The sequence below is a fragment of the Microbulbifer sp. ABH2_005 genome, from assembly GCF_056160005.1.
Genome location: NZ_JBSWWI010000001.1, coordinates 461,370 through 519,040, shown reverse-complemented (window position 1 = coordinate 519,040; position 57,671 = coordinate 461,370). Strand labels below are relative to the sequence as shown.

Sequence of the window (57,671 nt, the reverse complement as noted above, 5' to 3'; positions counted from 1 at the left end):
AAGCCTTCAGCATGGGCAGAAACCGCTACGCCTGCAGTAGTATGGGTGTGCATAACGCAGTGGGCATCTTCTCGCGCCTCATGGATAGCACTGTGGATAGTAAATCCTGCAGGATTCACCATCGCCGTACTTTCATCCACTTTTTCTCCCTGCAAATCGATTTTAACCAAGCTTGAAGCTGTAATTTCGTCAAAAAACATTCCAAAAGGGTTAATTAGAAAGTGGGATTCCGGTCCGGGAATACGCACAGAGAGATGGGTAAAGATGGTATCGTCCCAACCATAGTGGGCTACCAAACGGTAAGCCGCCGCTAAATCGACACGCAATTGCCACTCTTCATCGCTGACGCGCCCCTTCAGTGAAGGCATAGTTTCCAGGTACATGTTGCACTCCTTGATGTTATTGGAATCCAAATTCTGAATCAGCCCCGCTAAAAACACTGTCAAATTGTTTACACTTGACGAATGAATAATAAAGTCAGCTTTATTGATAAATGCCCATTGCTAGCCGGCCTACCTGGTGAGGCTCGAGAATTTCTAACCCAGAAGGCATATTGCCAGCACTTCTCCCAGGGCGACACTATCTATCCCTCAGGTTCCCGCCTGGAACGCCTTTCTATTATTGCCAAGGGGCAGGTGCGAATCTGCTCCAGTAATTTTGCTGGGCGCGAGGCAACCCTTGCGATTTTAGATAATGGAGCCTGGTTTGGTGATACCGTTTTTTGCCCAGGAACTCCGCGGGTATTTGGAGCCCGCGCCCATAGTGATTGTGTAATTGTCGATATACCCGGTGAGTTGCTGAGGGAAAAAATGAAACAACATCCCGAAGCTTATCCAATAGCACTGGAACAAATCAGCAGAAGGCTTTGGACAGTGATGTCCATTATCCAGGACGATGTACTCCGCGGTACTGAGGCGCGAATTGCTCGGCGCCTATTCTTTATGGCACAGATGCATAATGGTGGACATGAAAATAGTCATAGCAGTTTTCGCCTCACCAAAGAGCTGCTCGCCAACACCATGGGTATGACCCGGCAAGGGGTACACCGGGTACTAAAAAATATTGAGTCTCAGGGGCTGATAGAATGCTCCTACGGTCGTATCAACGTGCCAGATCTCTCACGCCTGGGTGCCTATATTGAGAAGTTAGATTAAAGCAATTGGACTGAAAGGGTTTCAACTAGCTCAGCCAACTTCCGCAGCACCCTCCTCTCCAGCTTCTCGTGCCTTCTTACGACCGTAGTACGCGAGCAACATCCCAGATGGAAACATCAGCACACCATATACTGCAGAGGGTATCGACATTTCACTGGAATGCATTAAAGTGAGGGTCACCATAAGGCCAATGGTGCCGTTCTTAATACCCAACTCAGTAGCTACCGCTAATCCATCTCGCCGGGAAAGCCCGCAGAAGTGGCTGATGATTAACCCAGCCAACACCCCCAATAAATTCAACAGAATTGTGGAGGGGCCAGCCAACAGCATAAGCTCCCCTATCCGGTCTCTCATACCCCACACCAACCCTACTACCAGAATAACCAGTACCAGTGCACCGAAAATACTCACAATGCCCTCGGCACGGCTCGCTAAGTGAGGGTTCCAGGCCCGCACTATCATACCGATTACCACAGGCAACAGGACAATGACCGATAACATAGCCACTGTCCTGGCAAAGGGTAGGACGATTTCCTGCTCTGCACCAAAGTACTGGCGCAAGGCAAAGTTAGTGAAAAAAGGCAGGGTTAAAATTGTAATTAAGCTTGCGGAAACTGTTAGCACGATGGAGAGCGCCACATTGCCACGAGCGAGCAGTGTAAACAGGTTCGAAGTCGTACCACCTGGACAGGCTGCAATAATCACTAGGCCCACAGCGATCGGAGCGGGCAAACTAAGCGCCCAACACAGAACAAAAGCCACAAGTGGCATGAGTATGATCTGGGCAAGTGTACCGACCACCAGCCCACCAGGTTTTACTGTCACCTGGTGGAAATCCCTGGCAGTCAGGGTCATTCCAATACCCACCATAATGATAAACAGCGCTATCGGCAGACCGATCGAGATCATAGGCCCTGATTCCACACTCGCCTCCTCTTTTTATTATTGTCTGGCTATAGGCCCCTAGTTCCAACACAGATTACGCTTTGGCGGACACCAGTAATCCACAGCATAAGAGAAAAAAGGGGTTGCTTGTTTTTATTATTTACAGTGTTTCTCGAAGATGAACCCTAGCACAACCAACAGACAGATGCCGCCTCTGGTAGAATCTGAAAGCCTTTTGTGAAGCTGATTGGGTTTTTATGAGCGATAGATTTCCCTCCCCGATTGTAAATAACTGGTCCAACCTGCTCTGGTCACTGGGCAGTAACGATATCGCCAGTACCGCCAGTGATTCAAAAAACACCGTCAAACTGCCATGGCTGCCTATGGTACGTCACAGTCAACTGCACAGTTATTTTTCCCGCGAAGAGGTCAAACAACAGCTTGTCAATAAGCTTGAAACACACCTAATAGATAGCGACCAACATAAACCTACCAGCCGCCTCGGTGTTTACTTTGAGCGCCTCTGGTCATTTGCTTTTCAGTACCACCCCGATTACCAATTGCTACATCAGAATCTGCCTTTACGTATCGAGGGTAGAACCCTCGGTGAATTGGATTTTGTGGTCCAACATTTGCCCACTAACCGCTGTGAGCACTGGGAAATTGCAGTTAAGTTCTACCTCGCACTACCCCGCTGCTACTGGGTAGGCCCAGGTCTCAAGGACCGCTTGGATATCAAGATAAAGCGCATGGAGGAACATCAATTACCTCTTATTCAGCAGCAGGCGGTGCAACCTCTTTTAAACGCATTAGGGCTTCGCATTGAGCAACAGTGGACACTGATGCCCGGCCGCCTCTTCAGCCCCCTGCCAATTCATAGCAGTCCGTTTTTCCATAAGAAGCTGGCCCACCTGCAAGACAAAAACTGGTGGGCAGATCTAGAAACCTTCAAGGGTCTTTTTCAAGGAAGTGACACAGCAGATCTACGCTGGCTCCACCTCCCGAAGAAAGCGTGGCTAGCACCGATTGAATCGAATGAAGCTCGCGGTAACTCTTTTAAGCAACTCACTGCAGGGTTGGAGAATTCAACTGTGAATAAGCCCCTATGCTTTGCGCTAGTGGGGGAGAAGGGTGAAATTAGCCGCGGCTTTATTGTCCCCAGTAACTGGCTGCAACGGGCACTGGAAACCCTCCCTACCTAGGTTTCCTAAGAAAGTATGCAACCTCTATCAACAACATCGCCCATTCACTTCCTCCCTCTGGCCAATGACTACTCTTCGAGCAGCAATCCCAAAAGCCCGCTATACAAAACTTTCTCAATTATTGATTGACTTAGGTCAATTTAACTTTACAATTTTCAGAAATTTCTGAAAGTTAAGAATCTGATGAAACTTTCGAGTCAAGCCCAAGCCTTTGTCTTGCACTTTGGAGAAATGGGTAGCCGGTGGGGCTTCAACCGCACCGTAGGCCAGATGTTTGCCCTGCTTACTATCCACCCCTCCCCCCTGAACGCCGAGCAATTAGCCCAGGCACTGAAGATCAGCCGAGGCAATGTGAGTATGGGCCTCAAGGAACTGCAAGCCTGGCGCCTTATTGAGCTGCAGCACCAGCCCGGTGACCGCAAAGACTATTTCACCGCAGCTGGTTCGATTTGGGAGCTTGCTCGCACCGTATTTGAGGAGCGACGTAAGCGCGAACTGGACCCTACTCTAAGCTTGTTGCGCCAACTTCTACTCAATGAGCCCCAGGATGAACAAGAGGTTCAAGCACAGGAAAAAATTCAGGAGGTATACAGCCTGCTGGAGTTGCTGGATGAGTTTGCCAACACCCTGAGCAAGCTGGATCACGATGATTTACTCCGGCTAATGAAACTGGGCTCCGGCATCGTCAAGCTGCTGGAACTGAAAAGTAAAATGACAGGGGGGAAAACTTCCGAATAAGCACCTGCCTAAATGCCCCTTAGGCAGCAAAAATCAATGGTATAGGGATATACCGCCGCCGACCCCGCGTCGGCAGTCGCTCAAAAAATACCGCGGGTCCATACTCCTGCAATGGTGTTTGACGGGCACCGCCGGGCCGCTTAGGAAGCGTCGCCCGATTATCTGGTTAATAAATTAGTCCGACCAGCAGAGGCTCCCATGCTAGATACTCTGATCCTCTCCCGAATACAGTTTGCCGCCAATATTAGTTTTCATATTCTCTTTCCCACCATCACTATCGCCCTCGCCTGGATTATCGTTTTTTTCAAGCTTCGCTATGACCAAACAGACAACCCCGTTTGGATGCGTGCCTATCGCTTTTGGGTAAAGATCTTCGCCCTAACCTTTGCTCTCGGGGTCGTAAGTGGCATCACCATGTCTTTCCAGTTTGGCACCAACTGGCCAGGCTACATGGCGCGAGTTGGCAATATCGCCGGGCCTCTCCTGGGCTATGAGGTACTGACCGCCTTTTTCCTGGAGGCCACTTTTTTGGGCATTATGTTGTTCGGGATTAAGCGCGTCCCCAGTAAAGTGCACACCTTCTCGGCCTTTGTAGTCGCTGTTGGCACCACCCTCTCCGCCTTTTGGATCATTGCCTTAAATTCCTGGATGCAGACCCCATCCGGCTTTGAACTGCGCGATGGTGTCGCCTACCCCGAGAGCTGGCTGGCTATTATTTTTAACGCCTCTTTCCCTTACCGGCTCACCCACATGCTGCTGGCCTCGGGGCTCACGGCGGCCTTCTTTGTGGCGGGCATCTCCGCTTACCGAATTCTCAAAGGCGACCCCAAGCGAGCGCCGCGTCTGGCACTTAAAACCGGACTTATCCTGGCGGCTGTTTTTATTCCCATTCAGATTTTTGTCGGCGACCTGCATGGTCTCAATACCTTTAAATACCAGCCACAAAAAGTGGCGGCTATGGAAGGGGTATGGGAAACAGAAAGGGGCGCACCACTGCTGCTGTTTGCAATCCCTGATGGCGAAGCAAAAACCAATCACTACGAAATTGCCATACCTAAAATGGCCAGCCTTATCCTGACCCATGACTTAAACGGGGAGGTTAAGGGAATTGAAGAATTTCCCGATGATCACCCGCCGGTGGCTCCAGTGTTTTTCGCCTTTAGAATTATGGTCGGCATGGCACTTTTAATGCTGGCTGTGGCCTGGGGCGGCTGCTACCTCCTATGGCGGCGCAAAGAGCTACCCCGTTGGGCGCTCAAAACCCTTGTCGCTATGACATTCGCCGGATGGGTCGCCACATTGGCGGGCTGGTACGTGACTGAAATTGGTCGACAGCCCTGGCTGGTGACCGGAGTGCTGAGAACGGCGGATGCTGTAACACAGATTCCCCCATCCCATGTGGGCTTTTCCCTCACGCTCTATCTTGTTGTCTATGTCGTCCTACTTTATGCCTACATTCACACACTTAAAGTGATGGCACTCAAGTCTGTCAAAGTGGAGGAATTTGAAACCGAGGAACCTCTCGCAGGAGGCAGCCTAACCAACTTGCCAGAATCCACCCAAAAGCAATCCAAGGGGGAATCCCATGAGTGAGGCCGCCACTTCCACAGCCTATTGGCTACCCGTTATCTTTATCGGCCTGATGGGCTTCGCAGTTCTGGTTTATGCCATTTTGGACGGTTACGATCTGGGGGTGGGTATTCTCCTCCCCCTGGCTGAGGAGGATGAAGCCCAGCGAGATACCATGATCGCCTCGATCGGCCCCTTCTGGGATGCGAATGAGACCTGGCTGGTGCTCGCTATAGGCCTGCTTCTCATCGCCTTTCCAATTGCCCACAACCTCATACTGATGCACCTCTATATCCCAGCGGCCATTATGTTGGTGGGCCTGATTTTACGTGGCGTGGCTTTTGACTTCCGCGCTAAAGCGGCTGTGGGGCACAAACTCGCCTGGGATCGGACTTTCAAGGCTGGATCGATAATCACCACTTTGGCCCAGGGTTATATGCTGGGACAGTATGTGATGGGTTTCCAGACAGGCTGGCAGGCACAGCTTTTTTCTGGGGTAAGCGCATTAGGGGTGACCGCCGCATATAGCTATATGGGCTCGGCCTGGCTTGTTTTGAAAACTGAGTCTCAATTACAAGAGCGTGCTGTGCGCTGGGCGCGCCGGTCTGGAAGAGCAACGCTTCTCGGAGTGGTCTCGGTCTCTGCAATCAATCCACTGGTTAACCCCACCGTTTTTGATCGCTGGTTTAGTTACCCTTTAGTGATGTTTGTACTCCTGATACCCACCTTGTGTTTTTTGGCCTTTATTTTTAACGACCTTCTGCTGGCCAGGTTACCCAAAGCCAATGACAGACACAGTGCACTGCCCTTTGTCCTGGTAGTGACCATTTTCCTCATGTGCTTTACCGGCCTGGCCTTTAGTTTCTTCCCCGATATAGTGCCTGGGCAATTGAATATCTGGCAGGCAGCCAGTGCCACTGCTTCTTTGAAGTTCATTCTTGTGGGCGCACTAATTGTTGTGCCGGTAATCCTGATCTATACGGCCTTTTCCTACCGAGTATTTCGCGGCAAAGCTACCGAACTTCACTATCATTAACGCAACTTCTTCGAATTGTGTGGGATAGTAACACTTAATCAAATTCAATCTGCCAGCGCGGAACTATCCCACAATTCGAACAAAATCCCCTTGCTCCCCGAAATTGGTACGATAATAATCATCAATTCCAGAAGACAATTTTTTACAAGGAAGTAAAGCGCACTTCTGGCGCTTGCCAACTGCGCTTGTCTAAGGGGAGGGAAATTTGAACCAAATCGATCGACGGGCTATTAGCCGGCGCGACACTGCTAGTCCGCGCAAACCACAACGCAAAAACGGCCGCGAGAAGTATGAAAAGCTTCTTGATGCGCTGGAAACTCTCATTTCCGAGCAGGATTCCACGGATATCAGCCTCGCTAATCTCAGCCAAGTGGCCGGGGTTCCCGCTGCATCTGTGTACCACTTTTTCCCGAGTGTAGATGCCAGCCTGACCGCCCTGGCGGAGCGCCATTACAAGTCGTTTGGCGACGTAGTACTGGGGCACTCTGACTTCTCACCGGCAGATAGCTGGCAAGATATGCTCTACCATTTGTGCGATTTAGTGCGTAGTTATTACGAAGATAATATCTCTGCGCTCAAGGTGCACTATGGTCCACAATCCAGCTGGGCTTTGCGTCAATTACAGATGGAAAACAACTGGCGTTTGGCAGATACCTTAATTAAGAATCTGTCTCGCGAGTTTGAGCTACCCCCATCTCAGGATTGGCGTGACCGCTTCATGTGCGCCATCAATATCAATGATTCATTCTGCTCCCAGGCCTACTCGCGCTTCGGCAGAATTACCGAGGAGGCCGCCGCTGAGGGTAAGCGGGCAGCCGCGGCTTACTTGAAATTGTATCTCGGGGAGCTTTTGCAGCGCCGTCAGCTGCGCTTTGCTCCATTGGAGGCCTCAGCCTGAAATTCAAATTTTACTAATTAAAATTTAAATAGCGCTTCTGTAACAAAGGCCTGGCAGACTTTTCTGGCAGGCCTTTTTATTTGCAATGCAAATTTTACATTCAACTATTTAAATTTAATCGTTTTTCAGTGTAAAAATAACGACTGCTGCAATACTAAAAACCGTTGTTTTTTTACCATGCGCCGAATCTGTACGTATAAAAAAGCAGTTTTTTATACTCAAAACCAAACACCTCCATAGACGTTCTTTTAAAAAACCCGGGCATTCTAAAAATCTCTTTTGCTAGACTATTTTGTTATAAAAATCTCGGCCATCTGTTAGCCCTTATCCGTTAGCCCTCAGTTGGTAGCGATGGATCTCCCTCAAAAAAATGCCTAGCCGCCAGTTAGATCCGTTTTTTGAACTATTCGGGCCAAAAAATGGCCAAACAACTAGCAGCCACAAACTGCTCTTTGTTTACCAAATTTTGTGACCAGTGACTCACAAACTAAGATTATGCCTAGTGCTCTAACTCAATTGAGGGGAGATTGTATATGTCCATTGCCGCACATGAACTGGAGCTGGATTTTCCCGAGCATGCCGAAATCATCAAACAATTGATCAGGGACGACGTAGAATTCAAGCTGGACAATGACCTCTACCGAAGACTGGACAAACAGATACGAGGACTCCAGGACAGTGGCATCGGCACCGATGACGATCATTATTCAAGCCTGAAAAAACAGCGAGCCTACCTCAAGCAACATCTCTACAATCGTATTACCGATGTGGTCCCTCATCATTAGCATTTGAGAGATGTGTCCATCGTAATTAGCGGTGCTAGATCACGAACGTCTTTCAACAAAACGCCAAAGTGATCCAGTGCCGCCATACGGCTCTATCTCACCTATTCTTCATCCTTAGTCTGTACAGATCGCATCTTGATAAAGATGCTGGCGACCTAACACCAATAAAAATAACTGGGATCTAAAAACGCCCCACCAGGGCATAAATGACGTAGGTTCGCAGACAGATAGAAAAACCGCAGGCGTGAAGGACTTCTGTCGGAATTTCACTAGTAGCGTCACAATGATGTGGCTTGCCAAAATTGGGATTATTTTGAAGCCAAAGTCGGCCTAAGACCCGATACATTCAACTTTTTAAATATCCCCCTTGTTACGCCCTTTTCCCATCTCGGCTTTTGACCAAAGACCTCGATTGAAGAGGAGCAAGGTTTCAATTAAGAGCCCTGGCTCCAGCTGCCAATTCATCCGCTCGAGCTCCTCTAAGCCCAGGTAAGCGTCGAAGTACTACTGGGTCAGAAGGAAAGAATACACTGCGCTCACGACGCGCTGTGAATACATCCCTGTAAGCTCGTAATCGGCATCCATGCCTCATACGGTCCCGAGCACAGTGTATTCTTTCCTTCCCCCTTTTGAGTAACTCCGTTAAATGAATAACACCCTTATGACCTCAATGACCTCAATGACCTCAATGACCTCAATGACCTCAATGACCTCAAGCTAAAATTGGCGCCGCTATACCAGTCTTTAACTAACCCTTAACCGGAGTCGACATCGACGGTGGCGAAAATCCGCACCATTCATCGCTAAATATGTTCCTTTGGCGGGTGAATAAATTCTTAGTAGTTCTCAGCCTTCCACAGGCTTCTCTAAACTGTCATATCCCGCCGATAGCCTGAGCGCTTTTTGGGGCCGAGCCATGTCTAACAGATCAAAAAGTCCCGCGTGGATCCTGCTACACGCAGCGCTAATCATAGCGGTGACTTGCAGCCTGTTTAGTGGGCTGAGAGTTGCCACATTGAGTAAACTTGCCATCGCCTCTATTGAAGAGCTGCTGCCCCAGGGGGAAGTTCATAGTGTGCACTTCCTCTCTGCAGTCCTGCTTTCACTGGTTGCATTGGCCTATTTATGTTCAAGAATTTTACGCCGCTATCAGACAGAGCAGCAATTTGGACGCAAGCCATTGAATTACCACAGGGTAGTGACCTGGGGGGGCATTAGCCTGATTGGAGTCTCGCTGGCCAGTGGCTGGTTACTCTTTAGCGGAATTAGCAAACTACCACTAACCAGAACGCTACATTTTTACGCTGCACTTGGGCTCACAGCCTATATTTTCCTGCATGCAGGGGTGTATCTGGTTCAGTTTGGGCAAAACGCTCTGAAATATATCCTGAAGCCCGCCGCAACAAAGAGAGCCCAGCTGGTTTTGCTCTGTAGCTTCCTACCTATTTTTCTAATGGGCGGCTGGCTACTTCTAGCCAAATTCACTTATTACCAACTACCGGTTTCCACAATCGCTGCAGATACGATTATCGATATTGATGGCCGTGCCAATGAGTCCCAGTGGGCGGATGCTGATGTACTAGAAGTCAGTACCGATGGCGGAGCCAATTTTTATCAAGGCCGTACCGATGTCCGCCTCAAAGCTTTGCAAAATGGTGAGGAAATTTATTTCCATATCTCCTGGCAAGACCCCACGGAAAGCCTGGCTCACCTACCCCTGATAAAAACCGACCAAGGTTGGAAAATCCAGCAGCAAGGTTTTGAAAAGTTTGATGAAAGCCGCTACTACGAAGATAAGTTTGCCCTGTTACTCTCCAGTCACTGCGATTTTGCCGGTGCCGGTACCGCACACTTGGGCCGTTCACCACTGCCAGGTAAGCCCGCAAATTGGCATGGCAAGGGCTACCACTACAGCCTGTCGGGCCAATTGCACGATCTCTGGCACTGGAAGGCGGTGCGCACCAATAAAATGTATTTAGCGGATGATAATTTTATCGGTGCACCAGATAAAGTACGTGCAGGCATACGGCGTTATACCGCTGGTTACCAACAGGATGGTAAGGAGTCCGGTGCCTACCTGATGAACTGGAAATGGTATTCCCCCGATAGCATCACTCCCAAACGCCTACCCAGAGATACAAATGCCTTGGCCCCCTTCCAAAGTTTTGATCAAGAGCGAGCATTGGACTGGACTATCTCCTGGTTTGATTACCAGCCCTACTCAACTGAAAGTGATCAGGTAGCAACGGGTACCCTAATGCCCTCGGTACTCTATACCTCAAACCGTTTTGAAGGCGACCGCGCTGATGTTCGGGCCAAAGGGGTTTGGCGCGATGGTTTTTGGTCCCTCGAATTAGTGCGTAAATTAAATACAGCCTCTCCCCAGGATATTCCTATCGAGGATGGCACCTGCCTATGGGTTTCAGCATTTGATCGTGCACAAGTTGCCCACACCCGGCATACCAGGGCCATTCAACTGAGTCTGAGTAAAGCGCTATGATCACACGGCTTTTTCTTATTTTTTTTCTACCCGCTTGCTTAATCGGCGCCGCAGTTATCCACACACCGCAAGCTCCACAACCATCGCAATATCATTTATCTAAAGTGACAGCCAAAGGAGAAGTAATCCATGCCTGGGGTGGCCCCTGGTCCTGTGTCTGCGATAGCCGTAGTGGCCTGTTGTGGGAAGTTAAGACAGATAGTGAAGATATTCACGATGGGCGCTGGACTTATTCCCGACTTTTACAAAATCAGGGCGTTGCCAATAACGGAGATTGTTTTTTTGAGGCAGAGCGCTGCGATACGGAAGATTTAATCCGCCACACCAACCGGGAACAACTCTGTGGCTCAAAACACTGGCGCCTGCCCACGGCCAGTGAACTGCGTACCCTAGTGGTGACAGAAGTAAAACCCGGAAGCCCCAGCATCGAAACCGGATACTTTCCCAAAACCCAGCGGGGTGATTACTGGACCAGTGATGGCAATCTGCCCCTGAAGGGCGTGTACTCCTATCTAAAAGCCGGTGGAGCAGCAGTTAACTTTATAAATGGGGAAACCATCACAATTCCCTATCGCAATGCCGCTTTCACACGCTTGGTAACCAATCATTCAAGCAGCTGTCACATCGCTCCCCAATAATTCCCGCGCGCCACCAACCTGCAATCATCCCCCTCCGGGCGGTAGCGCTCTCACAAGAAAAGGTCCCAACTTTGCAGAGGAATTCCCGCAATGAGACAACACATTGGCCGCACTCTTACCATTTCGGCACTGTTACTGGCAGTCGACGCCAGTGCCGCTACCAAACACTACCGCCTTGCCTGGGATGGCGATGCTTCCAATAGTGCCGTCATCGGTTTTTCCCCCGATGGCAGCAGTAGTAATCCCTATGTCAGCTACGGTTACTCCACCAATGAGAACAGCTGGAATAGCGCATTTGTCAGTAATAGCGAAACGTTCGATGGTGGAATAACCAGCCACTTTGTGCGACTGCAAAATCTGAATGCCGACTCACCCATTTATTTTCGTGTGTGCGACCAAAACGGCTGCGGGGAGAGATTTTGGTTTAAAACGGCTCCTGCGCAAAACGCACCTTTTGTTGTTGTTGCCGGCGGTGATACCCGTACAGGCCATACCACACGCCGCAAGGGCAATGAACTCCTGGCTAAAATACGCCCGCTCGCGGTGATGCACGGCGGTGACTTCACCAATGCCAATAGCGCTTCGGAAATGCGCGAGTTTCTCGACGACTGGGAACTCACCTATTCCAGCGATAACATTGATGGCTATAGCTACAAGCGCATCTATCCGCTGATCCCCACCCACGGCAATCACGAGGACGACAATTACTCGACTATCTGCGAAGTCTTCGGGGTGGATTTCAATGGTGATGGTAACTGTACACCCAGTGACACTTATGGCGCCGTACAAATATCGCCACTGTTGCGTGTTTACACCTTGAACAGCCAGTTCCAAAACGGTGGTTGGTCATCTTACGCCAGTGCGATGAACAACTGGTTATCGAGCGATTTGTCCACCTATGGAAGCTCCGCCAACTGGCGTTTCGCCCAGTATCACAAACCCATGTTCCCCCACTACAGCGGAAAATCCGACAATCCCACACTGTTTAACTGGTGGGCGCAGTCATTTTATGACTACGCCATGAACCTGGTGGTGGAATCCGATACCCACCTCACCAAGATGACTGAAGCCGTGATACCTAGCGGTAGCAACTTTTCCACAACCACCAACGGCGGAACCGTTTATGTGGGTGAAGGTAGCTGGGGAGCACCGGCCCGATCGGCCAACGATGCCAAGACCTGGACCATTGATATGGCCAGTATTCAGCAGTTCAAAGTCATCCAAGTGAGCGAAGAGGGGCTGGTAGTGCGCACCGCACAATTCGATGACACCGCCGAAACTTTGACTTGGGAAGAGCGCGCCGCAGATCCATTGATCTTGCCAGACAATGTGAACTGGTGGACTGCCAACCGTCTGGGTGAAGCCATGAATCTGGTGGCCAACGGTGAGGGCCGAAGTGTAATTGAGGAGAACGCGGACAACGGTGGCAGCTTTTCTCTACCGGTGAGCGATGATGTATTTATTTCCTCTCGCCACTCATCCAGTAATTTTGATGGCGATTCCGATGGGTTACTTGCAGATGGCAGTGACTCCACCTATGGCACACTCTACACACTGATCAAATTTGACCTCACCAACCTTTCCGGCTGTTCCTCCATCAGCTCTGCCACCCTGGAGCTGAATATTACTAATCGCTCGGGGAATACCTTTGGTATTTACCAGGCTGCTAGTGACTGGAGTGAGGAGAGCGCCACCTGGAATTCTGTAGGTGGCTCATCGGTACGCGGCAACTTGGCAGAGAGCTTTGTACCTTTTTACACGGGAATAGAAACTATCGACCTGCTTTCTTCCGGGCTGATTGATAGCTGGCTTGGCGGTACCAATACTGGCCTTGTAATTGCTGCACGCAGTGGCAGCAATGGGGTGGACTTCACCTCCAAGGAAACCGGCATGTCACCGGCGCTAAAAATCGAGGCCAATTGCAACAGCTTTACCAAACTGGCTTTACCGGTAAATCAAACTGGTCAGACAAAAGGCTTCATACCTCGCAGACTGCCAGCGGAGATGAAGCCATCGATCCTGATGCCAACCCTTCCCAGCATCACGCAATTAAGGGGTCACCAGGTTGAAGTTCCGATCAAACTTATCGAAGAGTCTGCCAAACTGAATCAAAGCCAGGGGGTTACCACGCACCTTTAAGCGGCCTTCCTTAATCATGGTGGGCGCACCGACCAGACCGCTGAACATCAGCCGTAGGTCGGTGCTGCTCAAGGCCAGGCTAGCCGAGGGGTCTTCGCTGTGGCGATCGGGATAACCGTGTAAAACGCCGTTTTTAACGACCACTAGGTATTTATTATTGTTGTCAGTCATCTCTATATTCAGGCGGATATCCGCATCCGCCGCCTTTTCCCCATTGAGACGTACTGCCATGGCATCAAATAAAAGCTGTAAAGGCACTCGCGCAACAATTTCTTCCGGCGGCCGCATTTCCTCGCGAAGTTCAACCCCGTGGCGCAACTCCCTAGCGCCGCTTAAATAAAAATTTCGCCAGATGCCGGATTCCGCCTGATAACCCAGTTGCTCGAAAGCATCTGCCAATAGGTAACGGGCTTCTTGATTTTTTGGCTCGGCAAAAACCAGATGTTTTAGCACCATCGCCACCCAGCGGTAATTACCTTGGGAGTAATCCTCTCGCGCCCGCTTTATGATTTTTTCTCTTCCTCCCATATATTCCACATAACGAAGTGCCGCTTCTTCCTGTGGCAGGGGGTAGAGGTTGGCTGGATTGCCGTCGAAATATCCCAGATAGCGGTTGTACACCGCTTTTGCGCCCACATTGATGGTGCCGTAATAACCACGATTAGCCCAGGCGTTGGAGAGCGTCTCCGGCAGTTGCAGTTGTTCGGCAATTTCAACCATGTCGTGGCCATGGTTGGCCAGACGCAAGGTCTGGTCGTGAATATATTTGTAGAGATCGCGCTGCTTGGCCAGATAGTCCATCGCCTCTCTATTGCCCCAGGTCGGCCAGTGATGGCTGCTGAAAACCACCTGGGTACGTCCGCCAAACTTTTCCATAGCACGCTCTATATAACGACTCCATGCCAGTGCATCGCGGGTTTTAGCGCCGCGCAAGGTATAGAGGTTATGCAGAGTGTGGTTGGCAATCTCGCTCATACACAGGGCATCGAACTGGGGAAAGAAAAAGACCATTTCAGTGGGAGCTTCAGCCCCTGGGGTGCTCATAAAAACAATGTCCACCCCATCAATTGTCATTTCCGCCCCCTTTTCAGGGATCAGGCGGGTGGGTGTGGCTATCCCATGTTCTCCATCGGAAACCCGATTACCGAGCCCCGAGGATACAAACCCCTCCGGGCTTGAAGGCAATAAATCCCCAAACTGATAGAGCGCACGCCGCTGCATCACATTGCCCGAGCGCACATTCTCACTAATCGCCTCCTCGGAAAATCCATCCGGTGCAATAATATCTACAGATCCTTCAGCCAGCTGCTGCATGGAGACAACTCCCGATACACCGGCAAAGTGATCCGCATGGCTATGGGTAAAGATTACTGCGCTTACGGGTCTCTCCCCCAACGCCCTATTTGCCAAAGCCAGAGCTGCGGCGGCCGTTTCCTTGGAAGTCAGGGGATCGACAACGATCCAACCCGTTTCCCCTTTAATCAGAGTCATATTGGCCAGGTCCAGAGAGCGCACCTGGTAAATACCCTCGACCACTTCAAATAAACCATTATTCAAGGCGTTAAGCTGAGCTTGCCGCCATAGGCTGGGGTTTACCGTATCCTTCGAAGCCCCCTCAAGAAATTGCAACTGCGCCAGGCCATAGACCTCCCTTCCCATAGCATTTTTAATCTGCGCATCGGGAATCGTGGCAATAAACCCGCGCTTGGCCAGATGAAAATCCAGGTTGTCAGAGAAAGGTAACTGCTTCGCTACAGCCTTATTGTGGGCTCTGGTCGATTGGCTCGCGGGCTTGATATTGGCATTCAGTTCCTCTGAATGCTGGGTAACTTTTTGCTGGCTATCACCACAAGCAGTTAATAAAAGAAAAAACATCCCCCAAAATATATATTTACGCATAAAGGATCTCCTTATATTGCTTAGCTATGGGCTTAACTCACGGCAAAGTGATAGAGCCATAGGCTGGCGTACTAGCAACGCAAAAAACAATAACTACGTTTTAAGTGATTTTTATTTTCAATAAACCCAAAGAAACTACCGTTCAACCAGCGTAAATACCACTATTACGAGAGCATATAAAAAGCTGAGCCTATTATTTTCGTTTTATTCAACAATCAGCAATACATGTAACAACGCAAAACAGCCAAACCTAATCGATATTATTTATATACAGTCAATATAAAAAATATTTACCGTCAAACTAGTGACTTACAAAACTCGCAATAATAAAGTCGCCAATATAGTCTATATAATCCTTTGGCCTCGGCATAAAAGTCCAATTTAAAAGAACCTCGGCCCGCATTTCTTATCGTATGGAGATGATTGCAATGCAATTAATGAGACCTTCTCTCGGTACCGCTCTAATCATCACTCTGTCCCTGCTGGCATCAAATACCTTTGCCGATGACGAAGAGGTTGTGACTGATCCAGTTACTCACCAAGGCCCTAAGGACTTTCAACCAAAGTCAAACCAATTCTGGTGGCCCAATCAACTGGACCTGCGCCCCCTACGGCAACATTCCCCCAGATCTAACCCAATGGGAGAAAACTTTAATTATGCCGAGGAATTTAAAACTCTCGATCTCAAAGCGGTAAAAAGTGATATTGAGACTCTGCTAAAAACCTCCCAGGATTGGTGGCCAGCAGATTTCGGTCACTATGGCCCCTTTATGATCCGCATGGCCTGGCATAGCGCCGGTACCTACCGTATAAACGATGGCCGTGGAGGTGCAGGTGGCGGTCAGCAGCGTTTCGACCCACTGAATAGCTGGCCCGATAATGCCAACCTGGATAAAGCCCGGCGCTTGCTGTGGCCCATCAAACAAAAATACGGTGCCAAGCTATCTTGGGCCGACCTCATGGTGCTCACGGGCAATGTCGCCCTCGAATCCATGGGGTTTGAGACTTATGGCTTTGCCGGCGGCCGCATAGACGACTGGGAACCGGATCTGGTTTATTGGGGCCCAGAAACAAAGATGCTGGCCGATGAGCGCTATACCGGCAATCGCCAACTGGAAAGGCCATTGGCAGCCGTGCAAATGGGCCTGATTTATGTGAACCCCGAGGGTCCTAACGGCAATCCTGATCCCAAAGCTGCAGCCATCGATATTCGCGAAACCTTTGCACGCATGGCCATGAACGACGAGGAAACGGTTGCGCTGATTGCCGGTGGCCACACTTTCGGCAAGGCCCATGGTGCGGTAAAAGCCGACTGCTTAGGCCCCGAGCCCGCTGGGGCCCCTATTGAACAACAAGGCCTGGGCTGGAAAAACAAGTGCGGCAAAGGCAATGCCGACGACACCATGACCTCCGGGCTCGAAGGGGCTTGGTCGGCTGCCCCCATTACCTGGAGCCAGCAATACCTGGATAACCTGTTCAAATATAACTGGGTAAAAACCAAGAGCCCTGCTGGTGCAGTACAGTGGATTCCCGATGATCAGGCTGCTGCAAACCTAGTTCCCGATGCTTTCGATAAAAACAAGCGGCATGCGCCTATCATGTTTACTACAGACCTTTCCCTAAAATTTGACCCCAGCTACCGGGAAATAGCCAAACGCTTTCAGGAAAATCCGGAGGATTTTAAACGGGCTTTCGCCAAGGCATGGTACAAACTGACTCACCGCGATATGGGCCCTCGAGCTCGCTATCTCGGTAAGGAAGTCCCTAAAGAGGACCTGCTCTGGCAAGATCCTGTACCAAAAGTAGATCACCCTCTAATTAATGACGGCGACATCAGCCAGCTAAAATCAAAAATCCTCTCCTCGGGACTCACCGTGCCAGAGTTAGTAAGAACCGCCTGGGGTTCGGCATCAACTTTTCGTGGATCAGACAACCGCGGCGGAGCTAATGGTGCACGCATACGCTTGGAACCACAGAAAGAGTGGCCTGTGAATGATCCAGAAGAACTGGCCAAGGTTCTGACGCAGCTAGAAAAAATCCAGCAGGAATTTAACAATGCACAATCCGACGGTAAGAAAGTATCCCTTGCCGACCTGATCGTTCTCGGCGGCTCTGCAGCAGTTGAAAAAGCAGCTGCAGACGGCGGACAAAAAATCAAGGTGCCTTTCAAGCCCGGCCGTACAGACGCGACCCAGCAACAGACCGATGTTAATTCTATTGCCATGCTAGAGCCCACAGCTGACGGTTTTCGCAATTACTTCAGCAAAAACAACAGTCGCTCACCCACCGAGATGCTGGTGGACCGCGCAAGTCTGTTAACACTCAGCGTACCGGAAATGACTGTTTTGGTTGGTGGTATGCGCGCACTTAACGCCAATACCGATGGTTCAAAGAATGGCGTATTCACCGATAAGCCGGGGACGCTCACTAACGACTTTTTTGTCAACCTCCTGGATATGTCCACGGTATGGAAAAAATCCGACAAAGCCGAGGGTGTCTATGAAGGTAGTGACCGCAATACCGGCAAGGTAAAGTGGACGGCCACTCCGGTAGATCTGATTTTTGGCTCTAATTCTGAGCTTAGAGCTGTCGCTGAGGTCTATGCATTTAATAACTCTCAGCAGAAATTTGTGCAGGATTTTGTTAAAGCCTGGACAAAGATAATGAATCTGGATCGTTTCGACTCACCTAATCAGTGATTAGTTTTTACAAGAATTTCCACTAGGCAAACCGACATACCCGTCGGCTTGCCTAGTACCTTTATCTACACCGAACGCTATATCTACATCGAAGTCTATATTTTCACCGTACGCTATTCCAGGCTTGCAAAGATTATTTCTCCATCAATAAATTTCAGATGTTGTGATGGGATAACTCTAACTCGCTTATAACCGGCTGCAGATAATTTGTTCGCCAGTTTTTTCGCCCGCGTACCACTTTTGCAGTAGACCAACACCACCTCATCACGTTTTAGTGTTAAGTGCTCGCTCATTTCATCGAAGTCGCCCAGAGGGATATTAATCGCACCATCTATGTGTCCAGCCTCAAACTCCTCCACTGTGCGCGCATCCACTAACACAAATTGAGATTGATCTTGTATATAGGCAGATAAAAGTTCTGCTTCAATTTCCATAGATCCTCGATCTTCTTCCTGAGATAGCGTCCCCTCCTCAGTACCTACTACAGTACAACCAACGAAACCTATCAACGCAGCCAACAAAATTAATCTACCGCCAAGTCTGTTTAACATTATTCACCCTAATCCAATATATATTAGTGATCAGCCCCGGAAGTTTCTTAGTAGGTTATTTAAAATCAAAACTTTGTTATTCAAGATAATCTACCAGAAAGAAGGGGCAACAAAATTAACCAAACATTAGAAAAAATAAAACGCTGGATGAGTCAAACAGAATTATTCTTGGGGTGATTAACTGATTGGTACAATGAAACGAAAAACATCGGGGTGATATAAGCGGCCCTATCATCAAGCCCCCTGGTATTATTTACCGGGAGGCCTGATATGCTGCAATTTATATATCTATAATTGCCTGTCTTTACGTAAGTGTCGATCAAAGAAACCTTTGATCATGGTGTATTGATGAATACGGGTTTGTTTACCGCGTAAACTATGCTTTTTACCCGGATAAGTCATTAATTCAAACTGCTGACCATTATCCTGTAATTGCTTGATGAGGCGAGTAGTATTGGTAAATAACACGTTGTCATCTGCCATACCATGAAAAATCAATAGAGCCCCCTTGAGCCCCTTACTATAGGGAAAGACAGATGAGGCTTGATAGGCATCCGCATCGGTATTGGGGTTACCCATATAACGCTCTGTGTAATGAGTATCGTAAAGAGTCCAATCTGTAACCGGCGCACCAGAGACTCCCGCCTTGAAATAGTCACCCGCCTTGAACATACTCATCAGGGCCATATAGCCCCCATAACTATGTCCATAGATACCAATATTATCGCTATCGACGTAAGGTAGCGAACGTAGAAACTCTACCCCAACAACCTGATCTTCGACTTCGGGACTACCCATATTTTTAAAGATAGGATTTTCAAAAGCCGTCCCCCGATTTGCAGAACCGCGGTTATCCAGAGAAAAAACGACATATCCCTGCTGAGCCATAAACTGGTTGAAGGCTTTATCCCAGCTATTGGTAACTACCTGGGCATGGGGACCTCCATAGACATAAACCATCACCGGGTAACGCTTGGATGCATCAAAATTGGACGGCTTATATAGGCGATAATTAAGTTGATGCCCGTGGGGGGCCGCAAGGGTACCAAACTCTGGAGTAATCCAGTCAGCTTTGTAAGGGTGCAGAGGATGCCCTTTAGTTACTGCATTTTCCTCCAGCCAGGTCGTTAGGTCGCCATTCGCATTGTGCAGGCTAACCTGCGGTGGGGTATTTACATTGGAGAATTTATCGATGTAACCCGAAGCATTTTGGGCAAACTCGATATCATGCATGCCTTTTTTGTTGGAAATACGTTGTATTTCTCCATCGCCATTAAATGGCACTCGGTATAAATGCCGCTCTATGGCGATATCTTTACGCCCGGTAAAATACAACATACCCTTATTTTCATCGACCGCTTCGACTTCATCTACAACCCAATTACCACGGGTTATCTGATTCAACAGCTTGCCATTGAGGTCATACAGATAAAGATGCTTGTAACCATCTCTCTCCGAGGACCAGATAAACTGATCTTTATCTTCAAGAAAATAAAGGTCGTCACTCAAGTTGACCCAAGTATCACTGGATTCACTCAATAGGGTTTTTCCGGTTCCTTTTTTCAAATCAAAAGCACGCAGCTGCAACTTTTGCTGATTACGGGATTGCCACTGGTAAGTTAATAAATTGTTCCGCGCCCATTGCACACGAGGAATATAAATGTCTTGTTCATCACCAAGGTTCACCCAGCGGGTTTTACCCGATACAACATTCAATATGCCTAACCGAATTTTTACATTCGCTCTCCCCGCTGCTGGGTAGCGTTGCTGAATCAGGTCAATACGATCAGCATAGATCTCACTGCGGGTTACCTCATCTACCGGAGACTCATCTACTTGTAGAAAGGCAATTTGGCGGTCATCCGGCGACCACCAGTAGCCGCTCATACGCCCCATTTCTTCCTGAGCAACAAACTCGGCCATTCCATTCTTGATAGGCCCCTGGCCATCTTGCGTTAACTGGGTTTCTTTGCCACTTTTCAAATCCACAAGATAGATATTTTGCTCACGGATAAAAGAGACATAACGCCCCTTTGGGGAGACCCGCACATCGGTTTCAAATGCCTTTGTTTTCGTAAGCCTTTGTACTGATTTTTTAGCCAAATCGTAGTAATAAACATCCCCTGCCAGGGGGAATAATAGAGATTTGCCATCCTCAGACCAGCTGTACTCCATAATGCCACTGCCATAGATGCGCTGACGCTCCCGCCGGGCCTTCTCTTCATCCGAAAGGGTTTCATCGCCACTATGCAAACTATCTGAATTCACCAGGATACGGGATTGCCCATCGGCAATATGATATTCCCATAGGTCATAGCGGTTGTAGTCTTCGGCACGCCCTTTCAGATAGGTAACCCGCCTACCATCAGGGGAGTATTCCAGTGCCCGGGGCGTTGAGCCATGCAGAGCGGGATCTGAGAATATTCTCTCAATGGTAAGAGGCTCCGCGGAGCATATTCCCACAAAAGTGGTGCCAAGTAGGGCAAGGAGTATTTTCTTCATAGTAGGCCCTTATGTCTCTGACTCCCTGCCTTGTACTCAATAAAGGAAGAATTGAGGCGGGAGGAGGTTATTTTTCCGTTCAAATTGATTAACAAACACGGATTTTACAATGTAATCATCCCCTCACGTAATCTGTAGGAATAGCACTTGGATTACCCGGTTAAGCAAACTAATCCTCTAGAAAATCAAGGCTTTACAAATGTTTACTCTGCTTTACCGACCTTTGTACCAGGATAAGGTCATAGTGAGATAGCAATTCTCACAGGATAAAAACAATGAAGTATTCCCTAATTGTCCCTATTGCGGCCTCTCTAATTGCTAGCAGCTGCAGCTCAACGCCGAAAACGCCCACTACAGAATCTTTTGTTACACATATCACCGAACTTGGTCATAAACGCTTTACTTACAAGGCCATTCTAGGTCCTGACCGACCTTCAGGAGAAAGACCTCGCCGAGCACCCTCCGCAGGAGGGCCTAGTGGTGATAAACCGAAAGGAGCGAAGCCCGGTGCTGGAAAACCTGGCAGGAGCAAGGCCAACTCCGGCGATATCAAAAAAATTGCTCTTGAGCGAATGGAAGTTTTGCTGGATGAGAGCGGCTTCTGTAACAATGGGTGGTTTCTTATTGAACAGACAATCGATCAACGACGCGCAGAAATTATTGGAGAGTGTCGGGCAGTAGTACCTTAATAATCAGCAACCACCCGCATAGCGGGTGGTATGGTGAAAGCCCCCAAAGGGGGCTAGCTACAACCCCGCCAGGTACATCTGCTCTTGACGGCGCTCTTCAATCTCTTGATTCTTGATGTACTCTTGAATCATCTGCTCATCGAGCCCAACTGTACTAACGCAGTATCCCCTGGCCCAAAAGTGTCTTCCTGAAAAATTTCTCTGTACATGTTTGTACTTTCGAAATATCTGGATCGCAGATTTCCCTTTCAAAAACCCAACCGTATTGGAAACACTGAACTTCGGAGGAATCATTAATAACATATGAATGTGATCCCTCATTGCGTACCCTTCAATCAACTCAATACCCTTTTGACGGCATAGGTCTCGAAATATCGCTCCGATCTCCCGTCTCAATGTTCCAAATAATGCTTTCTTTCGATACTTAGGCACAAATACCACGTGGTACCTGCAATAATGCTTCACGTGAGCTTGGCACTGCCAATCTCGCATATGGCCTCCTTTAAAGAACTTGCCGGTTCATGGATGCCATATTTTTCATTCTGCACGCCGGAACGGCAGAGCCCTGTCAAGTCTCACCGCCAGAGGCGGTGGTTTACCTATGTATTAATTATAAAGTTACTGAATAGCAATCATAGGCGCTAATAATAGTTTCCGGCTCGTATAAGTGAAACGCTGCCATCCTAGAACCATGACAAACATACCGCTTTTATTTCCATCGAATACATAAAATAGAAACTCGATTAATAAGACTTTATTTAAAAAAAGTGTGGCATCAACTTATTGATATAGAAAAGAGAGCAGAATGCAACCTAATTGAAAGCATACAAGGCATGGGGCCTGATCATAACCTTGCAGGTTACACTGAGGCTCCCAAAGAGAGAAATAGCATTTACTCCTATTTCCTCTGAAATAATAGAGATAAGTAAGATGCTGTAAGCTTATAAAAACTTAAACACTTACTTATCTCTTCACAGCATTTCTAGAAAAGGATGAGGAAGTCAGATCTTTTAATGATCTTGCCCCAGTAGGAAATCCCCGTGAAATCGCAAATGCTCCTCGATAAAAGAGGCAATAAAGAAATAGCTGTGATCGTAGCCACCATGTTGTTCAAATCGTAATGGATAGCCACAAGCTTCTGCAGCCATTTGTAAAGCTCCAGGTCGCAATTGCTGCTCTAAAAATTCATCCTCATCTCCCTGAGATACCAATATCGGTCGATGATTTATGGCACGTCCCACCAATACAGATGTATCGTACTCCTCCCAAAGTGTGGTGTCCGCGCCCAAATAAGCAGCAAAAGCTTTCTCTCCCCAAGGACAGGCAATCGGATTACAGATCGGGCTAAACGCGGAGATTGAGGTATAGCGCTCAGGGTTTCTCAAACCGATGACCAGGGCACCATGCCCCCCCATGGAATGGCCACTGATGGCTCGACGCTGATTCACAGGAAAATGTGCTTCAATTAACGCCGGTAATTCATCCACAATGTAATCATACATGCGATAGTGCTGCTTCCAGGGATCCTGGGTAGCATTCACATAAAACCCCGCCCCCTGACCCAGGTCGTAGGAGGGATCATCAGCAACGCCCTCTCCACGGGGACTGGTATCCGGTATCACCAGTACAATACCCAACTCAGCGGCCACACGCTGGGCACCTGCTTTCTGACTGAAATTTGCATCGGTACAAGTTAGGCCCGACAGCCAATAAAGTACCGGATACTGGTCTCCCTCTTTACTATTTGCATCCCGGGGCAGGAAGACCGAAAAATGCATAGTGCAGTTCAATACGGTGGAATCGTGCCGGTATTGTTGCTGTAGCCCATTAAAAGATCTTGTACTGCTGGTAAGCTCAATAGACATAGACTATCCCGCTTAGACGTTTTCGTAGTGGATAACGCTGCGAATACTTTTGCCTTTGTGCATCAAATCAAAGGCTTCATTAATTTTATCCAGTGGCATCGTATGGGTAATAAAGTCATCTAGTTTAAATTCTCCAGCCAGATAGCGATTCACATAATCCGGCAGTTCAGAGCGGCCTTTCACCCCACCAAATGCGGTACCGCGCCAAACCCTGCCAGTTACCAATTGGAATGGGCGCGTGCTAATTTCCTGCCCAGCACCGGCAACTCCAATAATTACGGATTCCCCCCAGCCCTTATGACAGCACTCCAGCGCCGATCGCATAGTATTTACATTTCCTATGCACTCGAAGGAATAATCCACTCCGCCGTCGGTAAGTTCCACAATAACGTCTTGGATGGGTTGCTCATAATTCTTTGGATTAATACACTCTGTTGCGCCGAGTTTTTTTGCCAGCGCAAATTTATCTTCATTAATATCAATACCAATAATACGCTCTGCGCCAGCCATCTTGGCCCCAATAATTGCTGACAGACCAATACCGCCCAATCCGAAGATAGCTACGGTGGAGCCCGCCTCTACCTTTGCCGTATTCATCACCGCTCCCATACCCGTGGTCACACCACAACCTAGGAGACAGACTTCCTCAAGCGGAGCCTCAGGATTAATCTTCGCCAAGGAAATTTCCGGCAATACGGTATACTCGGAAAAGGTGGAGGTTCCCATATAGTGATAGATGGGCTTGCCATTGATTGAAAAACGCGTGGTGCCATCCGGCATCAGGCCCTTGCCTTGGGTCGCCCGAATTTTCTGGCAGAGATTCGTCTTACCAGACAAACAAAATTTGCACTCTCCGCACTCAGGGGTATAGAGCGGTATAACGTGGTCCCCAACCGCCAAACTGGTAACGCCCTCCCCAACAGACTCCACAACACCCGCGCCTTCATGGCCGAGAATCGCAGGGAATACACCTTCTGGGTCCTCTCCCGATAATGTGAAAGCATCGGTATGGCAGACACCTGTTGCCATTAACTTGATACGTACTTCGCCTTTCTGCGGCGGCATCACTTCAACTTCCTCGATAGAAAGCGGCTCACCCGCTTTCCAGGCCACAGCGGCTTTACAGCGAATCGTCTCTGCACCCATGGTGTTGTTCCTTATCGATATTTACTCAATTCAACAGATGCCCAGCATAGCCTGCCAGTATTTACGTGGCAAAAAAACAAAAGTCAAAAAAGGAGATGGAAGTAGGCAGGGCTCTACAGAGCAAATAATTTTTAAGAAGCGCTGAAATAAAAATCAGTGTTGCTGTTTGCGCCACTGCAGAGGGGAGTAGCCATGCACTACACGGAAGGCCTTAGAGAAAGCACTGATATCTGTATAACCAAGACTCGCAGAAAGTAGCCCAATTTCTATATTTGATGAACGCAAATGCCATCGGGCTGTTTCCATACGCGCCTCCTGCAGAAGCTGTTTGAAAGAGGTCCCAGCGGTACTCAAGTGCCTTTGTAAAGTCCGTACCGGGGTGTTCATCAACTGGGCAACCTGCGCCAGATTATGCTGCTTGGCCCCCAGCGTCTGCAAAATTAATGTACGTACCTGGCTGGCAATATCACCGCTCAGTCCCTGAATCAGTAGCTGGGTGAACTCCTCAAAATATTTCACCAGACTAGCATTCGGTGCGTTGAGAGGCCTCAGCAATAGTTCGGAATCGAATATAAGACAGTCACATTCCTGGCCAAAAAACACCTCAGCGTCAAAATACTCACGATAGCGCTGAGGCGGGGAAACAGGAGCATGGCAAAAATGCACTTGGCGTGGGCGAATATCACCCCCTGCCAACTCTCTAAATAATTGGCAGGCGGCCCCTAAAGCCAATTCACTGTACTGTTCAACGTTTTCAAGGCTATGGCAATGGTTGATGCGAAAAGCAAACAGGCTGCCATCTCGTTCCGTTAATCGCCAGTGGTCGGCCTGGTTGTGCAAAACCATATAACAGTGACTCGCACTCAATGCGGCATCCAGATTCCGCTCTTTTAGTAGCAGCTTGCCCAGCACCCCGAGCATACGCAGACCCTGCCGCTGTGCGAGCCGCAAGCCAAAGTCACTACAGTGCAGATCACGCACACACAAATTCAGCAGCTCGATAAGCGTAGTGATCGGGATCAAAATATCCGGGCGACGTGTGCAATCCACGGGCAGACCAACCTCAGCGAGTAAACGCGAAGGCACTCCGCCCAACTGGGGAACCAGAGTATTGAAACCCGCGAGAGTACCACTGCGGATTTCATAGGTGAGATTCATCAATCCATCTCCACTGCCCATTACAGCTGCATTGGCCGTCATGATTGTACACACCAGCTAGAATTGGAGCAGTTGGCCAGTGTCAGACCGCGAATATATTAGGGAAATTAAACGGGGGTATGATAGCAGGACGAATCTATTTGAGTAATGTACACAGGGCGAGATTGTGACGGAGAGCCAAGCCTTCGCCGCCAACAACCCCAAAGTGAAACTCTAGATAAAAAGAACTTCAGCCAGTTTTCTTAACGAACTTAGTCAGGATCACGATTCGCTGCCCCTCGACACGCCCCTCGATATGCTCTGGATTATCCGTCAGGCTAATTCCACGAACTGCAGTACCGCGTTTGGCTACCAGACTGGAACCTTTAACATCCAGATCCTTAATAATGGTCACATTATCACCTGCCTGGAGTTGAACGCCGTTGCTGTCGCGGTGAACTAAGATATCGCCCGCTTCGGGTAGGGCTCCGGCTTGTGCCCAGCTGAGCAAATCGTCATCCAGGTACAACATATCGAACAAGTCCTGCGCCCAGGTCTCCGAAGACAGCCGCTTGAGAAGCCGCCAAGCCAATACCTGTACCGCCGGCTCCTGGCTCCACATACTGTCAGAGAGACAGTGCCAATGGGCACTGTCGAGTTGGGTTGGGTCATTCAATTGGTCGCGGCAGGTCTGACACAGAAGCACCTGGGCCTCGGCCCGTGCCGAGGATTCCGGCAATTCATAAGCTTCCAGATTATTCTGTGATTTGCAAAGCTCACAGTGACCACCACTGCGCTGAAGCAGCTGTTCCCGACTGACCGCCATGGATTACCTCAAAAAGTGGGGAGTATACGCCCTCACTCGCTATTTCGCGTACTTCTCTGGCGGCTGTACTTCTCTAAGGACTGTTATGAGGACGAATCAAGGTAAGGACCCTATCAGAGAATACCTCTCACAGGGTCCAGAAGACAGTTTGAGCCCCGAGTATTGGGGCTAAGGGGGAGAGTCTAGTGGTGCGCCGAGACCGCTGAAGCGAAGTGACCACCCTGCTTGCTGGCAATAGCCGAGGTAATATCCCCCAGGCTGAGTATACCAACCATACGTTTCTCACTATTCAACACCGGCATTCGACGCAGCAGCTGCTGCTCCATTTTGTGCACTGCAGAGAGGAGGTCATCTTCCTCCCAGCACCACTCAATGCCCTCGGTCATCACATCGCGAGCGGTCAGTGAGGAGAGGTTACCCCCCTGCACGACACCGCGGCATACGATATCCCGGTCGGTTACCATGCCCACCAAGCGGTCATTTTCACCGATGGGAACCGCACCAATATCCTCATCCCGCAGGATTTTAGCCAATTCCTGCAGCGAGGTATCTGGTGTACACCAAGTTGCTCCCTGGTGCATAGCTTGTTTTACTTTCATCGTGTTACCTCTACGAAAATTCTAAAAAGCTATATTCAAAGCGACCTAACCTACCGTTAGAAAAAAGAATTAATGCACTTCGATACGCTTTCTCTGTGGCGGATGCCCTTCATGTCTGGGAACGGTCAAGGTCAAAATGCCATCTTTGAAGTTTGCGTCGATTTCATCTTCGCGAACATCTTCACCTAAATTGAAACTGCGTAGGAACTTGCCATAGCGGCGCTCTTGTCGCAGCACCCGGCCCTCTTTCTCTTCCTTAATTTCACGGTGCACTTCAGCCTCAAGGGTTAAAACACCATTCTCTAACGTGATATTGATATCATTCTTGCCGACACCCGGTAGCTCAGCACTAATTTCATATCTGTTTTTTCGCTCACTCACATCAATTCGTGGTGAGAAAAAACCCTCCCTTTCACTGCCAATAGCACGACCGGGCGACAGCATCTGCTCAAACATATTATCTAGATCGAGCAGAGAACCTCTGGGTATCAGACTCATACTAACAACCTCCATCTACGGCTATGTCGCAAGAGGCGCAAGCTAGATCCCTAGATCCGGCTTACGCCTCTCACATCTTGACTTCATTCTAGGTAATTTAGCGCCACTCGGTAGGAATATGTGACGAGTACAACCATCACAAAAGACATAAAGAAGACAGCGAGCATTTAGATTTTATCTAGGGCAAATAGCCTAGTATGACCTAAAGGACCTTGAAAACTATCAGCTAGGTAACGATCAAATCTCTGTTTTTCCCGGTGTTTTGCCTTTCATTTCCTGAAAATAGTGAACAAATCTGAGCCTCTTATTCCAGACTATGCCGTTAGTCGATGGCGCCAAATTTAACTAGGATAAGGAGGAAGTAAAAAAATGAGGATACGCTCATGGCTTTAGCATGGGTTCTTGTGGCCAACCAATCACAGGCCAGAATTTTTGAAGCACAAAAGCGCGCCGGCAATCTCCATGAAATCCAAGCCCTTCTCCATCCTCAATCCAGGCTGTCAGGCCGAGAAGTCGATAGCGATGCTCCTGGGCGCAGTTTCGATAGTTATGGTCAAGGCCGCCACGCGATGGGAAATTTTGCAAATTTGCATCGCCGAAGTGGCGAAGATTTCGCCAGAGAAATCGCGCATACGCTGGAGCGAGGCCGTCAGGAGGGCCGCTTTGAGAAGTTATATATCGTAGCGGAACCTTATATGGTGGGTAGCTTGCGAGATGCACTCAAAACACCCACCCGAGCCACGGTTGCCGGAGAGACTGGAAAAAACTTGGTAGACAGCCAGCCAGATGAAATTAGGGCGCAACTGCCCATCTGGCTATGATTGACTCTTCCTGTGAGAGGAAGCTGAAAGGTGGGGCTGAAATACCAGCCCCTATCACCAATCTATTAAACAGTAGCTAAAAAAAGAGCATTTCTAGGCTTTTTTGGTTTCACTTAACAGATTACCAATAAGCTGATCTTTATCCTGCCAGAGCTTGTAGACCCAGCTATTAAACTCTGCGCGAAACACCTGATCATTCATATAATCAGCCGTAAAGAATTTCTCCGGGATACGAATCTGCTCTATACGAACAACTACGTGCTTCACTTTTCCCGCGAGGAAATCTGCAAAAGTGGGAATACCACCTGGGTAGACAATCGTGACGTTCAACAAACGATTAAGCTGCTCTCCCATACTCTGCATGGCAAAGGCGATTCCTCCAGACTTCGGTTTAAGTAGATAGTTGAACGGTGAACCCTGCCTATCGTGCTTCTCCTGAGTAAAACGTGTACCTTCGAGAAAGTTCATAATACTGGTAGGAATTAACTTGAAACGCTCACAGGCCTTCTTAGTCGCCTCTAAATCCTTACCGCGCATCTCCGGATGTTTCTCCAAATACGCCTTGCTGTAACGCTTCATAAATGGAAAGTCCAGCGCCCACCAGCAAATCCCCATCACCGGAACCTTGATAAGTTCTTGTTTAATAAAAAACTTTAAGAAAGGAATTTTCCGATTAAGAACTGTTTGCAGAACGAAGATATCCACCCAACTCTGGTGATTAGAAGTCACTAGATACCAGCCTTCTTTTTCTAGCGCCCCATCTATCTTCACATCCCACTTTGTCTTCTGGGTAAGTTTCATCCAGCCTATATTCAGAATGATCCAGGCCTCAGCAATCGACATAAAAATAGTCGAATAAGTTTTTCGCAGTGCGGCAAATGGGAAAATCAACCGCAGCACAACAAAAAATAAAATCGGAATAAAGCAAATAATTGTACTGATAAACAGCAGTATCGAGGTCAATATCAATAATACTGTCGAGGGAAGAAAATTTAACATCTCATATTTCTAAATTAAGTGGTAAAAAAGAGACTTATTACAGGCACCCGAGCTGACAACAATTACCTGGCTATCCTCGAGCGCACACTATCTTACTTCTATATAAAGTCTCCACTACAGACCTGACTAGAGGTTAGCTACCTCAATCATCATCGCGGTATACATTTTTAAATTCAGGCGAAACTGCTCAACCGTAATAAATTCGTGCTCAGAGTGCCCGGTGTATGCAGCTCCAGGCATGGAGGGACCAAAGCTCACGGCATTTGGCAGCAGCTTGGCATTGGTGGAACCTCCAATCGCCACAGGTTCAGCCTTTTCCATACCGGTAAAGTGGCGAAAAACTTGTAAGAGTGGCTTTACATGAGGAGCATCGTCCACCCTGTAGGGATTCCCCAGCGTAACTTTTGTATCTGCAAGTGCAATACCCGTGCGTTCCTGCCAATTGGCTAGGGCTGCGTGGATCTCCTTTTCCAGTTGGGGAGCTGTCTTCCCTGTTGGACGGCGCAGATTGAGATAGCTGGTCAGACCAGAGTCTGTCTCCTTCACCATGGTAACCACTGCCGTCATAGGCCCCATAAATGCATCGCTGTAAGCGATATCACCAAACTGCTCCGCCAGGATGCCAGTGCCAACCAGGTCGTTCAAATAACGCACCGTCGAACCAGCACTATTGGCGGGCCACTGGTGCACACTGAGCACATCCGCTAAATACGCAATCGCGTTAACCCCATGCTCAGGCTCTGAACTGTGGGTGGCCACACCACGAGCGATAATCTCTAAACTGCCGTTACCGCCGATAAACTCAAAAGAAGTGGCCTTGTGTTGAGCGGCACGAGCACGAATAGCCGCAACTAACTCAGTATTGACATTTTCCAGTAGCGCACGAGCCTCATCAGGCACCTGACTGCGAAAGTAGCCCCCAGTGAAGCTTTTAACATAGGGTTTATCAAAGCTATTTGGCAGTACACCAGCTGTGGTAACTTGTACCTCACTCCACCCCTTCTCTGCCGTTACCACCGGATAGCTGGCATCTATGGTGATGTTGTAGGCGGGGGTGGGATAAGTTTTCAGGAATTTCTTGAGGGGCTCCCAGTCCGACTCTTCCGCTAAATAGACCAGAAGCTCAACCCGGCGCTTCATAGGTACACCCTGGTCCTTGATCGCTTTCATTGCGTAGAGTGCTGTGGCGATGGGGCCCTTATCGTCCTCACTGCCTCGGGCAATCAGCTTGCCGGGCTCACTTTCTGCATCCAGGATAAACGGGCTTTTCTGCCATTTAGCCGGGTTGGCTGGCTGAACATCCCCATGGGTAACAATACCCACTTTCTCTGAGCCCTCACCCAGAGCAATGACCACAACATGACCAAAATCTTGGTATTCCAGCCCCAGCTCTCCAGCCTTCTCCTGCAAAGTCTTTTTAAAGCCTATAAATTCAGGGTTTCGATCCAATGGTAGGTCTTCGCGGGCTACGGTTTCAAAACGCACCAAGCTCGCCAGAGTCTCGGTCATGGCGACCTCGTATTTATCGACCGCATAGTCGGATGCATCCTGAGCCTGGGACGATACCCCAGCCACAACAGGCACAGACAGGCTTGCAGAAAGAAACAGCGGTAAAAGAGCGTGTCGTAACTTCATGAGCCCCCCAGGCAAATAAAAGTGCCATTGTACACGCCAGCCAATAGCATCACTCGCCATAATCCCCCAACCCTGAAGGTAATTATCGCCAGCTAAGAGCACCTGGGAGTGAGTGTGAAGTTTCGCCATAGTAAAACTTGGAACTGCCAACACTTTGAACTGGGCAATGAAATAGGTGAACTTCATCCACTTTCTAATCGCCAGCGTAATATTTAACCGGATATATGAATGTAAAGGTGTTTGAAGGGATCCCTCCCACCTCGGCCAGTAATAGGAATAACTATCATCAGTTCCAAGCTTACATAGGCCTGTTAAAAAATAACCATCAAAGATGACAGACCAAACCAAACCAGCCTAAAGCCCTTATAAGCGCTAGTAGGCACTAGCATTCCAGGGCTACTAAAATTTTGGGAGTGCAACGCGAGGCGTGAGTAGCATATGGCGACGACCAACGGCAAACATTTCCACCGCAAGCAGTGGCTGAGCGTCCAACAAGCCGTCAGCCACCTGAGTGCACTGGCGGAAGAGCCCTTAACCAGCACCCACCTGGCAGATTTAGCCGAGGAGAAGCTGCTCGATCTTTACTGGTACCGACCGGGACAAAAGCTGACTTTCCTCAACCGAAAAGGGCAGAGAGAGCTGGTCGAGCCCTTGCGCCTTTGCACAGATAATCACAGCGATTGGCGCGCGGTCGTCGGAATTCTCCGCCACAGTCCCGCCCTCCCCGCTTATGAGCAAGACACGCCCCTACTGGAGGATGCCGAGGGCAACCGCCTGCGAATCACATTTGACTACCACCAACGTCCAGAACCATTTAGCGGCCGCTGGTATCCCAGCTTGGCGGAGTTGGTGCTGAAACGCAGCGATTTGGAGCGGCTCGAGCCCAAGCTGTTTTCCAGCCAGGAGAGCGAAGACAAACTGGAACGCCAGTTACTACTCGACGTGATCTGGCAGCTTGAGCAGTTGGCCCTGGAGGGCGAGCGTCACTCCACCAGCTGGCTGGCGGAGCAGCTGGCACAGCGCTCCTCGGCACTGGATAGGGGGTCCTGCGAGCGGATTCTTCTCGCAGCAGAGCGCGAAGGTAGTCAAAACCGCCCGCATTAACCGAGCAATTACTGAGGTTTCCCGGTGGTTCTCACCACCAATCGTTATTGATCCCTCTCGCAAAGATTCCTGCCAACCATTGGTCACGGGCAACAAAAGCGATACCCTAGCGCCAAGTTTTAACCCGCTGATCGGACGGATGCGAAATTAGCCACCCTTGGCCTTCTTCACCCCAAAAGATCCAAGCGGTTAAGGGATTCGAGGCTAGCCAGACAGGCATCTCGAAGTCTCATCTTTTCATCCTATCAGCCAAAAAATTTGGAGATAGAGCTTGCAGGCTCGCAATAATCAAAATCAATACGGCTGGGTCGCTATTGCACTGCACTGGCTGATGGCGCCAGCAGTCATAGGTGTCTTTGCGCTCGGCTGGTGGATGCGCCAGTTATCCTATTACAACCCCTGGTATCAACAAGCTCCCAGTATCCATAAGAGCCTTGGCGTTTTGCTTCTGATCGCTTTGGTGCTTCGTCTACTGTGGCGTTCAGTCAATGCCACACCTAAAGCAGATCCTGGAACACCTCGCTGGCAGGCACTCACAGCCCACGGTATTCACGGTCTGATCTACTTACTGCTATTCGCCATTATGCTGTCGGGGTACTTGATCTCCACTGCCGATGGACGCCCTATTGATGTATTCGGGTGGTTTAGTGTAATAGCTACCATCCAGGACATTCCCAACCAGGAAGACATCGCAGGAAGCCTACACGAGATTCTGGCCTGGACTCTAATCGCCCTTGTAAGCCTCCACGCCCTGGCAGCGCTGAAGCACCACTTTATCGACAGGGATGCAACACTGCGCAGGATGCTCGGTCTGCCTGGCATGCCTAGCCGCCAGAACAAGCAAGACACAGTTACAACCACAAAAAAGGAAACCTCTATATGAAGAAGCTCACCGCCCTGCTTTTTGTCGCTCTACTTAGCACTACAGCCCAGGCAGCGGAATACAAAATCGACACTAAAGGCGCTCATGCTTTTGTTCAATTTCGCATCAAGCACCTTGGCTACAGCTGGCTGTATGGACGTTTTGACGATTTCAGCGGCTCATTTTTTTATGATGACAAGGCACCGGAAAAGTCCTCCGTTAACGTCGATATTGATGTGACCAGCCTCAACAGCAATCACGCCGAGCGCGACAAGCACCTGCGTGGATCCGATTTTCTCCACACAGAAAAATTCCCTAACGCAACGTTTAAAAGCACCAGCTTCGAACCATTGGAAGACGGTAAGGCACTTTTAAAAGGTGAGTTAACTCTGCGTGGCGTCACCAAACCGGTAACCATCGACGTCACCAATATCGGCGGTGGTAAGGACCCTTGGGGTGGCTACCGCCAGGGTTTCAGCGGTACCACTGAATTTGACCTGAAGGATTTCGGCATCGACTACAACCTGGGCCCAGCCTCCCAGAAGGTTGAAATGATCCTCGATATTGAAGGGATTCGTATCTAAGGGATAAGGACTCGCAAACTGCTTTAAAGTCCGGTTCACAGCGAACCGGACTCTTCCACCTCTACTCCCCATTGATACTCCCTGGCAGAAACTACCGCATAATTGGCATTTTTTAGCGGCGCAAGATCTATTAAATTAGTACCAACTAGCCAGCATCGAAGAGCGCTATGAATTAACCAAAACCTGCCACCGTTTATAACTATTGGTGAAGAAGGCGTCTAGCAGTTGGTCGGGGTAACTGCAAAGAAACTAAAGAAAAGCAAAGTTTTAACTAGTTCACACTAAGTGAGCACAAACTATTACGCTACTTTTGACGACACCGACGCTTTTCAGTGAAAATAGCAATTATTAGTAGTAGCAGTGATTGTATTCACTCCACAGTTGGGTATAAAAAGAATCTCAAGATTTCGCTGTTTCCAGCCTCCAATGTATGCTCTCACCTCCCGCCTCTTGGGGTGGAAGAGTCAACCTAGCATTACCCTAAAAAAGCGGGTTTCCGAGAGCCTGGGGCGATAGCATTTTGAGATCACTCTTTTTTGCTGCCGAGTGAGTAAACTCATCCGTAACAGTGAGCCGCCACCAGATGTGGTGAAAAGCTCCAACTCAGCCCCCGGCGTAACCCGGAGTAAAAGGACAAGACAATGGCTTGCTTACAGCATCCAGATAGGGATCAGCCCGTATACCTGATGGCCCACCACACTATCGGCCGCCGTCAGGGGGCCGTGGACACTCGCATCACCAGTGCCGAAATCTCTGGTATTCACGCGGCTATTCAGTGGACCGGTACTCATTGGAACATTCGCGACCTCAGCCGCAATGGGACCTGGTTAAATGGCCAACAGCTGGTTCCGGCCAAGAGCTACCCATTGCAAACCGGGGACAAGGTTTGCTTTGGCCGAGTCAATAACCCCGCTTGGGTGGTCGAGAATCTCGATGCCCCAGAGAACTTACTGATTGACCTGAAAACCGGGGAAGCCCAACCTCTAGAGCAGTACCATCTGCTGCCAGATGAAAGTGAACCCCTCGCCAGCCTACATTTCAGTCCAGTTACCGCCCAGTGGCAGTATGAGTTTACCGGCGATACCGGTGAGGACGGCAACAAGCGCCTGGTAAATCACGGAGATCGCATTGATTGCGGCCTGCAAAGCTGGCAACTGTTTCTCGCCGATAACCAGGGCGCAACCAAAGAGCTCTCATTGCAGCAGCTGTCTATTACAGACTTCGGGTTGCGCTTTTCTGTCAGTTCCCACGAGGAGCATGTCCAATTACAGCTGCAGCGAGAGGGAATGAAGCAGTCCCTGCCGGCGCGAATTCACAACTACCTGCTACTGTATCTAGCCCGGGCACGCTTCCGCGATATGCAAAATGGTATGGATGCAGACTCTCAGGGCTGGGTTTCTATTCAGGTAGCCACCCATGAGCTGGGCATCACCGTCAACCATTTAAATACTCAGATTTTTCGCGCACGTAAGCAAATCTCTGAGTCATTACCAGATGCGGTAGATACCTCAAACTTGGTAGAGCGACGCTCCTGGGAGATTCGCCTGGGTTGCCATCAGTTTGAAATCTATAAAGGTACTCAGCTGGAAGCAAAGACCGAGGTACAGGAAGCCTAATTTTTGGCCTCTGGCCTTTCTTCTTACCCCCAGTCGCCAAAAGATCGCTCTGTGCCTATTACTGCAATACTCTGACAGGCATGGAGACTCGGTCCTATCTCATAAGTCCTGGCTTACTGAATAGAAAGCCAGGCTTTTCTGTCATATATGACTATTGGTTAGGACAACTCCAGGCACGTGATTACCAAGCGACAACTCACTTGCTCTGCTTCTTAAAGTAAAGACTTTAAAAACCTTAAATTGCCGTTTTCTGCAACCGATAGCAATCCAAAAGAAATGGAATAACGTGAACCATTTCCCCTGAAGAGAGGACAGATGGCTTCACGAAAATGTACTATCAGGTAGAATCCCCTATCCATCCGAAAAGAACTAAATACAATGGACGTAGTTGCGCTGGAGAAAACTGAGGTATATCAAGGCCGCTATAGGGTAGAGCGCACCCTTGGCGCTGGCGGTATGGGTGTTGTCTATCTGGCTGAGGACGTAAAGCTAGGACGTAAGGTTGCCATCAAGCAGTTGCGCTCTGATATGACAGGTAACTCCGCCGAGGCCCGTTTTCGCAGCGAAGCACAATTATTAGCCAGACTGAATCACCCCAACATTGTACGTTTGTACGATGTCCTGGAGGAAGACCACAATATCGCCCTGGTCATGGAATTGGTTGAAGGTGTTACCCTTAAAGAATGGATGCGCGAGCGCAGCGCCACACTGGCTGAAAAACTCGACTTATTAATGCAAATCTGCCTGGGGTTAGGGAAAGCCCACTGCCTGGGGATTATCCACCGGGATCTAAAGCCCGAAAATATCCTGGTCACCAATGATGGCGTAGCCAAAATCACCGACTTCGGCATCGCTAAGGCCCTCGACTGCGACCAGCAGCTCACCAGAGAAGACCATATCGCCGGCAGTGTTCAAGCCATGTCTCCCGAGCAGTTGCAAGGCACCAACCTCGATGCCCGCAGTGATCTATTCAGCCTCGGCAGTATCGCCTATGAATTACTTTGCGGTCGTAAACCTTTTGAGCGTGGCGATAAGAGTGCACTGGCTTTTGCTCAACAAATTACCAGCAAGCCCCATATTCCACCGCAACAAGCCTGGCCAGAGATCCCTAAGCCTCTTGCAGCATTATTAGATAGGTTACTTGCTAAGCGCCCAGAGCAACGCCCTGAGTCTGCTGAAAGGGTCTTTGAGGCTCTTGAGCTGGTGCGAAAGCATGGAATTGATAATAACACCCTAGAATACTCAGAAACCGTTACACAACTACTTATAAAACCGAGAAAGAAAAACAGACCAATTAGCTTTAGTTTAATCGGCCTAGCAATAGTGGGCGCTTTTACTTTTTGGGGCTGGCGAACCTATTTACAACTACCCCCACAGTACATTGCCGTACTCCCGATTGAAATAAATGGCAATGTAAGAGGGGAAGACAATGCAGAGATGCTTATCGAAACAATGACCAGACAAGCCTTGATGAGTGTTCCCACACACTTAAGGTCTAGTGCATTAGTTACACTTAAAGAAGGCACAACCTATGAAGAACAGCTAGAAGACCTCCAAAATAAGGGGGTCACAGATGCACTTCATGCCCGGTTAGATTGCATGCAGTTGCGCTGCAATATCGAACTGCAGCGTATCAATCCAATAGATAGCCATGTTAAACAGCAAACCAGCTTCGTATTTCTCACGGATAAAAGGCAGGAGGCACAATACACTATAGGCAATAATGCCATTCAGCTTTTCCCTCCAAAATATCGAACAGAATCAAGTGAGGAAGTGAGAATGAGCAATGACGATTACAATATTTATCTAAATACACTCTCTAGAATTGGGGGAGATGGGGTAATTCAACACAGTGACCTTGACATGCTGGAAGAGCTAATAGGCACCTACCCGCATAACCCCAACTTATACTCAGCCTATGCCAAAGCATCCACCGCGCTATTTGCAATCACAAATGATAAAAAGCTTCTCACTCGAGCTTTAGGCGCCCTTGTGAGTGCTGAAGGTCTTGTTGACAATGAAAACATTATTCTTGAAGCCAAGCTTTCAATAAAATCTGTAACGGTTGACCAAAAAGGTTTTGAATCAATTCTTAAAAAGCTAGAAAAGAAGGGGCATCCATCAGCCTATATACTGTCACAATTTTCTCGCTTTCAATATATAAGAGGGCATCATGAAGAAAGTTTAAAATATGCTCAAGAGGCTGCGGCACTGAGCCCAACATTTAACAATTCGTATTACATTGCAATAAATTATTTAGCACTGGGAAATCATGATGCTGCACGAAAGGTGCTAAAAAAAATGATATACAACTATCCTGGTAGATGGAAGGCATTCAACATACTAGGAGCAATTGAGCTCCAATTAGGCAACTTAGATGTAGCAGAAAAAACTATAACTTCCATTCCACCAGATCTACGTGACTGGTCAACACGCTCAAACTTGGGCACGATACTTTTCTTAAAAGGCGAATACGAGAAAGCACTCAATGTACACCAGGCGCTACTTGAAGATTCCCCTAACAATGCAACTGTGCTTTACCATATTGCAGAGGCATACACCATGCTCTCTGAAGACGACAAAGCCGATACTTATTGGTCCAGAGTTGTAGAGCAAACACAGGAAAACACTGACCTGCCATCTAGAAGACATAGAACAGAAGCCCTTGCCCACCTTGGCGAGACGGCCCATTCCATATCCCAACTAAAAGATCTACTCAGAGACTCACCTGAAAATACCTCAGTAAAACGCACAGCTGCCTTGGTATATATTCTTGCTGAAGAATGGCAATCGGCTAACTACCACCTAGAACAGCTGATAAACCAGGGGCTAAGCCCTACGTGGTTCTCGTTACCATTGTACAAACAACTATGCGCTCAACCTCAGACCTCAAAGATTGTAGAGGACTTTATTTGCCATTAAGGATCTGGAATTGGGCAGATAACAACATCAGGATCTCCTGAAACAAAGTGCATTCCTGTTTCTGTGTCTACACACATCCACAAGAAGGAGAAGTTATCCGAAATTTCTTCCTTATCTTTGATTTTGATGATCAAAGTGGAGTATTCGCCATCTACTTCCTTAGCTCTAGCACGAAACTGGTGACGAAAATCTGGGGTTAATGCGATTAGACCATCCAGCTTGTGGCTCTGACGATATCGAACAAACTCAAGATTTCTACCAGGAACCTTAGATAAGTCCAGGGTTACTTTTAATGTGAGCACACCACCACTTTGGATATTGATATTCCAATTACCGAAGTACTCTTCTTCACAATCATTTCCAACATTATAGAGAGGCCAATACTGGGGCTCTTTGTTGGCCTGCTCTTGTGGTTGCAGCATCAACTCAACTGTTAACCCTTCTTTAGGCACCACACAATCAAAAGAGGGTCGTTCAGCACAAGTTTTCATCTGTTCCATCCCTTCGTCTAAATTTGTTATTTAGTGTCATCTCAAGACGTTTTTTCTTGTGTAAAATACGTCTGTGACTGCGTCATGATAACCAGTTCCGCTCTGAAAAAAAGCCGGCAGTATAGCCACTGCCGGCCCGGAATGATGGTCCCAACCATCGACGGTTACAACAACACTATCAAGAGCAAAATTTGGCATCCGTGCCCCGGGCAAGCTCATCCACAAGGTCCGACTAAGACTCTGCACCCGTCGGTTCCAGCTTGTCCGCTCAGCTTGCGCTGATTCTTCCCACTTCTCGCACCTCCGACAGTGCGAAAATACTAAATCCATCCGAAATGTTGCGGGGGCTGCCCATCCGTGGCTGGGAACCGCTTTCACAATCTCCCGTACCCCCTCAACTGGTAGCTACTTTACGAATCCGGGGATTACAGGTCTATCACGGCCAATTACAAGGAATTACACGCCAGGTATTTTATCCTCACTCTTAGACTGTTAGAGTCACCAAATAACAAAAAGCATCACCTAGTGAGGATACGATGGAAGCGAATCTCGAAGATGTAAAAATTCTCTCACCCCGCCGCAACAGTACCGAAGCCGCTAATATTACGGAGCTTGCTCGGGAGCAACTGCAGCATTTTTGTATTGACCGGGAATCGGAGCACGGGCGTTTACTGGAGCAAACTGCGGCGCTGTTATATCAGGCCCAGGGCAACTTGAATCAGCTCTGGAGCCAGGTAAACGAGACGCTGAATCGACTGGATCGGTCCGACAAAATTGCCTACTTCAATGCCAAACGTTTTATGAGTTTCCAGCTGGCAAAACTGTTAGACACCCTGCAAAATCCACTGCGTGCCAGCTTTCAGAGCCTGCAAGGGGACGATTTCAATATCACCACCCGCGGTGGCTACCCACTGTTCGATAATATCCCTGCGATTTTTTCCGCTACCCCGGTTATTGCACGCACCGCTACTTATATCTATGCCTGTACCGAGTGGGTGGATGACGCCTTCCGCGGCCGTGAACCCAGTCACGATATCTACTCACGCCTACTCAACCCCACTTCTATCTCCCTGGCCAACGCCATTGTGGATCTGGAGTGCGGACCGGCGGCTAATGAATATATGGCCTGGAACTTCAACTCTGGAATGGCCGCCATTGATGCGCTGCTTTCCAATCAGCTACGCCGCGACGATATTCTGATCGTCTCGCGTAATATTTATGGGGGCGTGCACCAGCTATTACAGGACTTTTATGCACGCCCCGATAAGCTGGCAATCCAGCTGGTTTGGTTTGATGGCACCAGCGGCGAAGACTTTGAAAAACTGATCGCCGACACCCAGCGCGATTATGCCGATGCCCTTCAGCAAGGCTCCAAACTTCATGTCTATATCGAGTCGCCCTGCAATCCCCACGGTATCATGTTGGATGTACCAGCTATCTGTAAGGCTGCGCACCGGGAAAATATTCTGGTCAGCTTGGATGCCACCCTGGCCACTCCTTTCCTCTATCAACCACTGCGGCGCAAAGATCGCGAGGAAAGACCTGACTTCGTAGTGCACTCCTACACCAAAGATATTGGCGGCACAGGCGCTGCAACCGCCGGCGTAGTGATTGGGGAGAACCATCGTATGTTTATTCCCAAGGGAGACAGTGCTAAGGGCCTGAACTGGGATCAGTGCATGTTCTGGGATGTGTATTACATCAAAGGCGCCTTCCTCGATGCAGACAAGGCCTGGGAAGTGCACTGCGGTATGCGCACTCTGGAAATGCGTATGTTGACCAAGTGCATCAATACTCTTTGCCTCAGCCATTTCTTCGCCAGCCACAGTAAAATCCGGGTGAATAGCCATGCAGTGGAAAGCCACCCAAACTCAACCCTGCGTGAAACCCTGATGCGCTATCAGCTGCCGACGCCACTGTTCAGTATTGATATGGAAGCGGCACAAATTCCTACAGAAGCTTTCAAGAGCTTCTTCGATGCCCTGGAGCCAGCCTTTGGACAGATGGTAAGCCTGGGACAGACCAATACCATGGTACTCTGCCCAGCACTCACCTCTCACTCTGAACTCTCTCCTCAAGCCATGGAGGCGGCAGGAATATTCTCAACCACAATCCGTATTTCCGTGGGAGATGAAAACATGGCCCAGCTGGCGGCTCATGTGATCAGTTGTGCGCGCCTACACCTGGATCCGGTCAGCCCAGGGTTTAGTGAAGGCTTTATGTCACCACAGGAGGCGGATGCAATTTTTACGCGCTTTTATCTGGAGTCGCATCAAAAAGTCGTAGAGGCACAACCGAAAATCATCGATTACCTGTAAAGGGAGTGAAAACAAGGGCGCACGGCTATTATCCTCGGCCGTGCCCCGCTTGTTGCACTACTCTATATCCCGTAGTATCACCGCTTCTGTCCATAATTTAATCAAACAAAAATGCCGAATTTTTCCGCCCAACTTCTGGCCTGGGTGCTCTTCTGTTTCTCAACTCTGGCTATGGCACAGGGATATGAGCAGCTTTACAGCGATTACCGTGGCAGCCTTTATCAAATCCGCCTGATCGAGAAATCTTCTAATTCCAAAGCCGGGCTCGGCTCAGGTTTCCAGATTTCTGCCGATGGCCTACTCGCCACTAATTACCATGTCGTCGCTCAAGCAGTCAGCGACCCGGATAAATACATACTGGAATATCTTTCAACCGATGGCACCAAAGGCACTCTAAAGCTTCTGGATATTGATGTCGTCAACGACTTGGCGCTATTGCGCCAGGACAAGCCAGGTAAGGAATATCTGCAACTCGCCACTGAAACGCCGAAACAAGGCGAAACCATTGTCTCCCTCGGCAACCCCCTGGATCTTGGAATGACCTTGATACCAGGCACCTACAACGGTATAGCCGGAGGTAGTTTTTACGATCGCATTCACTTCGCCGGCTCTATCAACCCTGGAATGAGTGGTGGCCCTGCGATTAATACCCGCGGCCAGGTAGTGGGCATCAATGTGGCGACTGCCGGAAATCAGGTGAGCTTTCTGGTGCCGGTGGATAAACTGATCAGCCTGCTAAAACACTTCCATCGGCGCAATGTGGCATTGGACCTTCAAGAGGTCACCTACCAACAACTGCTCGACAATCAACAGCGTATTATTGATTCCATACTGGAGGCAGACTGGCAAAGGCGTTCTCTGGGGGAGGCCAAGGTCGTCGGAGAAATAGTACCTGCCATTAAATGCTGGGGTAACAGTGAGGAAGATAGCGACAATCCCATCAAACGCATCGACAAAGGTTGCACCGGGCAGGATGTGATATTTCTCTCCGATGAATTCAATACCGGCCGAGTGGAATACGAGTTTTTCTGGCTCGAGGCCGAAAACCTTTTACCGGCGCGTTTTTATGCGGAATACGAACACCAGATGAGCACCTTTTATCCAGGCAACAGCGCCGGCGAGGAGGATGTCACCAACTTCCGCTGCCGCCAGGGGTTTACCTCCCAACCACGCAATGGGAATGGCAATGGTCCTCAATCCAAGCCTGAACGGAGTAAAAAGCCTCTAATTAGCCGCACCAGCTATTGTGTCAGGCGCTACAAAAACTTCCCCGACCTTTACGATATCTTCTTCTTGAGCCTCAGCGTGGACCAAAAAAATCGCGCGCTGGTCAGCCACTTTACTCTATCCGGCTTTACCCGGGAGTCTGCCGACGCCTTTGCCGAGAAGTTCACGAGCGAAATCCAATGGCACTGATAATTGAAGAACTCAACCGCGCTCACCGGGTACAGATGCGCTATCGCATGGATGGCGACAAATTCACCCTGGGCCGCGCTTACAGCAACGACGCTATTCTGGAAGATATTCATACAGATGGGCGCCATGCGGAAATTCGCCGGGAAGAAGATGGCAATTACATTCTGCACGACCTGAATACGGTCAATGGCAGCCAGCTATTGGGAAACCTAAAGGATCGATCGATTAAACCAGGGGAAATTTCTTCTCATCAGATTTCCTCTGGAGACCTGATACAGTGTGGCAAGTCGCGCTTGCGGATCTTCAATTGCGACGACAGCGTTGCCGAGGCCACGCCACTGCACTCGCTGGAAAACCTGTTTGCCAGCCTGTCCCACCCTCTATACGCCATCCTCCTGGTGCTCGCTGTGGCTCTGTCCACTGCGCTGCTCAGCTATCTCGGCTACGCGCGTACTTACCAGTGGACTATTGCTGTCAATATTTTGGCGAGTGCGGTGATCGGCCTGGTTATTTATGCGGGCGTTTGGGCTTTCGTAGGCCGAGTGGTGCGTCATGAAACACACTTTTTTGCCCACCTCTCCATCGCCGCCATTGGCGCACTCACTTATGCCGTCTGGGAGTGGTTCGGCAGTGTGCTGAATTACAACTTTGCCATCGGCAATACCATGGAGGTCCTGGACTTCCTAGTGCTCGCCATCATACTACCCGCCATGCTCTGGTGCGCTTGTTACCTGGCTACCAATCTTGGGCGTGCTTGGCGATGGGCCGTAGCTTTGATACTACCAATCGGATTTCTAGGCCTCAGCCTGGTGGAAACAATCAGCTCGATTGATGACTTCAGTGAAACACCTGAGATTTCTACCGAACTCAAATACGATAATATGTTGCTGCGTAAACCGGTGCCCATGCAGGAATTTGTCACCGGTTCAGCGGCACAATTTGATATTCCCATCAAAAATGACGAGTCAGAGAAAGGAAGCAAGGACAGCTCTTCCGCAGAAGACGATAGCGCAGAGGTAGAGTAGTGAATACATCGTTTTGGAGTCCCGGCTTGGAGCAACTGGAGCCGTACACCCCCGGTGAGCAGCCCAGTGGCACAACCCTGATTAAACTAAACACCAACGAAAACCCTTATCCCGCCTCACCTCAGGCACTGGCACTATTAGCACAGAGGAATTTTGCCGATGCTCTAAGGCGCTATCCAGACCCAGAGTCCTGTGAGCTGCGCGCAGCCATTGCTGAGCGTTACGGTCTAAATGATAAGCAAGTCTTCGTCGGCAATGGCTCCGATGAAGTACTGGCTCTGAGCTTTTACAGCTTTTTCCGCCGCAACGAACCCTTACTATTCCTAGATATCACCTACAGCTTCTACCCAGTGTACTGCCAGCTCTTTGGCATAGAGTCTCGTAGCATCCCCCTTTTAGAAGATTTCAGCCTCGATGTAGAGGGTTTCTCGGGTGCCGCTGGCGGGGTTATTATCCCCAATCCCAATGCGCCTACAGGGCGCCACCTATCGCTCGATAGGATTGAGGCGCTGCTGCAGCTGCAGCCAGAGCGGGTGGTCATCATTGATGAGGCCTACATCGACTTTGGGGGCGAGAGCGCCACTCAGCTCATTGAGCAATACCCCAACCTACTCGTAATTCACACCCTGTCGAAGTCCTATGCACTAGCCGGTCTGCGCCTCGGCTTTGCCATGGGCCAGGAGCACTTAATTGAAGGGCTGCTGCGCGCAAAGAACTCCTTCAACTCCTACCCTATCGACGCGATTGCCCAAGAAGTGGCAACTGCAGCCATTCGCGATAGAGCCTGGCACGAGGACAACTGTGACAAGGTGGTCGCTACACGCTCAAGAACAGAGGAGGCTTTGCTGGAGCTGGGATTCGAAGTTATTCCCTCTATGGCGAATTTTATCCTGGCGAAGCCCCCAGCCCCTGGTGCCGAGACCCTCTACTTGGCCCTGCGTGAGCGGGGTATTCTGGTACGCTACTTCGATAAGCCCCGTATCAGTGAGTACCTGCGCATTTCCATTGGCACCGATAAAGAAATGGATCAACTCATAGGGAACTGCAAAGAGATACTTGCGTCACAGAGCTAGTACACTGTCTGTCTATACTCGTCGGGTCCGCGCCTCGCGCAACCCGACCACCAGACTTACCGGTAACTAGGGATTTATGTCTCTCTTATTTTTTAAGCGCCCCAGACTGTCAGCCAATATCAAGTTATTCACCCAATCATTGGTTATCGCCTCTGCCGCTCTAGGCTTCCAGGCCCAGGCCAATCCCTGGGAGGAGAGCGAGAGCCCCAGCGCTCAAGATTCAGCCAGCATAGGCACCTACACCAATGGCTGCCTGGCCGGAGGGGAAACCCTCCCACTGCGCGGTGAGGGCTACCAGCTGGTTCGCACCAGTCGCGATCGACATTTCGCGCACCCAGATACCATCGCTTTCCTGAGGGACTTTTCCCAAAGTGTCGCGCAAAGTAATCTCGGCAGGATACAGATTGGTGATATGTCGATGGCGCGCGGTGGCCCCTTTGGCAGCGGAGGACATAGCAGTCACCAGACCGGCCTGGATGTGGATATCTGGTATTCACAGGACAGACGCGCCGCTGAGCGTGCGCTGACGGAATGGGAACGCGATAATATCTCCGCTATCCCCTTGGCAGATACTCGCCAGCACCGTTTGATTGAGGAGAACTGGGACGAGCGAGTACCCAAGATCCTCCGTATGGCCGCTGAAGACCAACGGGTCGAGCGTATATTTGTACACCCCACCATCAAGCGTCATTTATGTGAAGTTTCCGGTACCGACAATGAGTGGCTGCGAAAGGTTCGGCCCTGGTGGGGACACAATTATCACTTTCATGTACGACTGTCCTGCCCGGCCGGCAGCAGCGACTGTAAACCCCAGGCCCCCGTGCGCACCGCACCCTGTGGCAATGACCTGGACTGGTGGTTTAGCGAAGAATTCTACGCAATACTGAACGGCACTAAGACCCAACCGACAAAACCCAAACCCAAGACGATGCCGCAACAGTGTCAGCAAGTTTTACTGGCACCCCCGGCCGGCACCACGACGGAATAACTCTATGATCAACACCTTGCTTATCTGCGGCGGTGGCAGCAGCGAGCACGAAGTATCCCTGCGCACCGCAGACTTTATTGAAGGGCAACTGGCAGAATCCGAAGATATTGCCCTAATGCGAGTAGAAATGGACTCGAGCGGTTGCCTCACCGATAAAGAGGGCCGCGTCTACCATATCTTCTACGATGGCAAAATTCGCGATGAAGAAGGCAATGCCTGGAATGTAGATTACGTTATCCCCGCGATCCACGGATACCCTGGGGAAACGGGCGATCTACAGTCCCAATTAGATATGTACAGTATTCCCTATTTTGGGTCAGCACCCGAGGCGAGCAAAATTTGTTTTAATAAAATTAAAACAAAAATGTGGTTGAGCGCACTGGGAATCGATAATACCCCCTATTTATTCTTACACAGCCTTGAAGCTGAGGAACTGGGCAAAGCCCACGCAGCACTGGAAGAATGGGAGGCGGTTTTTGTTAAAGCGTCAAACCAGGGCTCCTCGGTAGGTTGCTTTAAAGTCAGTCGTAAGGAAGATCTAGAAAATGCAATAGCAGAAGCATTTACCCTCTCATCCTACGTGCTGATCGAAAAAGCGCTAAATGCTCGCGAACTGGAAGTCGCGGTGTACACTTTTGGCGAAGAGCTGATAGCCACCCACCCCGGAGAGGTCCGCGCACCGGCAGATACTTTTTATACCTACAAAGAAAAATATGCTACTGGCAGTCGCGCTGAGACTTTTATTAAAGCTGAAGGCCTCAATGAAGAACAACTCGCGTGGATTCAGGAAGTCTCATTGCGTACTTTTAAGGCGCTCAAACTTAAAGATCTATCCCGCATCGACTTTTTCCTGACGGAGGAGGGGGAACTCTATCTGAATGAAGTGAACACCTTTCCCGGCATGACCCCCAACTCTATGTTCCCCAAAATGATGCAAAACCACGGTCATGATTTCACTGAGTATCTGACTAGCCAGATTCGTTCATCCGTAGCCCAATCAGAAAATTAATTACTGTTTTAGCTTTTGCTTGAAAAAGGGGCCCATGCCCCTTTTTTAATTTCAATAACTTCCCAAGAGTTAATGTAACAACCAGTCCTGCTGACGACGACGGGAAAACTGACTGCGCAGAAATTCCATCTGATCCCCGCGTATCCGCTCACTATTAATCAAAGCCAAATATTCCGCAGCATTGGGACAAAAGGGCAAGGCCAGTAATTCCATATCAATATCTTCAAGCAAATAATTGCCCTTGTGCTGATTACAGCGGCGGCAGGCTGTAACTACATTCTCCCAAGAATCCATCCCTCCCTTCGACACAGGGATAACGTGATCTCTGGTCAACTCGAACGATTTGAAAATATTGCCGCAATAGAGGCAAGTATGAACATCCCGAAAAAAAAGTGCGCGGTTTGTGAGTGGCGGACGACTGCGTGGGCGCGCCATTCGAGCACCGCCACAAGCTATGATTGATGCCAGATCCAAGGTGGACCGCTCACCATTTCGATTAAACCCACCGCGTACCCGCTGTACTATGCCCCCCAGAGACCAGGTAACCAGATCGCGTACATACAAGCAGGAGGCCTCCTGCCAAGTGAGCCAATCTAATGGTTGCCCCGCCAAATTCAGGCGTAAAATTCGCGCTTGCATGACCTCGCCTCCCCGCAATTAAACAGAAAAACCCGGCCCACTGCCGCTATAACGAGCAAAGTGGAAATTTTTAAAGCGCCCAAAAGCCCGCTTTGAAAGACCAACTGGAAACTAGAGAGAAGAAGTTGAACCTGAACAGGAATGTCCAGTTTCGATAAGACATTGAAATGATTAGAGAGACGACCCGCTGATGATTTCACTGACAATTTGACAGCAGCCCAGCAATGAGGGAATGCCAGGGCATAAACGGGCACCGCTAATGATTGATTGCTGAATGCGCCATCCTCCACCGGCCCGAGCAATTATGGCCGACCTCTCATCATTAAAGCGGATAAATATTACAAATTCCAGACAAGTACGAACTTGACTTACAATAAAATGGAAGCCACTAAGAATAATCTACTAGAGAAAGAGTCAAGAGTGTGAGGGGTAACTAGCAGAAGTTATTTAAAGAATTAGCTGGGGCTTGAAGCATTTAAAACACCGCCCAGGCAATCCGGCCCGGGCGGTGCGTCTCACAGGATGGTGCCCATATCCATAGGGCGAGCGGCGCATTCCTTTTATCCTTTGCCGCAGAGTTGCAGTCCCTTTTGCGTCCCTGCCAGTTAATTATGGACATCAAGCGAAAAAAAAGTAGGGGCAATCTGCTGAATTTTGTGTAAGACATATCTCACAAGGTGAAATATTTCTTTCATAAAAGAAGGGGAGACCCGGTGGGAGCACTGTGCTAAAACAAGGCTCAGTGCATGAGCGCGGCCACTATAAACACCTTTATTTCAAGTTCAATCGATACAGGGAATAAGACGTTGAAATATACGCTAATTTTTTTGCTTATCTTCAGCGCCGTTGTTTCAAGCGCCTTCACTGTGGTTTCTTCGGGTATTAGCGTGCCCTGGCGCCAGATAACTGGCGGCGCAAAAACCAACGAACAGAAAGTTCTTCAAAAATTATCTGCCACCACTGGCTATCAACTAGAACTATTCGCCGATGATGTGCCCAATGCACGCTGGCTGGCAATAACCCGTTCGGGGGATATTCTGGTTTCCCAACCAAAGAAGGGACAAGTTTCCCTTTTATCCCCCGACCGCAATGGTGATGGGCGCGCTGATAGCCAGCGCATCTTGATTGGCGATCTCAACCGGCCACATGGACTTCTACTGCATGAGAACTGGCTTTACATCGCAGAAAGCGATGCTGTCGGCAGAGTGCCCTTCGATCACTCCGATACCCGTTTGGCTGGACGGTACCAAAGAATCGTCGAAGGCCTGGAGGACAGTGGCCACTGGACCAAAACCCTCGAGAAGGGGCCGGATGGCTGGCTATACCTGAGTAGTGGCTCCAGCTGTAACGTCTGTGTAGAGAAAGATCGCCGCCGCGCCAGCATCATGCGCCTACGTCCCGATGGTAGTGATCTAAAAATATTCGCCACCGGTTTACGCAACAGCGTGGGGTTTGACTGGTCACCCAAGGATGGCGGACTCTACGCCACCGATAACGGTCGGGATTGGCTGGGCGACAACCTACCACCCGATGAACTCAACCTGATCCACCCCGACAAATTCTATGGCTGGCCTTATGCCTATGGCGACCGGGTGCCAGACCCAGATTTTATCGATGATGAAGACCCCACCATCAAAGAGATGATCGCCACTTCCCTGCCACCAGTGCACGAGTTTGCCGCACACAATGCTCCACTCGGCATCCGCTTCCTGCGCAGCCCGGAGCAACCCGCAGGTTACCGTGGGGCCGCTTTAGTCGCATTGCACGGCTCCTGGAACAGAAGTGTAAAAGATGGTTATAAAGTGGTTTCCCTGCACTGGGATGAAGGTGGAAAGATCTCCCAGCGGGACTTCCTCTGGGGCTTCCTCAGCGAAAACCGCAAGGAGGTTTCCGGCAGGCCAGTGGCAATTGCCGAGGATGGTAAAGGCAATATTTATATTTCCGACGATTACGCAGGAGCCATCTATCGTCTCTCACCCACCGCTACCCCACAAACCGCTACCCCACAAAAAGTAAAGTTATCAGCGGAGAAAGCACCTACCACACCTAGGGTACCCAAGAAACCGCCACCAACCGATGCCACCGCCGCGCGCGAGGGAAGAACACTTTACCTCAGTCACAATTGCGCCCAGTGCCACCAGCAGCAAGTGCCGTTAACCGGACTCAACAAAAAGTACACACTACAAAGCCTGGCGGACTACTTTGATGCCCCAACGCCCCCGATGCCCAGGTATGACCTTACCGACAAGCAGAAAAAAGCACTGGCTCATTACCTGCTATCGCGCGAAGCCCTGCAATAACCCATATCAGCCCCTGAGCAGTGCCAATTGACCCCTGCCGCGCCAACGGCTAAGGTTGCCCCGCAATTACGAGGCGATGCTATGGCGGCAAAGAAAAAATCGGCAACTTTTGAACAGAGCCTGGAAGCCCTGGAAGAATTAGTGGAGCGCCTGGAGGCGGGTGATCTTCCACTGGAAGAGGCCCTGGCCGACTTTGAGCAGGGAGTCAAACTCACCAGAGAGTGCCAGAAAAAACTCGCCAGCGCCGAACAGAAGGTCAAAATGTTGATGGAAGAAAACGGCAGTATTCGCGAGCTGCCGTTCGAGGCCGACGACTCCACGGGCGACCTCTAAAATGAACGCCCCAACTCCGCCCTCTGAGCTGAGTGCTTTTCTTAAGGGCGCCTCTCAGCGTGTGGAAACCCGACTGCGCGATACCCTGGCCGAGTCTGTCCCCGGTGCAAATAAGCTCTTCGAGGCCATGCGCTATGCTGCCCTTGGCCCCGGCAAGCGCCTGCGCCCGGCACTCGTCTACGCCTGCGCCCAGATCTTTTATGGCGTGGATTTCGATCCAGCCAAATGTGATGCCAGCGCCGCGGCCCTGGAGTGCATTCACGCCTACTCGCTGGTGCACGACGACCTGCCGGCCATGGATGACGACGACCTGCGTCGTGGCCGTCCCACCTGCCATATCGCCTTTGACGAGGCCACGGCCATTCTCGCCGGTGATGCACTGCAAACCCAGGCATTCGAGCTGCTGTTGGCCGATAGCACAGAACCCTCGGTGAAGTTACAGCTTATCGCTGAGCTCTCCAAAGCATCCGGCGGGCGAGGGATGGTGGCGGGCCAAGCCATAGACCTGGATTCTGTGGATAAAACCCTCTCCCTGGCACAGCTGGAAAAGATGCATCGCCTGAAGACGGGCGCCCTCATTCGCGCCAGTGCGCGCATAGGCGCCCTCCTCGGCGGGGCCGACAGTAGTCAACTGAAAGCGCTCACCCTCTACGCTGAGGCCATTGGCTTGGCTTTCCAGGTACAGGACGACATCCTCGATATCACTGCAGACACCGCGGTGCTGGGTAAAACCCAGGGCGCGGATGCCCTGCTCAACAAACCCACCTATGTCTCCCTACTGGGCCTTGATGGCGCCAAAGAGAAGCTGCAGGGCTTGCACAGGGAGGCCCTGGATGCCCTCAAAGCCCTACCGGGCGATACACTATTGCTGAGGCAGCTGGCAGATTATATCGTCCAGCGCGGCCACTAAGTCGGGGCTCCCGCCCCGCCACTGGGATGCAATATGCCCGTCACAGGCATACAATCCCCCTCACTAATACCATCTGTAGCAATTGAACCGTTTGATGCTCGAAGATATTCCACGCACTCGCCCGCATACGCCACTGCTCGACGCTATCGACGAGCCGGCACAGCTGCGCGCACTCGATGAACGCCAACTGCCCGAACTCGCCAGTCAACTGCGCGAGTACCTGTTGTACTGTGTCGGCCAAACCGGCGGACACTTCGGCGCCGGCCTGGGTGTGGTTGAGCTGACCATCGCCCTGCACTATATCTACAACACACCGGAAGACCGCTTGGTCTGGGATGTGGGTCACCAGACCTACCCGCACAAGATCCTAACAGGCCGCCGCGAGCAAATGCTCACCATGCGCCAACAGGGTGGCCTGTCAGGCTTCCCCAAGCGCAGCGAAAGCCCCTACGACACCTTTGGTGTCGGCCACTCCAGCACCTCCATCGGCGCAGCCCTGGGTATGGCCTTGGGCTCACCCGACGAGCGCAAAGTTGTGGCGGTGATTGGCGACGGCGCAATGACTGCCGGCATGGCCTTCGAGGCGCTCAATCACGCGTCTCACACCGGCCGGGATATGTTGGTTGTTCTCAATGACAACAGCATGTCGATCTCTAAGAATGTCGGCGGACTAGCCACCTATTTCGCCAAGATTCTCGCCAGCAAAACGTATCTCAATATGCGCGAGGGCAGCCGCAAGATACTGTCGGCTATCCCCAAGGCCTGGCAGCTGGCGCGCCGCACCGAAGAACATGTCAAAGGCATGATCACCCCCGGCACCCTGTTCGAGGAGCTGGGCTTCAACTACGTGGGACCACTAGACGGTCACAATATGCACGATTTGGTGCATACCCTGCGCAATCTGCGCAGCCAGCCCGGTCCCCAGCTACTGCATATCGCTACGACCAAAGGCAAGGGCTTTGGACCGGCGGAGGCCGATCCGGTGGGCTACCACGCATTGAACAAGCTTGAGCCTGAAAGCAAGGTCCAGGTGGCCGTACCGGGCAGGAAGAAGCTCCCCAAATACCAGGACATCTTCGGTCAGTGGCTATGTGACACCGCGGAAAAGGACGAACGTCTGATCGGCATTACTCCTGCCATGTGTGAGGGCTCCGGTATGGTGGAGTTCTCCAAGCGATTCCCCCAGCGCTTCCACGATGTGGCGATCGCCGAGCAACACGCCGTAACGCTTGCCGCCGGTCTCGCCTGCGAGGGACAGAAGCCGGTGGTGGCCATTTACTCCACCTTCCTGCAGCGCGGTTACGACCAGATGGTGCACGATGTGACTATCCAAAATCTGGATGTCACCTTCGCTATCGACCGCGCCGGTCTAGTCGGTGAGGACGGCCCGACACACGCCGGCAGCTTCGACCTGACCTTTATGCGCTGCCTGCCCTACCTGGCTATCGCCGCACCCAGTGACGAAAATGAGTGCCGCCAGCTACTGTATACCGCCTACAAGCACAAAGGTCCCGCAGCGGTACGCTACCCCCGCGGCACCGGCATGGGCACGGCGATCGAAGAAGAAATGCGCGAGCTACCTATTGGTAAGGGCCGCCTACTGAGCAAGGGCAGCGGCGTGGCCATTTTGAATTTTGGTACCCTGCTCGCCCCAGCCATGGCAGCGGCCGAGCGCCTCGGCGCCACCCTCGCTGATATGCGCTGGGTCAAGCCATTGGACGAGGCCCTGATCGATGAACTCGCTGACAGCCATCAGCTACTGGTTACCATCGAGGAAAACACCGTAGCCGGCGGTGCTGGCAGTGCCGTTATGGAGTACCTCAACAGCTCTGCGCGAACGCAACCCGTTCTGCAATTGGGACTGCCCGACCGCATCATTGAGCACGGTAAGCACAAGGACCTACTCGCAGCTATAGGCCTTGATGCCGAAGGTATCGAGGAACAAATCCGCCGGCGCTTACAGCTACTTAACCGGCACAATTTTAACGACCGCGCTGCAGCCGCCAACTAACCATACGGGCCCGATAGCCACCTGGGGTATCGGGCTGCCAGGTTCACAATTCTGCGGCGCACTATTGATTCGACGAGACCGCCTGGCCCAGCGCCTTTCTATCACTCGACTTTCGCACGCCTTGGGGGAAAGATGTCACTACTCAAGAAAACCTTTATCGCATCCATCGGCCTGTTTGCCAGCTTTAGCGCTACCGCCATGGATCAGAAAGATTTCAAGAAGGCTTTTCGGGCTCTGCCCACAGAAAATGTCTCTGAGCGGCTGACTGCCCTGCAAGACCTGCGTTATCGCTGGATTATGGAGAGCTTTCCCAGCCGGGCCACTTATGAGGGCTATCCAGGCCAAAATGATCGCTGGGTGGATAATTCAAGCAGGGCCATTCAACAGCGACAGGAGCAGACTCGTCAGCTATTAGGCGCAACCCGAAACCTAAACGTTGACGCACTGCCCGAGCAACAACGGCTCGACTATCAGCTGCTCTACCAGGATCTCCTCGGCGAGGTAAAGGGCTTTCAGTTTCCTGAACACCTGCAACCCATCACCCATATGAGCGGCATCCAGCGCTATGTGCCGAGCGTGCTTAACAGCATGCCGCGCAGTAAGGTTGCTGATTACGAAGAGATTCTGGCGCGCTTGTCAAAGCTTCCAACTTTGGTAACACAAACACAGGCCCTGATGCAGCAGGGGTTAAGTAATGGAGTTACCCCGCCGCAAATCACCCTGCGTGACTTACCGCGGCAGATCCGCGCGCTGACCCCCAAAAATCCCGAGCAAAGCCCTCTGCTCAGTGCTTTCGCAGAAATGCCCAAAGCGATCCCCCAAGCGAAACAAAAGAGCCTGCGCCAACGGGCCTTGGCCATCTACAACAGCCAGTTGCTACCGGCTTGGCGGGACATGGCGGAATTTATCGAGAGAGAATATATTCCCGGTGCACAGAAAGACATTGCCCTCAGCAGCCGCCCCGATGGCCTGCGCTGGTACGCCCATAAAGTGGAAGAGAATACCACCACCGACCTCAGCCCCGAGGAGATCCACCGCATTGGGCTTGCGGAAGTGAAGCGTATCCGCGGTGAAATGGACAGGATTATTCAGAAGACCGGCTTTAAGGGCGACTTCAAAGCGTTTACCGAATTTTTGCGTACCGACCCGCGCTTCTACCATACCAGCCGCGAGGATTTACTAAGAGACTACCGGGATATCGCCAAGCGTATCGACGGCGAGTTACCCGCGCTGTTTGGCACCCTGCCCAGATTGCCCTATGGAGTAAAACCCATTCCCAGCTTTTCAGAGCAATCACAGACCACGGCCTATTACCAGCCGGGCTCCAATGAAGCCGGGCGTGCGGGTATTTTCTATGCCAATACCTATAACCTGCCCAGCCGCCCCAAGTGGGAAATGGAGGCGCTGACGGTGCACGAGGCCATGCCTGGCCACCATTTGCAGATTGCCCTGGCCCAGGAGCAAGCCGATATCCATCCATTGCGGCGTATGGCACTTTACACCTCCTTTGTGGAAGGCTGGGGGCTTTATTCCGAGAGCCTCGGTTATGACCTGGGTTTGTACAAGGACCCCTATAGTGAATTCGGAGCGCTGACCTACGATATGTGGCGCGCAGTGCGTCTAGTTGTAGACACCGGCATGCATCAATTGGGCTGGAGCAGGGAGCAGGCGATTGATTACTTCATGGAAAATAGCGCCAAACCTCTGCACGACGTCACCGTGGAAATTGACCGCTACCTGGTCTGGCCCGGACAGGCCCTGGCTTACAAGCTGGGGCAGCTCAAAATTAAAGAGCTGCGAAAGGAGGCGGAGGAAACCTTGGATAGCAATTTCGATATTCGCAGTTTCCATGACGCACTGTTAGGTGCAGGTGCTCTGCCGCTCAATATTCTCGAAGCACGCATGGACAACTGGCTAGAGAGCCAAGCTTCCGTGTCTGTGCAAACCGATACCTTGCAGGTTGAGCAGCCCGCCACCAGCTAACGCTTTCTAGTGGTAGGAGATGCCTACCCACTTAATTACCCTCAGCTTTCACCTACCTTTTGCAATGGAACTTGAGCCCATTGCAAAAGGTATTTCCACAAGTGAACTATCGCTACGACCTCGCCATTATTGGGGGTGGCAATGCCGCTCTGTGTGCAGCGATAACTGCTGCCGAACTCGGGGCCAAAGTGGTTATTCTGGAAACTGCTCCCAAACCCTATCGAGGTGGAAATTCCCGCCATACCCGAGACGTTCGCTGTAAACACCACGGCCCACTCGGCCCACTGGAGGGAAGTTACGGAGAAGACGAATACTACGACGATCTTTTAAAAGTTACCGGAGGTAAAACCAATGAACAACTGGCACGTCTGGTAATTAACTCATCCGAAAATACATTTCCTTGGATGCAAAAGCACGGTGTCCATTTCCAACCGCCACTATCCGGCACATTATCTCTCACCCGCACCAATGCATTTTTTCTTGGCGGCGGTAAGTCTCTAGTTAATGCCTATTATCGCACCGCAGAAACATTGGGGGTTGATGTGCTATATCGAGCACACGTGAAACACTTGCAGCTGAAGGGCAATCTTATTGCTCATGTCGACTATGTTTACGAGGGCCTGCATTACCGAATCGAACCCACATCAGTTGTTGTCGCCTCCGGTGGGTTTGAAGCCAATCTGGAATGGCTAGAAAAAGCCTGGGGACCAGCCGCCAAGAATTTCCTGATACGCGGAACACCTTATAATCGAGGCGTGGTCTTGGAAGATTTACTCGAGCAAGGCGTAGAGTCGATCGGAGATCCCACCCAATGCCATGCGGTGGCAATTGACGGGAGAGCACCGAAGTTTGATGGCGGCATAGTAACTCGCCTCGATTGCATCCCCTTCTCAATAGTCGTCAATAAAGAGGCTCAACGCTTCTATGATGAGGGGGAGGATATTTGGCCCAAACGCTATGCCATCTGGGGTCGCCTCGTCGCGCAACAGCCAGACCAAGTGGCTTTTGCAATTCTCGATTCAAAATCATTAAAACTGTCCATGCCTTCAGCATTCCCACCTACAGAAGCAAATAGTTTGGAAGAGCTCGCAGAAAAAACCAGCTTGCCCTCTAAAAAATTAATCAACACAGTAACTACGTTCAATAGCGCCTGTGGCAGTAGTGAATCTTTTTATCCAACCGAACTGGATGGAGTCTCCACTACGGGCCTGACACCAGAGAAAACCAACTGGGCTCGCCCCATTAACAAGCCACCGTTTTACTGCTACGCCTTGCGCACCGGGGTTACTTTCACCTATCTGGGGCTCAGAGTTGATGAAAATGCCCAGTGCAGTACCGCTGCCGGGCCAGTAAAAAATCTATGGGCCGCAGGTGAAGTCATGGCCGGATCAATCCTAAGCCAGGGTTACCTGGCCGGACTGGGTATGATGATAGGCACTGTTTTTGGAAGGATCGCCGGTAGGGAAGCCGCCAACTATGCAAGTCAATAATTTGGAAGAGGCACGTCGACAAATAAAAATTTGCAATGCCTGTCGCTACTGTGAGGGTTACTGTGCCGTTTTTCCCTCACTACAGTTACACCGATCATTTTCTGATGGGACTATTATCCAGTTGGCCAACCTCTGCCACAATTGCCGGGGCTGCTACTACGCATGCCAATTTATTGACCCCCATGAGTTCAATATAAATATTCCCCAGGTTATGGCAGAAGTGCGGCAGAAAAGCTGGGAGACTTTCGCATGGCCCAGAGGCATTGCTCAAATATTTCAAAAGAGCGGTAGCCTGATCGCCCTGGCAACTCTCATAGGTTTTACCCTTATCTTCTTGCTCACTAGTACTTTGAAACCCAGCGGTGGCGAGGGTTTCTATGCAGTAATTTCACACGCCACTATGACCAGTATTTTCTTACCTGCTTTTCTCTATCCGCTGTTTAGCTTAGGAATCAGTTTGCGTCGCTATTGGAGGGAAATCAGTGGAGAAAGTATCACCTGGATTCACCTTATAAGTGCAATAAATTCTGCTGGGAAGCTAAACAATCTATCTGGGGGGCACGGGGATGGCTGTAATTTTGAGGATGAAGACCGCTTTAGTAACCAGCGACGATATGCACATCAGGCCGTCTTTTATGGCTTTTTGCTTTGCTTCGCCGCCACATGCTCGGGCACAATCATGTATTATTTTCTGAATATTCAGGGCCCATATCCGATCCTTTCTGTTCCCAAATTGCTCGGCCTACCTGGTGGCTTACTGATACTGCTTGGGTGCACCAAGCTTATCCGACTAAAGCTCAAGGCCGACCCCAAACTGGGGGCGGCTCAGATCTGGAGTGGGGAAATGGGGTTTATCGGTTTACTAATGTTTATCGCTCTCAGCGGCATACTTTTATTTTTCTTGGGCGGTACCGCTGCACTTTCCCTATTATTAGATTTACATCTGGGTGCCGTTCTCGCTTTTTTCTTGCTTACCCCGTACACTAAAATGGCTCACGGCTTTTATCGCTTTGCCGCTTTGATTCGAGACGCTCAAATGAAAACGGCAGATTAAATAGTTACTTTGGCATCACCAATCGAGAGTCACGCCAAGATATATTGACCGAGGCTCCCCAGGGAAATATCGAATACCACTAAAACTGCTGTAATCTGCGCGCTCAGCATAAGCTTTATCAGTGACATTCAAT

At 50.1% G+C, this 57,671-nt stretch carries 48 protein-coding genes (2 of these 48 cut by a window edge); 31 read left to right on the top strand and 17 right to left on the bottom strand.

The genetic code is table 11. The features are described from left to right. Positions 1-383 carry the 5' end (the start) of a class II aldolase/adducin family protein gene (locus ACXAFI_RS02235; RefSeq protein WP_475107513.1) on the bottom strand. Its footprint begins 385 nt before the window's first position, so 383 of the gene's 768 nt are visible here — the first part of the coding sequence; it begins with the start codon at positions 381-383; its stop codon lies off the left edge, out of view. 81 nt (positions 384-464) lie between these two features. On the opposite strand from ACXAFI_RS02235, the gene ACXAFI_RS02230 reads away from it, so the two are divergent. Further along, entirely contained in the window at positions 465-1,154 is a 690-nt protein-coding gene (locus ACXAFI_RS02230) for a Crp/Fnr family transcriptional regulator (protein WP_475107512.1), read from the top strand. A gap of 30 nt (positions 1,155-1,184) precedes the next feature. Here ACXAFI_RS02230 and ACXAFI_RS02225 read toward each other — a convergent pair whose 3' ends face one another. Further along, on the bottom strand, positions 1,185-2,078 hold the full coding sequence (locus ACXAFI_RS02225; protein WP_475107511.1) for a bile acid:sodium symporter family protein: 894 nt from the start codon (positions 2,076-2,078) through the stop codon (positions 1,185-1,187). Between the two features lie 218 nt (positions 2,079-2,296). On the opposite strand from ACXAFI_RS02225, the gene ACXAFI_RS02220 reads away from it, so the two are divergent. From ACXAFI_RS02220 to ACXAFI_RS02180, 9 genes are all read left to right on the top strand, one after another. Next, positions 2,297-3,241, top strand: a complete 945-nt coding sequence (locus ACXAFI_RS02220) for a DUF1853 family protein (RefSeq protein ID WP_475107510.1) — start codon at positions 2,297-2,299, stop codon at positions 3,239-3,241. A 183-nt stretch (positions 3,242-3,424) separates the two neighbouring features. Then, positions 3,425-3,979 carry a GbsR/MarR family transcriptional regulator gene (locus ACXAFI_RS02215; protein ID WP_152454863.1) on the top strand — a complete coding sequence of 185 codons (555 nt, stop codon included), beginning with the start codon at positions 3,425-3,427 and terminating at the stop codon, positions 3,977-3,979. 198 nt (positions 3,980-4,177) lie between these two features. Next, positions 4,178-5,572, top strand: a complete 1,395-nt coding sequence (locus tag ACXAFI_RS02210) for a cytochrome ubiquinol oxidase subunit I (RefSeq protein WP_475107509.1) — start codon at positions 4,178-4,180, stop codon at positions 5,570-5,572. Continuing rightward, a complete protein-coding gene (locus ACXAFI_RS02205) occupies positions 5,565-6,584 on the top strand; it encodes a cytochrome d ubiquinol oxidase subunit II (protein WP_475107508.1) in 1,020 nt (339 codons plus the stop codon). Before ACXAFI_RS02210 ends, ACXAFI_RS02205 begins: the two co-directional genes overlap by 8 nt. Positions 6,585-6,789: 205 nt before the next feature. Beyond that, entirely contained in the window at positions 6,790-7,482 is a 693-nt protein-coding gene (locus ACXAFI_RS02200) for a TetR/AcrR family transcriptional regulator (RefSeq protein WP_152454866.1), read from the top strand. A gap of 533 nt (positions 7,483-8,015) precedes the next feature. Further along, entirely contained in the window at positions 8,016-8,267 is a 252-nt protein-coding gene (locus ACXAFI_RS02195) for an HP1242/YdcH family protein (protein ID WP_475107507.1), read from the top strand. A gap of 1,015 nt (positions 8,268-9,282) precedes the next feature. After that, entirely contained in the window at positions 9,283-10,767 is a 1,485-nt protein-coding gene (locus ACXAFI_RS02190; protein ID WP_475107506.1) for an ethylbenzene dehydrogenase-related protein, read from the top strand. Next, entirely contained in the window at positions 10,764-11,405 is a 642-nt protein-coding gene (locus ACXAFI_RS02185; RefSeq protein WP_475107505.1) for an Lcl C-terminal domain-containing protein, read from the top strand. The genes ACXAFI_RS02190 and ACXAFI_RS02185 overlap by 4 nt, the downstream gene beginning before the upstream one ends. A gap of 90 nt (positions 11,406-11,495) precedes the next feature. Next, a complete protein-coding gene (locus ACXAFI_RS02180) occupies positions 11,496-13,544 on the top strand; it encodes a DNRLRE domain-containing protein (RefSeq protein WP_475107504.1) in 2,049 nt (682 codons plus the stop codon). On the opposite strand, the gene ACXAFI_RS02175 is transcribed toward ACXAFI_RS02180, so the two are convergent. Beyond that, on the bottom strand, positions 13,455-15,443 hold the full coding sequence (locus tag ACXAFI_RS02175) for an alkyl/aryl-sulfatase (RefSeq protein ID WP_475107503.1): 1,989 nt from the start codon (positions 15,441-15,443) through the stop codon (positions 13,455-13,457). The two genes, ACXAFI_RS02180 and ACXAFI_RS02175, sit on opposite strands and share 90 nt — an antisense overlap. 428 nt (positions 15,444-15,871) lie before the next feature. Here ACXAFI_RS02175 and katG point away from each other — a divergent pair, with 428 nt between their 5' ends. Further along, complete coding sequence (gene katG / locus ACXAFI_RS02170) at positions 15,872-18,142, top strand: catalase/peroxidase HPI (protein ID WP_475107502.1); 2,271 nt, start codon at positions 15,872-15,874, stop codon at positions 18,140-18,142. 113 nt (positions 18,143-18,255) lie between these two features. Here katG and ACXAFI_RS02165 read toward each other — a convergent pair whose 3' ends face one another. Together ACXAFI_RS02165 and ACXAFI_RS02160 are read right to left on the bottom strand one after the other, a co-directional pair. Beyond that, on the bottom strand, positions 18,256-18,693 hold the full coding sequence (locus ACXAFI_RS02165) for a rhodanese-like domain-containing protein (protein WP_475107501.1): 438 nt from the start codon (positions 18,691-18,693) through the stop codon (positions 18,256-18,258). A 288-nt stretch (positions 18,694-18,981) separates the two neighbouring features. Continuing rightward, the gene (locus tag ACXAFI_RS02160) at positions 18,982-21,195 is read right to left on the bottom strand and encodes a S9 family peptidase (RefSeq protein ID WP_475107500.1); all 2,214 of its coding nucleotides are present in this window, start codon (positions 21,193-21,195) and stop codon (positions 18,982-18,984) included. A 275-nt stretch (positions 21,196-21,470) separates the two neighbouring features. On the opposite strand from ACXAFI_RS02160, the gene ACXAFI_RS02155 reads away from it, so the two are divergent. Beyond that, a complete protein-coding gene (locus ACXAFI_RS02155) occupies positions 21,471-21,884 on the top strand; it encodes a hypothetical protein (RefSeq protein ID WP_475107499.1) in 414 nt (137 codons plus the stop codon). A 57-nt stretch (positions 21,885-21,941) separates the two neighbouring features. On the opposite strand, the gene tnpA is transcribed toward ACXAFI_RS02155, so the two are convergent. From tnpA to ACXAFI_RS02120, 7 genes are all read right to left on the bottom strand, one after another. Continuing rightward, entirely contained in the window at positions 21,942-22,376 is a 435-nt protein-coding gene (gene tnpA / locus ACXAFI_RS02150; protein ID WP_475107498.1) for an IS200/IS605 family transposase, read from the bottom strand. 518 nt (positions 22,377-22,894) lie between these two features. Further along, positions 22,895-23,749: an S-formylglutathione hydrolase gene (gene fghA / locus ACXAFI_RS02145; protein WP_475107497.1), complete on the bottom strand. Its 855-nt coding sequence runs from the start codon at positions 23,747-23,749 to the stop codon at positions 22,895-22,897. A gap of 12 nt (positions 23,750-23,761) precedes the next feature. Continuing rightward, positions 23,762-24,895, bottom strand: a complete 1,134-nt coding sequence (locus tag ACXAFI_RS02140) for an S-(hydroxymethyl)glutathione dehydrogenase/class III alcohol dehydrogenase (protein WP_152454876.1) — start codon at positions 24,893-24,895, stop codon at positions 23,762-23,764. A 153-nt stretch (positions 24,896-25,048) separates the two neighbouring features. Continuing rightward, positions 25,049-26,095 (bottom strand): AraC family transcriptional regulator, encoded by a 1,047-nt coding sequence (locus ACXAFI_RS02135; RefSeq protein WP_475107496.1) that lies wholly within the window; start codon positions 26,093-26,095, stop codon positions 25,049-25,051. A 187-nt stretch (positions 26,096-26,282) separates the two neighbouring features. Then, the gene (locus ACXAFI_RS02130) at positions 26,283-26,858 is read right to left on the bottom strand and encodes a PhnA domain-containing protein (protein WP_475107495.1); all 576 of its coding nucleotides are present in this window, start codon (positions 26,856-26,858) and stop codon (positions 26,283-26,285) included. Positions 26,859-27,040: 182 nt separating this feature from the next. After that, positions 27,041-27,457: a CBS domain-containing protein gene (locus tag ACXAFI_RS02125; RefSeq protein ID WP_299579694.1), complete on the bottom strand. Its 417-nt coding sequence runs from the start codon at positions 27,455-27,457 to the stop codon at positions 27,041-27,043. A gap of 69 nt (positions 27,458-27,526) precedes the next feature. Next, a complete protein-coding gene (locus ACXAFI_RS02120) occupies positions 27,527-27,955 on the bottom strand; it encodes an Hsp20/alpha crystallin family protein (protein ID WP_475107494.1) in 429 nt (142 codons plus the stop codon). Positions 27,956-28,338: 383 nt separating this feature from the next. Here ACXAFI_RS02120 and ACXAFI_RS02115 point away from each other — a divergent pair, with 383 nt between their 5' ends. Next, positions 28,339-28,776 (top strand): host attachment protein, encoded by a 438-nt coding sequence (locus ACXAFI_RS02115; RefSeq protein WP_444920048.1) that lies wholly within the window; start codon positions 28,339-28,341, stop codon positions 28,774-28,776. Positions 28,777-28,869: 93 nt separating this feature from the next. Here the strand turns inward: ACXAFI_RS02115 and ACXAFI_RS02110 are convergent, their stop codons facing one another. Further along, positions 28,870-29,775: an acyltransferase gene (locus tag ACXAFI_RS02110; RefSeq protein ID WP_475107493.1), complete on the bottom strand. Its 906-nt coding sequence runs from the start codon at positions 29,773-29,775 to the stop codon at positions 28,870-28,872. Between the two features lie 126 nt (positions 29,776-29,901). Next, positions 29,902-31,596, bottom strand: a complete 1,695-nt coding sequence (locus ACXAFI_RS02105) for a dipeptidase (RefSeq protein WP_475107492.1) — start codon at positions 31,594-31,596, stop codon at positions 29,902-29,904. Positions 31,597-31,848: 252 nt separating this feature from the next. On the opposite strand from ACXAFI_RS02105, the gene ACXAFI_RS02100 reads away from it, so the two are divergent. From ACXAFI_RS02100 to ACXAFI_RS02080, 5 genes are all read left to right on the top strand, one after another. Then, entirely contained in the window at positions 31,849-32,514 is a 666-nt protein-coding gene (locus tag ACXAFI_RS02100) for a hypothetical protein (RefSeq protein WP_152454883.1), read from the top strand. 271 nt (positions 32,515-32,785) lie between these two features. Further along, positions 32,786-33,397 carry a cytochrome b gene (locus ACXAFI_RS02095; RefSeq protein ID WP_475107491.1) on the top strand — a complete coding sequence of 204 codons (612 nt, stop codon included), beginning with the start codon at positions 32,786-32,788 and terminating at the stop codon, positions 33,395-33,397. Continuing rightward, positions 33,394-33,960 (top strand): YceI family protein, encoded by a 567-nt coding sequence (locus ACXAFI_RS02090; RefSeq protein WP_444920052.1) that lies wholly within the window; start codon positions 33,394-33,396, stop codon positions 33,958-33,960. The genes ACXAFI_RS02095 and ACXAFI_RS02090 overlap by 4 nt, the downstream gene beginning before the upstream one ends. Positions 33,961-34,601: 641 nt before the next feature. Then, complete coding sequence (locus tag ACXAFI_RS02085; RefSeq protein WP_253868706.1) at positions 34,602-35,576, top strand: FHA domain-containing protein; 975 nt, start codon at positions 34,602-34,604, stop codon at positions 35,574-35,576. Positions 35,577-35,954: 378 nt separating this feature from the next. Beyond that, positions 35,955-38,498 carry a protein kinase domain-containing protein gene (locus ACXAFI_RS02080; protein ID WP_475107490.1) on the top strand — a complete coding sequence of 848 codons (2,544 nt, stop codon included), beginning with the start codon at positions 35,955-35,957 and terminating at the stop codon, positions 38,496-38,498. On the opposite strand, the gene ACXAFI_RS02075 is transcribed toward ACXAFI_RS02080, so the two are convergent. Beyond that, complete coding sequence (locus tag ACXAFI_RS02075; protein WP_475107489.1) at positions 38,495-38,998, bottom strand: hypothetical protein; 504 nt, start codon at positions 38,996-38,998, stop codon at positions 38,495-38,497. The two genes, ACXAFI_RS02080 and ACXAFI_RS02075, sit on opposite strands and share 4 nt — an antisense overlap. Positions 38,999-39,525: 527 nt before the next feature. Here ACXAFI_RS02075 and ACXAFI_RS02070 point away from each other — a divergent pair. The 6 genes from ACXAFI_RS02070 to ACXAFI_RS02045 all read left to right on the top strand — a co-directional run bounded on the left by ACXAFI_RS02070 (position 39,526) and on the right by ACXAFI_RS02045 (position 46,818). Beyond that, positions 39,526-41,307 (top strand): trans-sulfuration enzyme family protein, encoded by a 1,782-nt coding sequence (locus ACXAFI_RS02070; RefSeq protein ID WP_475107488.1) that lies wholly within the window; start codon positions 39,526-39,528, stop codon positions 41,305-41,307. Between the two features lie 111 nt (positions 41,308-41,418). Continuing rightward, positions 41,419-42,723, top strand: a complete 1,305-nt coding sequence (locus tag ACXAFI_RS02065) for a S1C family serine protease (protein WP_475107487.1) — start codon at positions 41,419-41,421, stop codon at positions 42,721-42,723. After that, positions 42,714-43,748: an FHA domain-containing protein gene (locus ACXAFI_RS02060; RefSeq protein WP_475107486.1), complete on the top strand. Its 1,035-nt coding sequence runs from the start codon at positions 42,714-42,716 to the stop codon at positions 43,746-43,748. The genes ACXAFI_RS02065 and ACXAFI_RS02060 overlap by 10 nt, the downstream gene beginning before the upstream one ends. After that, positions 43,748-44,821 carry a histidinol-phosphate transaminase gene (hisC, locus tag ACXAFI_RS02055; RefSeq protein WP_475107485.1) on the top strand — a complete coding sequence of 358 codons (1,074 nt, stop codon included), beginning with the start codon at positions 43,748-43,750 and terminating at the stop codon, positions 44,819-44,821. Before ACXAFI_RS02060 ends, hisC begins: the two co-directional genes overlap by 1 nt. Before the next feature lie 76 nt (positions 44,822-44,897). Then, positions 44,898-45,809 (top strand): penicillin-insensitive murein endopeptidase, encoded by a 912-nt coding sequence (gene mepA, locus ACXAFI_RS02050; protein ID WP_475107484.1) that lies wholly within the window; start codon positions 44,898-44,900, stop codon positions 45,807-45,809. A gap of 4 nt (positions 45,810-45,813) precedes the next feature. Further along, complete coding sequence (locus ACXAFI_RS02045) at positions 45,814-46,818, top strand: D-alanine--D-alanine ligase (RefSeq protein ID WP_475107483.1); 1,005 nt, start codon at positions 45,814-45,816, stop codon at positions 46,816-46,818. Positions 46,819-46,887: 69 nt separating this feature from the next. Here the strand turns inward: ACXAFI_RS02045 and ACXAFI_RS02040 are convergent, their stop codons facing one another. Further along, positions 46,888-47,457 carry an HNH endonuclease gene (locus ACXAFI_RS02040; protein WP_152454893.1) on the bottom strand — a complete coding sequence of 190 codons (570 nt, stop codon included), beginning with the start codon at positions 47,455-47,457 and terminating at the stop codon, positions 46,888-46,890. 806 nt (positions 47,458-48,263) lie between these two features. On the opposite strand from ACXAFI_RS02040, the gene ACXAFI_RS02035 reads away from it, so the two are divergent. From ACXAFI_RS02035 to tcuB, 7 genes are all read left to right on the top strand, one after another. Further along, on the top strand, positions 48,264-49,757 hold the full coding sequence (locus ACXAFI_RS02035; protein WP_475107482.1) for a PQQ-dependent sugar dehydrogenase: 1,494 nt from the start codon (positions 48,264-48,266) through the stop codon (positions 49,755-49,757). Positions 49,758-49,838: 81 nt separating this feature from the next. After that, positions 49,839-50,090 (top strand): exodeoxyribonuclease VII small subunit, encoded by a 252-nt coding sequence (locus tag ACXAFI_RS02030; protein WP_152454895.1) that lies wholly within the window; start codon positions 49,839-49,841, stop codon positions 50,088-50,090. A gap of 1 nt (position 50,091) precedes the next feature. Further along, complete coding sequence (ispA, locus tag ACXAFI_RS02025) at positions 50,092-51,000, top strand: (2E,6E)-farnesyl diphosphate synthase (protein ID WP_475107481.1); 909 nt, start codon at positions 50,092-50,094, stop codon at positions 50,998-51,000. Between the two features lie 94 nt (positions 51,001-51,094). Beyond that, positions 51,095-53,011 carry a 1-deoxy-D-xylulose-5-phosphate synthase gene (gene dxs / locus ACXAFI_RS02020; protein ID WP_475107480.1) on the top strand — a complete coding sequence of 639 codons (1,917 nt, stop codon included), beginning with the start codon at positions 51,095-51,097 and terminating at the stop codon, positions 53,009-53,011. Between the two features lie 132 nt (positions 53,012-53,143). Then, positions 53,144-54,994 (top strand): DUF885 domain-containing protein, encoded by a 1,851-nt coding sequence (locus ACXAFI_RS02015; RefSeq protein ID WP_475107479.1) that lies wholly within the window; start codon positions 53,144-53,146, stop codon positions 54,992-54,994. Between the two features lie 80 nt (positions 54,995-55,074). Next, positions 55,075-56,484: an FAD-dependent tricarballylate dehydrogenase TcuA gene (gene tcuA, locus ACXAFI_RS02010; RefSeq protein WP_475107478.1), complete on the top strand. Its 1,410-nt coding sequence runs from the start codon at positions 55,075-55,077 to the stop codon at positions 56,482-56,484. Beyond that, complete coding sequence (gene tcuB, locus ACXAFI_RS02005; protein WP_475107477.1) at positions 56,471-57,538, top strand: tricarballylate utilization 4Fe-4S protein TcuB; 1,068 nt, start codon at positions 56,471-56,473, stop codon at positions 57,536-57,538. The genes tcuA and tcuB overlap by 14 nt, the downstream gene beginning before the upstream one ends. A 15-nt stretch (positions 57,539-57,553) precedes the next feature. Here tcuB and ACXAFI_RS02000 read toward each other — a convergent pair whose 3' ends face one another. Beyond that, on the bottom strand, positions 57,554-57,671 hold the 3' portion of the coding sequence (locus tag ACXAFI_RS02000; RefSeq protein ID WP_475107476.1) for a TonB-dependent receptor. Its footprint extends 1,976 nt past the window's final position; the window shows 118 of its 2,094 coding nt (coding positions 1,977-2,094); its start codon lies beyond the right edge, outside the window — the gene reads right to left on this strand; the stop codon is at positions 57,554-57,556.

What these genes read in the sequence shown, in the direction of transcription:
- ACXAFI_RS02230 (WP_475107512.1), top strand. Translation starts at nt 465, where the DNA reads ATGAATAATAAAGTCAGCTTTATTGATAAATGCCCATTGCTAGCCGGC.
- ACXAFI_RS02220 (WP_475107510.1), top strand. Translation starts at nt 2,297, where the DNA reads ATGAGCGATAGATTTCCCTCCCCGATTGTAAATAACTGGTCCAACCTG.
- ACXAFI_RS02215 (WP_152454863.1), top strand. Translation starts at nt 3,425, where the DNA reads ATGAAACTTTCGAGTCAAGCCCAAGCCTTTGTCTTGCACTTTGGAGAA.
- ACXAFI_RS02210 (WP_475107509.1), top strand. Translation starts at nt 4,178, where the DNA reads ATGCTAGATACTCTGATCCTCTCCCGAATACAGTTTGCCGCCAATATT.
- ACXAFI_RS02205 (WP_475107508.1), top strand. Translation starts at nt 5,565, where the DNA reads ATGAGTGAGGCCGCCACTTCCACAGCCTATTGGCTACCCGTTATCTTT.
- ACXAFI_RS02195 (WP_475107507.1), top strand. Translation starts at nt 8,016, where the DNA reads ATGTCCATTGCCGCACATGAACTGGAGCTGGATTTTCCCGAGCATGCC.
- ACXAFI_RS02185 (WP_475107505.1), top strand. Translation starts at nt 10,764, where the DNA reads ATGATCACACGGCTTTTTCTTATTTTTTTTCTACCCGCTTGCTTAATC.
- ACXAFI_RS02180 (WP_475107504.1), top strand. Translation starts at nt 11,496, where the DNA reads ATGAGACAACACATTGGCCGCACTCTTACCATTTCGGCACTGTTACTG.
- ACXAFI_RS02175 (WP_475107503.1), bottom strand. Translation starts at nt 15,443, where the DNA reads ATGCGTAAATATATATTTTGGGGGATGTTTTTTCTTTTATTAACTGCT.
- katG (WP_475107502.1), top strand. Translation starts at nt 15,872, where the DNA reads ATGCAATTAATGAGACCTTCTCTCGGTACCGCTCTAATCATCACTCTG.
- ACXAFI_RS02165 (WP_475107501.1), bottom strand. Translation starts at nt 18,693, where the DNA reads ATGTTAAACAGACTTGGCGGTAGATTAATTTTGTTGGCTGCGTTGATA.
- ACXAFI_RS02160 (WP_475107500.1), bottom strand. Translation starts at nt 21,195, where the DNA reads ATGAAGAAAATACTCCTTGCCCTACTTGGCACCACTTTTGTGGGAATA.
- ACXAFI_RS02155 (WP_475107499.1), top strand. Translation starts at nt 21,471, where the DNA reads ATGAAGTATTCCCTAATTGTCCCTATTGCGGCCTCTCTAATTGCTAGC.
- tnpA (WP_475107498.1), bottom strand. Translation starts at nt 22,376, where the DNA reads ATGCGAGATTGGCAGTGCCAAGCTCACGTGAAGCATTATTGCAGGTAC.
- fghA (WP_475107497.1), bottom strand. Translation starts at nt 23,749, where the DNA reads ATGTCTATTGAGCTTACCAGCAGTACAAGATCTTTTAATGGGCTACAG.
- ACXAFI_RS02140 (WP_152454876.1), bottom strand. Translation starts at nt 24,895, where the DNA reads ATGGGTGCAGAGACGATTCGCTGTAAAGCCGCTGTGGCCTGGAAAGCG.
- ACXAFI_RS02135 (WP_475107496.1), bottom strand. Translation starts at nt 26,095, where the DNA reads ATGACGGCCAATGCAGCTGTAATGGGCAGTGGAGATGGATTGATGAAT.
- ACXAFI_RS02130 (WP_475107495.1), bottom strand. Translation starts at nt 26,858, where the DNA reads ATGGCGGTCAGTCGGGAACAGCTGCTTCAGCGCAGTGGTGGTCACTGT.
- ACXAFI_RS02125 (WP_299579694.1), bottom strand. Translation starts at nt 27,457, where the DNA reads ATGAAAGTAAAACAAGCTATGCACCAGGGAGCAACTTGGTGTACACCA.
- ACXAFI_RS02120 (WP_475107494.1), bottom strand. Translation starts at nt 27,955, where the DNA reads ATGAGTCTGATACCCAGAGGTTCTCTGCTCGATCTAGATAATATGTTT.
- ACXAFI_RS02115 (WP_444920048.1), top strand. Translation starts at nt 28,339, where the DNA reads ATGGCTTTAGCATGGGTTCTTGTGGCCAACCAATCACAGGCCAGAATT.
- ACXAFI_RS02110 (WP_475107493.1), bottom strand. Translation starts at nt 29,775, where the DNA reads ATGTTAAATTTTCTTCCCTCGACAGTATTATTGATATTGACCTCGATA.
- ACXAFI_RS02105 (WP_475107492.1), bottom strand. Translation starts at nt 31,596, where the DNA reads ATGAAGTTCACCTATTTCATTGCCCAGTTCAAAGTGTTGGCAGTTCCA.
- ACXAFI_RS02100 (WP_152454883.1), top strand. Translation starts at nt 31,849, where the DNA reads ATGGCGACGACCAACGGCAAACATTTCCACCGCAAGCAGTGGCTGAGC.
- ACXAFI_RS02090 (WP_444920052.1), top strand. Translation starts at nt 33,394, where the DNA reads ATGAAGAAGCTCACCGCCCTGCTTTTTGTCGCTCTACTTAGCACTACA.
- ACXAFI_RS02085 (WP_253868706.1), top strand. Translation starts at nt 34,602, where the DNA reads ATGGCTTGCTTACAGCATCCAGATAGGGATCAGCCCGTATACCTGATG.
- ACXAFI_RS02080 (WP_475107490.1), top strand. Translation starts at nt 35,955, where the DNA reads ATGGACGTAGTTGCGCTGGAGAAAACTGAGGTATATCAAGGCCGCTAT.
- ACXAFI_RS02075 (WP_475107489.1), bottom strand. Translation starts at nt 38,998, where the DNA reads ATGGAACAGATGAAAACTTGTGCTGAACGACCCTCTTTTGATTGTGTG.
- ACXAFI_RS02070 (WP_475107488.1), top strand. Translation starts at nt 39,526, where the DNA reads ATGGAAGCGAATCTCGAAGATGTAAAAATTCTCTCACCCCGCCGCAAC.
- ACXAFI_RS02065 (WP_475107487.1), top strand. Translation starts at nt 41,419, where the DNA reads ATGCCGAATTTTTCCGCCCAACTTCTGGCCTGGGTGCTCTTCTGTTTC.
- ACXAFI_RS02060 (WP_475107486.1), top strand. Translation starts at nt 42,714, where the DNA reads ATGGCACTGATAATTGAAGAACTCAACCGCGCTCACCGGGTACAGATG.
- mepA (WP_475107484.1), top strand. Translation starts at nt 44,898, where the DNA reads ATGTCTCTCTTATTTTTTAAGCGCCCCAGACTGTCAGCCAATATCAAG.
- ACXAFI_RS02045 (WP_475107483.1), top strand. Translation starts at nt 45,814, where the DNA reads ATGATCAACACCTTGCTTATCTGCGGCGGTGGCAGCAGCGAGCACGAA.
- ACXAFI_RS02040 (WP_152454893.1), bottom strand. Translation starts at nt 47,457, where the DNA reads ATGCAAGCGCGAATTTTACGCCTGAATTTGGCGGGGCAACCATTAGAT.
- ACXAFI_RS02030 (WP_152454895.1), top strand. Translation starts at nt 49,839, where the DNA reads ATGGCGGCAAAGAAAAAATCGGCAACTTTTGAACAGAGCCTGGAAGCC.
- ispA (WP_475107481.1), top strand. Translation starts at nt 50,092, where the DNA reads ATGAACGCCCCAACTCCGCCCTCTGAGCTGAGTGCTTTTCTTAAGGGC.
- dxs (WP_475107480.1), top strand. Translation starts at nt 51,095, where the DNA reads ATGCTCGAAGATATTCCACGCACTCGCCCGCATACGCCACTGCTCGAC.
- ACXAFI_RS02015 (WP_475107479.1), top strand. Translation starts at nt 53,144, where the DNA reads ATGTCACTACTCAAGAAAACCTTTATCGCATCCATCGGCCTGTTTGCC.
- tcuB (WP_475107477.1), top strand. Translation starts at nt 56,471, where the DNA reads ATGCAAGTCAATAATTTGGAAGAGGCACGTCGACAAATAAAAATTTGC.